The sequence below is a fragment of the Alteripontixanthobacter muriae genome (assembly GCF_013336795.1).
Lineage (GTDB): Bacteria > Pseudomonadota > Alphaproteobacteria > Sphingomonadales > Sphingomonadaceae > Pseudopontixanthobacter > Pseudopontixanthobacter muriae.
The window spans coordinates 1-56122 of sequence record NZ_JAAFZT010000006.1 but is presented as its reverse complement, the minus strand read 5'-3'; the positions used below and the strand labels follow the sequence as shown (position 1 = coordinate 56122).

Here is a 56122-nt window from a genome sequence, read left to right as displayed (position 1 = left end):
GGGCCGAATGGCCAGGGCTTCGAGAATCAGGAATTCGGTCACGGTAAGCGAGACGTGGCGGCCATCCCAGCTGACCTGGTGCCGCGCCGGGTCCATCAAAAGGCGGCCACGCGAGATTTTTTCCGTCACGGCATCGGCCTGAACAGCGCCCGTGCCGTCGGGCGACCCTGCACCGCCGCGGCGCAGGATGGCGCGAATGCGGGCGAGCAGAAGGCGCAGGCTGAACGGCTTGGCGATGTAGTCGTCGGCCCCCATTTCAAGACCCGCTTCCTCATCCTGCTCGTCATCCTTGCTGGTGAGGAAGATAACCGGCAGCGCCGATGTTTCGCGCAGCCGCCGCAGCAGTTCCATCCCGTCCATTCGCGGCATCTTGATGTCGAACACGGCGAGGTCGGGCGGATTGTCGATCAATGCGGCGAGGGCAGTCACGCCATCGGAATAGACCCGCGTAGCGTAGCCCTCCGACTGGAGCGCGATCGACACCGAGGTCAGGATGTTCCGGTCGTCATCGACCAGCGCAATGACGCGGCGGTCCGCCCGGCGCTGTGCCCGTGCGTCAACTATGGGGTCCGCGATTCCGGAGGCGTCGGGTGCGCTGTTGGCTGGTTGTGGATCGTGGTCAGGGCCTGCCGAATGATGGTTTGTCATGGGGCTGGAACCTAGCCCCTGCGCGCTGACAAGACAACGCACAGCGAACCTTCACGCGACAGGTAAAAAAGAGTTGCTACTCAAGGCTCTGCACCGCCGATTTGACGATCTGCGGGCAGCGCACTATGCGCAAGGGATTGGCGGGCCGATCGTCCTTGCGAATCCCGCAGTGATCCGCCCCTTCAGCCGGATTTTGTCAGGAGCTTGCCGTGAACGCCCCGCTTTCTTATTCCCTGTCCGCCCAGGGCATCTCGACCGATGCTCTCATCCACGCCAATTACAACACCGCTCAACTGGTTGAAGAGGCCCTTGCGAACGGCGAAGGGCAATTGGCCAAGGACGGTCCGCTGGTGGTCGAAACGGGTTCGCACACCGGTCGCAGCGCAAAGGACAAATATATCGTCCGCGATGCAGAAACGGAAGACAGCGTCTGGTGGGGCAAGGTCAACGTGCCGATGACGCCCGAACATTTCGCAGCGCTCAAGGCCGATTTCATGAAAGCGGTCGCCGACAAGCAGGAACTGTTCGTCGCCGACCTGTTCGGCGGTTCACAGCCCGAACACCGCGTCAACGTGCGCGTCATCAACGAACTGGCCTGGCATAATCTGTTCATTCGTACGCTTTTGGTGCGCCCGACGGCGGAAGAGCTGGACGGGTTCGAACCGGAATATACGATCATCGATCTGCCGAGCTTCCAGGCCGACCCTGAACGGCACGGCACGCGCAGCGAAACTGTGATCGCGGTGAACCTGTCGGAAAAGCTGATCCTGATCGGCGGAACGAAATATGCCGGGGAGATGAAGAAGAGCGTCTTCGGCATTCTCAATTACCTGCTGCCGAAGAAAGGCGTGATGCCGATGCATTGCAGCGCCAACATCGGCGCGGACGGCAAGACGGCCGTGTTCTTCGGTCTGTCGGGCACCGGCAAAACGACCCTGTCCGCCGATGCCAGCCGCACGCTGATCGGCGATGACGAACATGGCTGGTCGGACACGGCGGTCTTCAATTTCGAAGGCGGCTGCTATGCCAAGATGATCCGCCTGTCCGAAGAGGCCGAGCCAGAAATTTTCGCCACGACGCGGAAGTTCGGCACGGTGCTGGAAAATGTGGTCATGGACCCTGAAACCCGCGAACTGGATTTCGACGACAACAGCCTCGCCGAAAATACCCGCGGTGCCTATCCGATTGAATTCATTCCGAACACGTCGGAAAAGAACCTCGGTCCGGTGCCTTCGAATGTTGTGATGCTGACCGCGGATGCGTTCGGCGTATTGCCGCCGATTGCGCGCCTGACGCCCGATCAGGCGATGTATCACTTCCTGTCCGGCTACACCGCCAAGGTGGCTGGCACGGAGATCGGCGTGACCGAACCGGAAGCGACTTTCTCCACCTGCTTTGGCGCGCCCTTCATGCCGCGCCATCCCAGCGTGTATGGCAATCTTCTGAAGGAACGCATCGCCAAGGGCGGCGTGCAATGCTGGCTGCTCAACACCGGCTGGACCGGCGGGAAGTACGGCACCGGCAACCGCATGCCGATCAAGGCGACGCGCGCGCTGCTGAACGCGGCGCTTGACGGCAAGCTGGATAATGTCGAATTCCGCCGCGATCCCAATTTCGGCTTCGACGTACCGGTGAGCGTTCCGGCTCTTGAAGAAGCGGGCGTGGACCAGACCATCCTCGATCCCCGTTCAACCTGGTCCGATCCTGCCGATTACGATGCAACGGCGCAGAAGCTGGTGCGCCTGTTCGTCGACAATTTCGCCGAGTTCGCGCCCCATGTCGATCAGGGCGTGCGCGACGCAGCCCCGAAGGCGGCCTGACACTCAGCCTGACTGAATAAAAGAGGGCGGCGGAACCATCCCGGTTCCGCCGCCCTCTTTCATGGCCCTGCGAACATTGCGCGGCTCAGCTGCGCGCAGCCTCGATATAGCGCCCGACATTGTTCGCCATCACATCGAGCGGTGCGTTCCCGCCGAGTACGACTGCATCGTTGAAGGCGCGGAAGTCATAGGCCTCACCAAGTTCAGCCTGCGCGCGGGCGCGCTGCCGGACGATCTCGCTATGGCCCACCTTGTATCCGCAGGCCTGCCCCGGCCAGCTGCAATAGCGATCAACCTCGCTGGCCACTTCTTCGGCCTTACTACCATTACGCTGGACGAAGAAATCAACGGCGCGCTGGCGGCTCCAGCGCTTGGAGTGCAGGCCGGTATCCACCACCATCCGACAGGCCCGGAAAGCGAGGCTCTGCAGATAGCCAAGGCGACCCACCGCGAAATCGTCATAGGCGCCGAGTTCATCTGCAATCTGTTCGCCGTAAAGCGCCCATCCTTCGGAGAAAGCATTGAACGCGAGGATCGACCGGATCAGCGGCAGGCGGTTTGAATATTCGCCTTCCCAGACATGGCCGGGGATAGTTTCGTGATAGGTCAGGTCGGCAAGGTCATACTTGCGATGGAGATCGGTTGTCCTCAGATTTATCCACATGCGGCCGGGGATCGAACCATCCTTGCTGCCGGCACCGCCATAGGCGCCGGGAGCACCGGGCTCTTCCGCCAGCGGCAGGCGGCGAACCTCCAGATTGGGGTCGACCAGCGTGTTGAAGGCCCGCGGCATCTGGCCGGTGATCCAGGCGATGCGATCCTTGATGAAGGCCATGATCTCGGCGCGCCCCGGGTCGCCCTCGGCAAATTTGTAGCGCGGATCGGCTGACAGCGCCTGCATCCTTTCGCCGACCGTGCCGGTGGTATAGCCGATGGATTGCAGGATCGGCTCCATCCTGCCGTGCAGCGCGGCCAGCTCTTCCAGCCCGCGCTCATGCACTTCATTCGCCGATAGCGGCGTCGTGGTGCTGGCCCGCAGCGCCCATGCGTACCATTCGTCCCCCTGCGGCCGTGCCCACATGCCGGGTTCGCTCGTCGCCATCGTTCTTTGCCGGCGCAGCTCCGCCAATTGGCGCTCCAGCGCCGCGGCGATGGGGCCGGTGACGACCGATGTCAGGGCATCGGCAGGCGCTTCGGGCAAACCGCTCTTCCCGAGGTTCTCCCGCATCTGGGCGATAAACAGAACGCCGTTTCGCGCATCATCCAGAGTGCTGCCCATCTGGGCAATAGCCTTGTCCAGAAGGAAATCGGGCGGAATGACGCCCATTGCCGTGGCGCGGCTCATCCGGATCAACTCACCATCCAGTACGCCCGGGATGGCCTGCAAGCGCGAGGCGAAGGCATCGACGTCGGCGCTGTCCTGCAGCGGATGGACGGAATCCATGAAGCGCGGCAAATCGAGATAGGAACCGACATTCTGGATCACGACATAGGGCGCGTTTCGCCAGCTTCCGACAGCAACATCGCCATAAGGGAGGGCGAAACCGTCCAGCGCGGTGGAATAAGCGCTTTCCACCACTTCGAAGCTGGTTCGTGTCTCGGGCGTGAAGCCCTGCGTGTCCGTTGCGCGAACCCGCGCCAGATCGCGGCGCAAGGTCGCGGCATAGGCCTGCTGGCCGTCCGGCGACTGATCCTCGAGCATGGAGCGCAGCCGCGCATGCGTGGCGGTGTCGACGCCGAGGCTGGTCGCCCGCTCCGGCTCATGCACCAGCAGATTATACGCGATCTCGTCCAGCAGCGGGTTACCGTCAGCCGGGTTGGCGCGGAGGCCGCTGGTATTCGCCATCCCGCCCGTGCAGGCAGAGAGCGTAGTCATGGAAACACCCGCAGCCATCCCGGCGAGGGTTTGGCGGCGGGTGAGAGTGTGCGTATGTTTGATTGTCATGCGCAGTGTCTGGCGCGGCGGGTGCAACCTGTCAAACGTGTCGCACTCGCGAGTTCGGAAGGTCTGGGGCAATCCTCCTCAATCGAGGAATTCAGCCGGAACCTTGCCGCCGTTACGCGACAGTTCCTGCATCGTCTTCCGGTGCAGCCACACATTGTCTTCCGCGTCGCCCGAATAATCGGCGCGACCGAGTTCATGCGCCAGCGCCTTGCGGCTCTCGAAATCGGAATCCACGCCGATCAGCTTCATCAGATCGACGATGGAGGTGCGCCAGTTCAGCCTGTCGGCGCCTGGCATCGAATCCAGCGAATTCTCGACATCGACCTGCGAAACGCGCACGGAATGACTTGTCGGCGTGCCGGTCGGAGGCGGTGCCTTAGACGGAACCGAGCGCGGAGCGGCAGCGCCGGGGCGGGCCGTAGCAGCAGGCGGCGCTGTCGCGGTTTCTCTGGCTTCGGCATCCTCACCGAAGATCGCCCGCTTGATCGAACTGAAAATGCCCATCTGTCGCTTCTCCTGAATGCGGCCCGTCGCCGCGCTTTTCGTTCAAACCGACGGGCCTTGTAGACGGTTCCCCTGCGCTACCCCTCTTGGTAAGAACGCAGGCATGGACATGGTTCTCTCCCTCGTCGTGCTGGCCGCTCTGGCTCTCCTTGCGGGCGCATGGTTTCTGCACCGTCGCGGGGGGCCTCGGAAGCAGGTCGTTCTGATGGTGGTGCTGGCAGCTATCGCCTTCGCCAATGTGGCGATCTGGATCGTGCCAACGCCCGACGGGCGCGTGCCCGCCGAGCAGGTGACCGATTAATCTGGCGATCTGCCAGCGATCACTCCGGAATTCGCCAGAGCACCGTGTTGCTGTAGGTCGACGGCACGGCGCGGTCCTGCGCATTACGCGCGGCTTCGAACCGCGCACGGCGCTTCACGTTGGCGCAGGTCGCCGCATCCAGTTCAGAATGACCGCTGCCTTTCAGGATCGAGCACTGCGTAATCCTTCCCCGCGCATCGATTGCCACCTGGAATGTCACCGTTCCCTCCATTTCCCTTGCGATCCATGATGAGCGGTAATCATTGTTGGTCACCCATTCACCCGGATTGCCGCGCGGGCGAACCGGGCTGGGCTCCACACCCGTTGGGGTCGCCTTGGGTGCAGGGGCAGGAAGGGCGAGATTGTCCAAGGCACCAGCCTTCGTTCCAGATGTGCCCGGCACTGGCAGCGGTGGCAGCGGCGGCAGTATGATGGTGGTGGCCGAAACATCGGGGGCGCTGGTGGCCAGGGGTGCGGGAATAGGCGGCACGTAAGGAGCAGGCGCGGCGCTTGGAGGTGTCCGGGTGGGCTTCGGATCGGCGGGCGGTGGCGGCGGCGGCGTTGGTTTCGGAACCGGTATGAATATCCCCTCGGGATTGTCGATGGCCGCTGCGATCTTTTCGAATGAAAGGCCGGTTACCAGGCCATAACCGATAATTGCATGGATTCCGATAACACCAATGATCGCTTTGGTCCGGGCAGTATTCCCTTCCTGATTTACATAGGCCATTTCTGTGGCTCCTCTCTCCATCATCGAGCCGGTTGATCCAAGCGCGTATGATATAACATCGCATCATGAGATGGTGTAACACGGTCTGGCAAGAGGTTTCGCGTCGCTTTTCGCAACTGAATGACGCGCAACAAAAGGCCCGCCGCGGAAAACCGGGGCGGGCGCTTTGCTCGGTTCGACCGATCGCTAATTACTTGATCGGGCAATCCGGCGAGAGGCGGAAGTCGAGATAATTGTCGACCGAACCCATCAGATCTTCCATCTCGTTCTCGAAGAAATGGTTGGCACGGGGGATTTCCTCGTGGTGGATCGTGATGTGCTTCTGCGTGCGCAGCTTGTCGACCAGCTTCTGGACAGAAGCGGGTTGAACCACTGTGTCGGCCGTGCCCTGGATGAAGATGCCGCTTGCCGGGCAAGGTGCCAGGAAGCTGAAGTCGTACATGTTCGCAGGCGGCGCGATGGAGATGAAGCCGCGCACTTCGGGGCGGCGCATCAGCAATTGCATGCCGATCAGCGCACCGAAGCTGACGCCTCCGACCCAGGTCACCTGCGCTTCGGGGTGAATGGACTGCACCCAGTCGAGTGCGCTGGCCGCATCGCTGAGTTCGCCAACGCCATTGTCGAAGCTGCCCTGACTGCGCCCGACACCCCGGAAATTGAAGCGCAAGGTGGCGAAACCGCGATCCACGAAGGTCTTGTACAGGCGCTGCGTGATCCGCTCGTTCATCGTCCCGCCGCCCTGCGGATGCGGGTGCAGGATCATGGCAACGGGCGCGCGCGGGCGCGGAGCGGGGGAATAGCGGCCTTCGAGGCGCCCTTCGGGGCCGGGAAAGATGACTGAGGGCATTTGCGGGAACCTGTCGGAAAAGTTAGGGGCACATGCGGTGGCGCATATGCGGACCGGCGCTATATAGTGTGTGACGCGCGTTTCGCAATCGGCGCGCGCACAGTGAAGGGACTTTCCATCCACCGTATCTATCTCGACCATGCAGCGACCACCCCGATGCGGCCCGAAGCACTGGCAGCGGTGGCGGAAGGCATGGAGCGATGGGCCAACCCGTCCAGCCCGCATGCGGAGGGACGCAAGGCCCGCGTCGCGCTGGAAGATGCGCGTGACCGGATAAGGAAGGAGCTCGGCTGGAGCGGGGAAGTCATCCTGACCAGCGGGGCGAGCGAGGCGGCCTGGCTGGCGCTTAACCGGGCTTGCGCTGTGAAGGGGAACGGTTCGGGAAGTGGCGCTGGGACACGCTTCGTCAGCGCGGTGGAGCATGATGCGGTCCACGGCGCCGCTCCTGATGCGACGATGCTTTTGGTTGCGCCGGACGGCTCGGTCGATCTGGAGCCTCTTTCTGGTGGAGCCTCACCGATAGTGGCAATGCAAGCCATCAACTCGGAAACGGGCGCGGCGCAGGATATGCAGGCCGTTGCCGACAGGGTTCATGCAGCCGGCGGGTTGCTTGTCGCCGATTGCGCACAGTCTGCGGCCAAATATCCGCTGCCGAGTGAGTGCGACATGGCGATCATCTCGGCGCACAAGCTGGGCGGGCCACCCGGGATCGGGGCGCTGCTGGTTCGCGATTACGCGATGCTGGCTCCGGCTGGCGGTCAGGAGCGAGGTTATCGCCGCGGCACGGAGAACCTGCCAGCAGCACTCGGATTTGCTGCCGCGCTGGAGCAGGCGACGCAGCCATTCTGCCCGCCCGACGTGCTGGCGGCTCTCGAACGGCTTGCCGTTTTGGTGCGGGGTGCCGGAGGTGTCTGGCTGTCGGATCGGCTGGCGCGCCCCACGCCGCTCATCCACGGCATCGCCATGCCGAACCTGTCCGGCAGCGCGCAATTGATGCGGTTCGACATGGCAGGCTTTGCCGTCAGCCTCGGGTCGGCTTGTTCGTCCGGCAGTCTGAAAGGCAGCCATGTGCTGAAGGCGATGCAGATCGAGGACGATCTCGCCAGCAGGATCATTCGCATTAGCGTTGGATGGAGTTCCAGCGCAGCAGATGTGGAGGCGTTCACCGCCCGGTGGCTGGCGATGGCGACGGATGTGCAATGATCTATCTGGATTATCAGGCTACCACGCCGCTTGCTCCCGAAGCGAAGGCCGCGATGCTGCAATGGCTCGACGGGCCGGAGGGCGAGGGCTTCGCCAACCCGCACAGTCCGCACCGCATGGGGCGGCGGGCCGCAGCGGCGGTGGAGGTCGCGCGCGAACAGGTGGCTGCGCTTTTCCCCGGCGGCGGGCGGGTCATCTTCACCAGCGGCGCGACGGAGAGCATTAATCTCGCCATTCGCGGTTCTGCGAACCTCGCGACGGGACCGGTGCTGGCCTCTGCCATCGAGCATGCGGCCGTGCTCGACACGGTGCGCAATGCCGGGCCATGCGCTATCTGGCCGGTGGATGCGGAAGGTCTGATCGTGCCTGAGCCGCCGCTCGAAGCTGCACCTCGCCTGATCGCAACCATGCAGGTGAATAACGAGATCGGGACCATTCAGCCCATCGCACGGGCCGCCGAACTGGCAGCGGAACACGGAGCCTTGCTGCTGGTCGATGCGGTGCAGGCGGCGGGGCGTATGAAGATTGCCGAGGCCGATCTGATCGCCGTGTCAGCGCACAAGCTGCATGGCCCCAAGGGGGTCGGCGCCTTGTGGGTGAAGGAAGGCGTATCACTCGACCCTGTCATTACCGGCGGCGGGCAGGAAGGCGATGTTCGCTCGGGTACGCTCAGTCCCGCCTTGTGCGCAGGCTTTGGCGTGGCAGCGAAGATTGCCCTGGAGCGGGGGGAAGAGGATGCCGCACATGTGGAAGACCTGTGGCAGGCGGCGCGCGACGCTCTCTCGGACTGGACCCTCAACGGCAGCGAGCGGCAACGCTGGCATGGGAACCTGAACCTGCGGCGCGACGGTCTGGATGTGAACCGCCTGATGTCCGAGGTTCGCGATGTGGCCTTCTCCGCCGGTTCCGCATGCGCCAGTGGATCGGGTCGCACCAGTCATGTGCTGAAAGCGATTGGCCTTTCCGATGCGCAGGCACGAAATTCGATCCGTCTAGGTTTCGGGCGCTATACGACTCTTGCTGAAATCGAGGTTGCCGCGGCCGCAATCAACCGCGCCGCAAAGGAGCAGACCGCATGAGCGTCACAGTGCATTTCATCACCCCTGACGGCGCAAGCGCGCAGGCCGAGGCCCGTGAAGGCGACAATCTGCTGCGCGTCGCCCAGGCAGCGGGCATGCCGCTGGAGGGAACCTGCGAGGGGCAGATGGCTTGTTCCACCTGCCATGTGATCGTCACGCCCGAATGGTTCGACCGGCTTGCCGAACCGAGTGAGGAAGAGGAGGACATGCTCGACCTCGCCACAGGTGCCGGGCCGACGAGCCGCCTCGCCTGCCAGATCGACCTGGAGGCGAGGCTCGATGGTCTCACCGTAAATATCCCCGCCGAAAGCAGGGATATGCAGAATATCTGAATGTTCCCGCTTTGTCGGCCGGGCAAAGCGGTGTTAGGACAGGCACCATGCCCACCGACAAGACCGACCTGGCCGGACCCGATCCCATCGACAGCCCCGATCCCTTCGACAGCATCGTCGATGCCCCTTTCGACGCAGCGCTTTCGGAGCGCTATCTCGTCTATGCGCTGTCCACCATCACGGCGCGTTCGCTGCCCGACCTTCGCGACGGGTTGAAGCCGGTCCACCGCCGCTTGCTCTGGGCGATGCGGCAGTTGAAGCTCAACCCGACCGATGCCTTCAAGAAATCGGCCCGCGTGGTCGGCGACGTCATCGGCAAATACCACCCGCATGGCGACGCGTCGGTCTATGACGCGATGGTGCGGCTGGCGCAGGATTTCGCGCTGCGATATCCGCTGGTCGAGGGGCAGGGCAATTTCGGCAACATCGACGGCGATAACGCCGCTGCCTACCGCTATACGGAAGCCCGCCTGACCCGCACCGCCATGACCCTGATGCAGGGGCTGGACGAGGGCACAGTCGATTTCGTGCCGACCTATAATGGCGAGGAGGAAGAGCCGGAGATATTTCCCGGCCTGTTTCCGAACCTGCTGGCAAACGGTTCCAGCGGCATCGCGGTCGGCATGGCGACCAGCATCCCCAGCCACAATGCGCATGAGATCATCGACGCGGCGCTGGAGATCATCGACAATCCGCAGGTCGAACATGAAAGGCTGATGGAACTGTTCCAGGGGCCGGATTTCGCCACCGGAGGCCTGATCGTCGACAGCCCGGCGGCCGTGTCCGCAGCCTATCGCACAGGGCGCGGGTCGTTCAGGGTGCGGGGACGCTTCCATGCTGCCGAAGCCGCGACTGAAGCGGATCGCGACGCTGGCATCGAGCGCTTGGGCGGAGGCCAGTGGCAATTGGTTATCAGCGAAATTCCCTACATGGTGCAGAAGGGCAAGCTGATCGAACAGATCGCCGCTGCAATCGCCGACCGCAAGCTGCCCATCCTTGAAGATGTACGCGACGAAAGCGACGAGCGCATCCGGCTGGTGCTGGTCCCCCGCAGCCGCAAGGTGGACCCCGATCTGCTGAAGGAATCGGTCTACAAGCTGACCGACCTTGAAACCCGCTTCGGCCTCAACATGAACGTGCTGGATGCCACACGGACGCCGCTGGTGATGGGGCTCAAGGAACTGCTTTCGAACTGGCTCGCCAGCCAGATCGACATCTTGCAGCGGCGCAGTCGCCACCGGTTGGAAAAGATCGCCCTTCGGCTGGAACTGGTCGAAGGCTACATCGCGGCCTACCTCAATCTCGATCGCGTGATCGAGATCATCCGCGGTGAGGACGAGCCGAAGCCGGTCATGATGGCAGAATTTGAGCTGACCGACCGACAGGCCGAAGCAATCCTGAACATGCGGCTGCGTTCCTTGCGCAAGCTGGAGGAGATGCAGCTGCGCGGCGAGCGCGACGATCTGCTGAAGGAGCGCGAGGAACTGGAGGCGCTGCTCGATTCACCGGCGCGTCAGCGAACCCGACTGAAACGCGACCTGCGGAAATTGCAGAAGGAATATGGCAAGGACACTGTCCTGGGCGCGCGCCGAACGACAATCGCTGAGGTTGCGCCGGCAGTCGAATTCTCGCTCGAGGCCATGATCGAGAAGGAGCCGGTCACCGTCATTCTCTCGCAAAAGGGCTGGATTAGGGCGGCGAAGGGCCACGTTCCACTGGACACCGACTTCAAGTACAAGGAAGGCGACGAGGCTGGCTTCGTCCTGCATGGGCAGACGACGGACAAGCTGCTCGTCATAACCGACAACGGCCGGTTCTTCACCATGGGGGCGGACAAGCTGCCCAGTGCGCGCGGCTTCGGCGAACCTTTGCGCAACAATCTCGACATCGATGCCGACGCCCGGATCGTCGGCCTGATCCGCCACAGGGCCGACGCGCAATTGCTGCTGGTTGCCGCCAACGGCAAGGGCTTCGCCGCGCAGACGAGCGAGTTGCTGGCTGAAACGCGCAAAGGCCGGCAGGTCGTCAATCTGAAGGGCGACAACCGGCTCGTCACGGTTCGCGAGATCGCGCCCGACCACGACCATGTCGCCGTTGTGGGCGACAATCGCAAGCTGGTCGTCTTCAGTCTTGAGGAACTTCCGGTGCTGGCTCGCGGCCAGGGCGTGCAATTGCAGCGCTATCGCGACGGCGGTATGTCGGATGCAGTCACCTTCAAGCTGGAAGATGGCCTGAGCTGGGCAATGGGCGGGGAAACCGGGCGGACGCGGACGGAAACCGACATGTGGCAGTGGAAAGTCGCACGCGGGGCAGCGGGGCGGATGCCGCCGCAGGGGTTCCCTCGCGACAATCGCTTCTGACATGAAAAAAGGGCCGGTCGCGCTTTCCGCAACCGGCCCCTTTCGAGAGTTGACGTTTAACTGATCAACCAGCTGGTGTTGCCGCGGCAGCTGCCTCGGCGATCTGCGCCTCGGTGAAGAGGACGATCAGCGTGCCTTCAGGGTTGACGGCGAACTGATCGCGCAGCATCGCGACCGGGCCGTTTTCGCCCGTCACGACGATGTTATCGGCGTCGATCGATGTGACGGTGCCCAGCATCGCATCGTCGACCGTGTGAACCATGGCGCCTTCGACCAGCGCGGTATCGCGCTGCGCTGCAACCTGAGCCATCTGTTCGTCGAGCATCTGGTTCAGCTGTGCCTGGGTGACCGAGATGATGGGGCCGTTCGGACCCTTGGCGAAAGCGTTCGCCGGCAGGGGTGCGGTGTGCTTGCCGGTGTTCACCAGAACGACGTCGTCGCTGACTTCAAGAACGGTGCCGACGAGCCCGCCCTGCGGATCGTAGATGGTTACGCCCGGGGCGATCGTCAGTTCTGCGGCGGCGGATGCGGCAGGTGCGGCATCCTGGGCGGAAGCTGCTGCCGGAACGCCGAATGCAATGGCGGTAGCGGCGGCGAGTTTCGCGAATTTCATATAAAGAGACTCCGTATAGTGTCGTCGTTTGCAAGGCCGATGCCACGAAGGATGCGACCATCTGAAGTATCGGACTGGCCCGAACCCTTGCAGGCACAGGAACATGCGCATCCGAAAATTGAGGAGCGCGACCGGTCATGCCACTCTGGCAGTGCGCAGATTAAATCGCGCTGAACTGCAGAGAGTGTTTGCCAGCCTTAGCTTCCGCCCGTTCCCCTAGAGCGCAAATGCAAGGCGGAGCAAGTCCGCTGCCGAACTTGCCCCGCCGAACCGGTACTTATTCGCGGCCTGAGGCCGAAAGGCGTCAGGCGCCTGCGCGGGGCCTTCGGTTGCGTTGACCACCACCATTACCGGCCGGTCGCGCGGAAGCCTGAGGCTTGCGCCTGCCGCTTCCGTTTCCGCCGCCATTGCCCCGGCGAGTGCGGGGGCGATCGCCCTCGGCACGTTCCGCACCGGACGGGTGACGAGCGGCCGCGGGCAGGGCCGCTGCCTGGGTCACGAAGTTTTCGGGGATCGGAACGGCCGTCAGGCGAACGCCGGTCAGCTTCTCGATATCACGCAAATAGGGCTTCTCGTCCGGTGCGACATAGGAAATAGCCATGCCGTTCCGGCCCGCACGCGCGGTACGCCCGATGCGGTGAACATATTGTTCGGCCACATTGGGCAGTTCGAAATTGAATACCGCGCTCACGCCCGGAACGTCGATGCCGCGCGCTGCAATGTCAGTCGCGACCAGCACAGGCACGCGATTGTCGCGGAAACCGTCCAAAGCGCGCGTGCGCTGGGCCTGGCTCTTGTTGCCGTGAATGGCCGCAGCGTTGATGCCGGCGGCAACCAGGTGGCGAACCACGCGGTCCGCGCCATGCTTGGTGCGGGTGAAGACGAGGCTGCGCTCGATCTCGCCGCTCTCCAGGCCCTTCTTCAGGCTGAGGGTAAGCAGCGCCTGCTTTTCCTTCTGGTCGATAAAGGTCGAATATTGCTCGACGCGCTCGGCAGTCGTGGATTGCGGTGCGACTTCAACGCGAACCGGATCCTTGATGAAACGCTTGCCGAGATCGGCAATGGCCTTGGGCATGGTCGCGGAAAAGAACAGGCTCTGACGCTTGTCGGGCAGCATGTTGGCGATGCGGGTCAGCGGCTTGATGAAGCCAAGGTCCATCATCTGGTCGGCTTCATCGAGAACGAAGATCTCGACATTGCGCAGGGTCAGCGCGCGCTGATCGCACAGGTCGAGCAGACGTCCCGGCGTTGCCACCAGAATATCGCAGCCCTGCACCAGCTTCTTGGCCTGCTTGCTGGCAGGCACGCCGCCGAAGATGCACTGGACCGACAGGTCGAGGAACTTTGCATAGGCACGCATGTTTTCGGCAATCTGCGCCGCCAGTTCACGCGTTGGAGAAAGCACCAGCATCCGGCAGGATGCAGGGTGACGGCCAACCGGATTGGCTGCAAGCCGGTGCAGCGAAGGCAGCGAGAACGCCGCCGTCTTGCCGGTGCCGGTCTGCGCGATGCCGAGCAGGTCGCGGCCTTCCAGCAGGGCGGGGATCGCCTGACGCTGGATCGGGGTGGGTTCGCTGTAATCCTTCGCCTTCAGGGCGCGCAGCAAGGGTTCGGCAAGGCCGAGAGTTTCGAAATAAGACATAATAATACTTTCATGCAGCGCCATAGCGGACAGGCAAAAGCCGTCCGGGCGCGTGGGGTCGGTCAATGCGACCCTTGCGTGTATGGGGAAGCTTCGAGTGCCAGATCCGCTAGTCGGTGCGGGACCCGCCGAAGGGCAGGTTCACGCTCGCAGCCGATTGCGCGAATAAGTTCGCGCCGGATGGCAGAACACCCAGATAGGTGCGACGGCAGGAATAAGCAATCAAATTACGCAAGCGGGGCTTATTCTTCTGCGAGAACCCGGTTGAGCAATTCTCTGACACGCTGTTCGCCGGGGAAATTGTCGGCAACCCAGTGGCTTTCAACCTTCTTTAAAATGTCGGAAATTTGCGGGCCGGGCGAAATGCCTCTGGCGATTATATCCTTCCCGCTCACGGGTAGTGCTGGCACAGTCCAGTTCTCCAGCGGCGCGAGTGAATGGCCGTCGATCAGCATCCGGTCTTGCGCGCAGATCATTCCCAGTCGGTAAGCCAATTCGCGAGACCGAGTCCCTGCTTCGGCCCCAGTTCCGCGACCGGCTGCACAGGCGAGGCGGTCTTGCTGGCGGTTCGAGAGGCGCAGGCGCTGCGCTGCCTGACGCGCCATTTCGGCATTGGCGGGCAGCAGGGCGGCGAGACGGCGGAGAGGATCTGCAGGCATTCCCGCACGTCGTTCGTTGGCGACCAGACTGGCGAGGCAGGTCAGTTCCGAAGGACCGGTTTCCGGCAGAACGACTTTCCATACATCGTTTTCCAACATGCGAGTGACCGTGGCAGTCGGGTCGGGCAGGGCGAGCAGGTTCAGCACCTCCATTGCGACCCGTTCGGCCGAAAGCTTCGCCAGAAGCGGGCCGAGTTCGGCGCAGGCAGCTTCCGCTTCTGCATCGAGCGCCGCGCCGAACCGGCACTGAAAGCGAAAATAGCGCAGGATGCGCAGATGATCCTCGCGGATGCGCTCTACCGCTTCGCCGATGAAGCGCACACGGCCCGCCGCGAGGTCGCCGAGTCCGCCGAAATAGTCGTGGATCAGCAGCGTGCCCGGTTCGGCGAACAATGCATTGATCGTAAAATCGCGCCTTGCTGCATCCGCCCTCCAATCCTTGGCAAAAGAGACCACAGCGTGCCGCCCGTCGGTTGCAACATCCTGCCGAAGCGTCGTGATTTCCACATTTCCACCGGGGAGCAGGGCTGTTACCGTGCCATGATCGATGCCGGTCGGTATGCAGCGGATGCCGTCATGTTTCAGCCGGTCCATAACCTCTTCGGGAAGCAGAGGCGTGGCCGCGTCGATGTCGGCCACCGGTAGGCCCAGCAGCGTGTCGCGCACTGCGCCGCCCACCCAGCGCAACTGCCCTTCGCCCAGCGCTTCGACGAGTGCCGCAAGATCGCCCCGAAGGGTCCATTCGGCCGATGGCAGGTGCCTAGCCATCCAGCAGTTCCTGCCAGGCGAGCCGCCGCGAAAGATTGGCGATGATCGCGGCGGTCACGCCCCAGATCCGGTGTCCCTGCCAGTCCATTTCGTAATAGCGCCGCGTATCGCCGCGCCACTGCGTCTCCTGCCGCCTGCGGCTGTCGGGGTCGAGCAGGAAGCGGAAGGGAGCCTCAAACCAATCCGCTACCTCGGCGGAGTTCGGCGTGATGGGCAGATCGGGAGGGATGACGCCCAGCACCGGAGTGACATCAAATCCGGTGCCTGTCTGATATTGGTCGGTCGCCCCGATGATCCGGACATCCTGCGGGCTGATCCCGAGTTCCTCATGGGCCTCGCGCAGTGCGGCGGTGATTGCATCCTCGCCCGGATCGATTTTGCCGCCCGGGAAGGCGACCTGTCCGGGATGGCTGCGCATGTCGTGCGGGCGGTGGATTAGCAGTGCGCCGGGCACCGGACGTTCGGTCACGGCGATCAGAACGGCTGCCGCGCGCGGTGTACCTCGTGCGAAGTGCCGGTCGGTCAGCAGGTCCGGTATATGCTGCCGGTGCCCCTCGTCGAACAGGCGCGAAAGATCCTCGAACAATTCACTCATTGCGGTTTCAGAGAAAAGGTCTCTCCGTTGCTGGTGACATTCCAGTCATCGCCTTCCTCCAGCGCCAGAGCGGCTAGCTGCTGGTAGGTCGAGCGGTCCAGCCTTGCCTCGCACCCGCGGCGGGCGTGCAGGTACAGCTTGGGCGTGTCGGCATCGCCGCGCGCCTTCAGGCGATGTTCGGGTCCGGCAATCACCAGATCGTCGGTGTTGAGGCGAAACACCAGATTACCGTCGCGACGTGCCACATCGACGGCGATAAAGCAGGCGTCCTCCACCTCGACCGACAGTTTCTGCATGGGCGTGACGAGGAAATAGCCCCCGTCTTCATCGCGCATCAACAGGCTGGAAAAGGCGCGGACCATTGCCTTGCGCTCGATCCTTGAACCTTCGTAGTACCACTTTCCATCGGCGGCGATCAGCATGAGGCTGTCGCCAACCTGCTGCGGCGACCATTCCTCCTGCGGGGGCAGTTTGCGGGCTTTCACCTGCTCCGCAACCTGCGCAAGGGTGAGGCCAGCGATTTCTGGAGGCGGTTCGTAGGGCATGCGCCAAGCGATGGCAGATCGCCCGCGTCACGCCAACCGATATGTCAGCGTGGCGTCTGCGGCGGCATGTCCGCAGGGCGCCAGGGGCCGAGCATTCCCTTCGGCGGCAGGACAGCCGGATTGTCGTAGCGCACCAGCAGCCGCTCCTGATCGTAAGGGCCGGGGCAGTGCCACTCACGCGTGTGCTCTGCGGTGAAGCCCCAGGCGCCGTAATAGGACGCATCACCGATCAGAACCTGCGGCAGCGCGCCCTTGTTCATCTCGGCAAGTGAGGCGGTCACCAGCGCCTTGCCATAACCTTGGCCCTGCAACTGGGGCAGGACGGCGACAGGGCCGACCATCAGCATCGGGTGCGGCCGACCGTCCGGATCGAACAGCGCGACGGGCCAGATCTGAATGGTCGCGGCGAGGTATTCATCGTCGTCCAGCGCGGCAAAGCTGAGGGCGGCAAGCCATTCCACACCGTCGCGGATGCGATAGGCGGTGCGAGCGTGACGCTGCGGGCCAAATGCCTCGTCCAGCACTTGTTCGACCATTTCGCCGGGAACGGCGCTCAGGGGAAGTATCGTCGGCATGGCGCGGGCGGTTAGGATGCCCGCGCCATGCTGTCGACAGGATTTCGCACGGGCCGTTCCGAGCCCGGGCGCAAACTTACATACGCGATCAGGACGGCGTCAGCTTGATCAGCCTTGCGCCCTCCCGGTCTTCCAGCACCCAGATGGCGCCGTCCGGCCCTTCGACCACCTCGCGCAGGCGATTGCCCATGGGATAGCGCGCGACTTCGACAGGGTTGGTGCCGTTCATCGCCACGCGAATCAGGGCTTCGGTCTTCAGCCCCGCGAGCAGGACGTTGCCTTTCCAGTCTTCAAAGGCATCGCCATTGTAGAAGATGAAGTCGCCCGGCGCGATCACCGGCGTCCAGCCGATGGCGGGCGGCTGGAATTCGGGCCTTGTCGAGTGGTCAGGTATGTCCCTGCCGTCATAATGTTCACCGTCCGACACGATGGGCCAGCCATAATTGGTGCCGGGTTCGATCAGGTTGACTTCGTCCCCGCCAGCAGGTCCATGCTCCATGTTCCAGAGCCACCCGGCGCTGTCGAATTGCAGGCCAAGCGTGTTCCGGTGGCCATAGGACCAGATCTCGTCAGTGGGCGAACCGCGATCGGCGAAGGGGTTGCCAGGAGCAGGCTCCCCGTCGAGCGTCAGCCTTACAATCGTGCCGAGCGTGTTGCCGAGATCCTGTGCAGGATCGAGCTTCTGACGGTCACCGCTGGACACGAACATGTAATTTTCGTCCGGCGAAAAGGCGATGCGGTGCGAGTAATGGCCCCGGCCGGTAACCTTGGGCGTCTGCCGCCAGATGACATTCAGCCCTTCGACATTGCAGCTCGCCCCTGCGGTGCAGTCCAGCGTTCCCTTCCCCACGACCGCGCCGCGCGTGTCGCCTTCACCCGCTTCGGCCCAGCTGAGATAGATCGTGCGCCGGCCGACCTCATTCGCGGATTCACTGGGCAGGAAAGCGACTTCACCCAGACCGCCCTGACCGCCGTAGTCGACACGCGGCAGACCGGTGACCGATCCGGTGCGGCCCGTCGCAGTGTCGACGAATTTCATCGTGCCCGGCTTTTCGGTGATGAACAGTGTGTCGGTTCCCGGCGCGAACTCCGCGGCCCATGGCTCGTTGAAAGTGCCATACGTCGTCAAGTTGAAGGGAGCGCCGCCTCGTGCCGCTTGCGGCGAAGGGGTCGACTGTGCGGCAGCAGTGCTGTCCCCGCCAGCCTGCGCCCCGCAGCTTGCGAGAAGGGCTGCGAAGGGTAAAGAGGCGGTCGCGATAATCTTGGCTGTCTTTCTCATGTTCTATGGAACCCCTCATTGCGGATTTGGCTCCGACCCGCTCGTCGTCGGTGTGGACGAGGCTGGCCGTGGCCCGCTCGCAGGGCCGGTTGTGGCCGCTGCGGTCGCCCTGTGCAAGCCGCGACCGGGCGGATTGGCGGATTCGAAGAAGCTCAACCCTTCGCGCCGCCAGCTTCTGGACAATGTGGTTCGCCGCCGCTGCGCCTGGGGCGTCGGCGTGGTCGACGTTGCGGACATCGACAGGCTGAACATCTTTGGCGCGACAATGCTGGCCATGACCATCGCGATGGAGAACCTCAGCCGCGCTCTGGAGCGCGATGCTGACGAGGTTCTGATCGACGGAAATCTCACGCCGCAGGGCCGAACCGGGCAGTGGCGGTGGCGGGCCAGAGCAATCGTGGGCGGCGATGCGATCGAACCGTGCATTTCTGCCGCAAGCATCGTCGCAAAGGAATGGCGCGACCGGATGATGCTCGATGCAGCCCGGCTTCACCCCTCCTATGGCTGGGACAGGAACAAGGGTTACGGCACGCGCGATCACATGGAGGCGCTGCGTCGCCACGGGCCGACACCGCTGCATCGGCGCAGCTTCGCGCCGGTGGCGCAGATGCAGATGTTCTGAACGCGTCCGAGTGAGTCCTGCGCGCAACACCGCAACAGGTGGCCTGCCGGAAAGCTTATTCCAAACAATATCTTGTAGCGGACTTCTTTCGTTCCCTCTAGGCGGACAAACGTAAAGATCGCGTCAAGGTTAATGTTATCTTGACCTGGAGTCCTCAAGGATTCACCCTGTGGATAAGTCAGCAGGGGGAATATGAATGGGGGTTCTGCAAACCGCCGAAACACGTGTCCGCAAGAAGGCCGAAGCTCTCGGCGAGGCAGTCACCGCCGCACCGCGTCAGCGCGTTGCCAAACCGCGTTCGGTACCGAAGGACGAACTGCCGCTCGGCCAGATATTGGCTGGCGATTGCGTCACGGCGATGCGCTCGATTCCCGATGCCAGTGTGGACATGGTCTTCGCCGATCCCCCCTACAATCTGCAGCTGGGCGGCGATCTCGACCGGCCCGATGGCAGCCGTGTCGATGCGGTGAACGATCATTGGGACAAGTTCGACAGCTTCGCCGCTTATGACAGCTTCACACGCGCATGGCTGGCCGAAGCGCGGCGCATCCTGAAGCCCGACGGGTCCCTGTGGGTCATCGGGTCCTATCACAACATCTTCCGCGTCGGCGCGACGCTGCAGGATCTGGGGTTCTGGATTCTCAACGACATCGTGTGGCGCAAGAGCAATCCGATGCCCAACTTCAAGGGCACCCGCTTCACCAACGCGCATGAAACGCTGATCTGGGCGAGCCAGGGCGAGAAGGCGCGCTACCACTTTAACTATCGCGCGATGAAGACGCTGAACGACGAATTGCAGATGCGTTCGGACTGGGTGCTGCCGATCTGTGGCGGGCATGAACGGCTGAAGCATGACGGCCGCAAGGCCCATCCGACGCAAAAGCCGGAATCGCTGCTCTACCGCGTGATGCTGGCGACGACGGAGAAGGGCGACGTCGTGCTCGACCCGTTCTTCGGCACCGGCACCACGGGCGCTGTTGCCAAGCGCCTGGGCCGTGAATGGATCGGCTGCGAGCGGGAGGATTTCTACCGCGACATTGCAACGGCGCGCATCGAGAAGGAGCTGCCGCTCGACGAAAGCGCGCTCGAAACCATGCAGGCGAAAAGAAACGCGCCGCGAGTTGCCTTCGGTGCCCTGGTCGAGAACGGCTTTATCGCGCCCGGCACCCAGATTTTTGACAAGAAGCGGCAGTGGACCGCCACTGTTAGGGCCGACGGCTCGCTGGTGCATGGCAAGCAGACCGGCTCGATTCACGGGCTTGGCAAGGATCTCCAAGGCGCGCCAAGCTGCAACGGCTGGACCTTCTGGCACTTGGAAAAGGACGGCAAGATCGAACCGATCGACAGCGTGCGGCAGCTTTACCTGCTGGCGACAGAGGACTGAGACGCAGGCGCATGGACAAGGTCTATCTTCGGCCCATCGGCCTTGCTGCAAGCCCGCAGTCTGAAGAAGGCAATGCAATCCGCATCGGCGGCGGGATGGTCTATGCTCACCGCGTCGCCGTGGTCCTGCGGCGGGACGATCGTGTGGTCGAGCGCTGGCTTTCCGACGCCGATGGGATCGCCGCAGTCCTGGGGCAACTGCCTGACAGCGTGGGCGAGGATGCAGAAGCGCAATGGGCGGGGCTGCGCAGCGTTCATGCGCCCCTTACCCTGGGGCAGCGGACGATCAGGCTCGATCAGCCGCAGGTGATGGGCATCCTGAATGTCACCCCCGACAGTTTTTCCGACGGCGGCAAGTTTCTGGATAATGCGGAGGCAGGCCGGGAACACGCTGCCGCCATGCTGGAGGGCGGGGCGGCGATCATCGACATCGGCGGCGAGAGCACCCGCCCCGGCGCACCCGCCGTTTGGGAGGGGGACGAGCTTGAGCGCGTGATCCCCGCAGTAGAATATTCCGCCGGCATGGGTGCCGCCATCAGCGTGGACACGCGCCGTCCCGCTGTGATGGAGGCGGCGCTGGACAGGGGCGCGCACATCATCAACGATGTCAGCGCCCTTCGCCATGATCCCCGCAGCCTCGAACTGGTTGCCGCACGGAATTGCCCGATTGTTCTGATGCACGCGCCGGGCGCAGATGGAAGCAGTCTGCACGGCGATGCCGATTACGGCAACGTGGTGTACGATGTGTTCGACTGGCTGGCCGCCCGCCGCGACGCGGCGCTGGAGGCGGGCATTTCCGCCGCCAACATCATCCTCGATCCGGGCATCGGCTTCGGCAAGTCTCTTGCCGACAATCTCGCGCTGCTGAATGCGCTTCCGCTGTTCCACGCATTGGGTCAGCCGCTGCTGCTCGGCGCCAGCCGCAAGCGGATGATCGGCGCCTTGTCGAACGAGGCCGCAAGCCACCAGCGCCTCGGCGGCAGCATCGCCTTGGCAGTGAAGGGGATGGAAGCAGGCGTTCACATCCTGCGCGTGCACGATGTTTTCGAAACGGTTCAGGCCCGAAATGTCTGGCGCGGCATGCGCGATGCGGCGCTCACGGATTTCAGCGATCTGCCGACCGATTGATTGATTGCCGCAAGACGCGGGTTGGATAGTCAAACCTGCACCTCAGCGCGGCGCATCATCTGACCTCAGCCATTCGCAAGATTCATATCAGAGCCGCGTAGCGGTCGGCCCGCTCACGACCCCGCAAGCGGTTTTGGATCCGGCCGAAGAGATGTTGCTGCTTGCTACCCTGTACCGCCGCGTTTTTCATTAAATGCTCAGATAATGCTCATGTAATTCACCGACCTCTCTTCCAAGCTTGGCGTCAGCAAACGAGGAGTCGAGAGATGCAAGAGAGTTCGAGAAACAGGGCACATTGGAACAGCGCGCCGTGGCGAATCGCGGCTTTATCGATTGCGGGCGGTCTCATGCTCCTGCCCATTGCGGTGCAACTCACGCATGGTCACTTCGGGTGGAGCTTCGGCGATTTCGTAGGCATCACTATCATCCTCCTTTCCGGCAGCGCGATCTTTGATGTGGCTGCGCGCAGATCGCCTAATTTCGCCTATCTGGCAGGCGCAGGAGCGGCTCTTGCGGCAGCTTTCGGGCTGGTGGTGGTGAATGGAGCCGTCGGGCTGGTCGGGTCCGAGGACGAGGCGCACAACGCCTATTTCTTCACGGCCATATTGGTTGCAATCTTCGGCAGCATCATGGCCTGGGGTCAGGCAACGCACATGGCCAAGGCGATGCTCGCGGCGGCAAGCGTCCACATGGCCGTCAGTATGGCCCTTCTAATCGAAGCGAACGGCACCTCGGATGGCAATCCGCAGATGGAGGTAATCGGTCTGAGCGTCTTCGCCATGCTTTGGCTGGCTTCTGCATGGCTGTTTCGAAGAGCATCGAACCAATAGGGTCATGAAGGGCGGCTTGGCTTTTCGGGTCTTGCCTTGTGCAAACTGCCATGGGAGCGCCTATTCGCCAGCCAACGTTGCGTGGAGCCCTGCGCAAGCGTTTTCCAACTACAGCGAATAACCGCCGTCGCTCACCAGCACGCTGCCGGTGATATTGGCCGACAGGTCGGATAGCAGGAAGCCGATTTCGCCAGCCAGTTCATCGGGTGTCGCGAATTGGCCGCGCGGCGTCGTGACGGCCATCTGCTTCAGCACGGTGTCACGCCCGTGTGCTGCGACATTCTTCCGGAAATCCTCGCCGCTGTCCCATATCGCCGTATCGACACCGCCCGGTGCGATTGCGTTGACGCGGATGTTGTCCTTCGCGACCTCGGCTGCGGCAATGCGGGCCATGTGGGCGACACCGGCCTTGGCGACCCCATAGGCCCCGATGCCGGGCACCGGTTTCACTCCGGTCACCGAAGATGTGACAACGATACTTCCGCCGCCCGAGGCGCGCATGGCCCGGATAGCGGTCGACATGGTCAGGAAGGCGCCGTCGAGGTTCACATTCATGACACGGCGCCAATCCGCAAAGGACTGCTCTGCCATTACTCCGCTGGCACCGATCCCGGCATTGGCAAGAGCGCAGTCCAGACCCTCCAGTTCGGGCTCCAGCTTCTGCCAGAAAGCGGGATCAGCCACATCGGCTTCATGGCAATCCGTTTCGCAGGAAAGGCCAAGGCCTCGTAATCCATGCCCGTCGCGATCGATCAAAATCAGGCGCGCAACCCCGCGCCCATCCAGCCAACGCGCCACGGCGGCACCGATGCCCGACGCTGCGCCGGTAATCAGCGCGGTCTTTCCTGCGAACTTCACGATGTCATCCATGCCGCAAGGCTAGTCGCAGCAGCAATGCGCGGCAAGCAGGGTTTACCCCTTGGCTGCTCCCGAGCCGCTCCGTCGGTGGATAAATTGAAACGAGTCGCAAGCCGGTCAGTTACGAGACCATGCACTTGCCCGATATCGATATCTCGAAGGGGGAGTTGCGCGATGCCACGCGCCTTGCCTTCCAATCCGCTCTGGCTGCCGCGATCATGTTCTCGCTGATGAAAGCAACCGGCATGCCCGAACGCTTCATTGGTGTGCTGAGCGCCGTCATGGTCATTCAGCCGACGGCCGGGGCCGCGATGAGTGAAGCGAAAGACCGGTTCGTCAGCACGGTCGTGGGTGCAGCGATCGGCTTCGCATGCCTCACATTGATGCCCTCCGGCTACGGCACGGCAGCGGCATTGGCCCTGTCCATGCTCGCGATCAATTTCGTGGCTGGCTTCAAGTCCGAATGGCGATACGGCACCGTTGCCGCAGTCGCACTTGCCCTTGGTTCTGATTCCGATGTGATGCAGACCGCCATCGATCGCAGCCTGGCGATCGGTGTCGGGGTCGTAATCGGCACATTGGTGTCGCTGATCGTCTGGCGCGAGAGTTCCGAGAAGAGGGCGATGCGCCATCTGCGCCGTGCGATGAATGCGCTGGCCGACTATGTGGATCAGGCGATCGACCGGGTCGGAGACAAGGATAAAAGCGACAAGGATGCCCGCCGCAATTATGACGAGAACATTTCTGCCGCCCGGGACGCATCCAGTTCGATTCATATGAACGACAGCGCATTTTACGACGACCAGATCGACAATGTGGACCAGATCTGGGGTGCCGCGCGTTTCATCAACCGGATCGGGAAGGAAGACGATTCCTTCGGCGAAGAACTGATCGACAAGATCGATGCCATCAAGAAGAACAGCTGCAAGGTCCTTACGGCCTTGGGCAATGAAGAGAGCCCCGAGAGCGGCACGCTGAACGAAATCGACAAGGATGTGAAAGAGGCCAGGGCCGTGGCGCTGGGAGGCGAAGGCGAGGGCAATTTTCACCACGCAGCCAAGGGAGCGCTGATCTTTACATTAGGACAATTGGCCGATGCGTTGCGCGATCTGACTGAGGAGATGTCCAACCGGCAGCACGCGCATTAGCGTTCGCGCAGGCTTCGGTCAGGCGGCGTCGTCTATTCCAAGATCGCCAAGCTTGCGGTAGAGTGTCGAGCGCCCGATGCCGAGGCGACGGGCAACCTCCGTCATCCTTCCGCGGTAATGCCCGATGGCAAGGCGGATCACGTCTGCCTCGATTTCTTCCAGCGGGCGCAGATTGCCATCATCGGTGTAGAGAAGGACGCCGACCCCTTCCTGCGTAATATTGCGCGCTTCGTCGGTGTCGCCGATCAGCTTCAACAGCTGCGGGAAACTTTCAGGTGTCAGTGTCTCGCCATCGCAGAACACCGCAGCGCGGAACAGGACGGTTTGCAACTGGCGCACGTTGCCCGGCCAGCCATAAGCGGCCAGCATGGCCAGCGCGCTGTCCGAAATCGAGAGTGCGACAAGACCGGGCTGTTCACCGATCCGCGCCAGGAAATGCCGGGCGAGGGCCGGAATGTCGCCGGTCCGTTCGCGGAGCGGCGGCAGGACGATGCGCGTGGAGGAAATGGCATCCACAAGCCGGGGTTCGAACAGCCCCTGCGCAGCAAGATCACCCAGCGGCAGATTGCTGGCGGCAACCAACCGGACATCGACCTTGAAGCCATGCTTTGCGCCAACTGGCCTGACAATGCCTGTTTCCAGCATTTCAGCCAGGCGGACCTGCAGGCTTTCTGGCAGGCGGTCGATCTCGTCCAGGACCAGCGTGGCCCCGTCGCTGCTTTGCAAGGCACCAACCTGCCGGTCGAAAGCACCCGGGAAAGCATTCTGCTCATGCCCGAACAGGATCGATTCAATGGAATTTGCTGGTACGCTGCCGATATTGATGAGGCGCAGCGGCGATTTCGATCGGGGGCTGGCGCCATGCATGGCACGCATCAGCATTTCCTTGCCGGTGCCGCTTTCCCCCTCGATCAGCACCGGGCCGTGCCCACGCGCCGCCTTTGCCGCACGGGCCAGCGCCGCGCGAAATGTGGAGGCCGTGCCGATCATGGCGTCGAAATCCAGCTCGGCATCCATCTTTTCGGTCAGAGGTTGCAATTCGTCGCGCGGAGCCTCGCGCCGGGTGGCACTGCGCAGCGCCTGCATCAGGCGGTCGGGAGCGACCGGCTTGATCAGGTAATCGGTCGCTCCGGCCCGCATCGCCTCGACCGCAAGCAGCGGGCTCGCGCTGGCCGTCAACATGAGGATCGGCATGGCCGGACGGCGTTTCTTGAGTTCGGAGATCAGGTCGCAGGCCTCGTCGCCGGGCACCCACTGGTCGAGAATGATGGCAGAAAGCTGCATTCCCTGCCGCGTACCCAGCGTGGCGATCGCCGTTTCCGAATCGCTGACCACAAGCGTACGCCAGCCTTCACGCGCGGCAAGCGCGGTGATGAGCCTGCTTTGCGCCGGCTCATCGTCGATAAGCATCAGCAGGCGATCTTCGCTATCGGCCATAAGTGTCAAACCGTGTCCCAAACCGTCCCGTTGCGGTACGCGTCCCCGGACTACCGGGAACGGGTAAACGTGTGATTAAGCTTGCGAGCGACCGATTTTCTTTGAGCAGTGATGTAGCGGGGATGGCCTGCCTCGGCAACAGGTCCAGTGATTTCGGCTGCTGCGGAGAAATACCGAAAGCTTCGAATGGCCGCCTCTTGAGTGCCGGGCCGCATGGCGGTATCGTCGCACGGATTATCATTCTGCCGAGGAAAAGACGATGAAGTCCGCAAATGACATGAAGGCCGCAGGCAAGACCTACGATGCCTTCATCGCAAATCTCAAATGGTCGGTCCCGCTGATCTGCGTGATCGTGGCGATCGTCGTTCTCCTGATTGCCAGCTAGACTTGCGCATTGCTGCCCTGAGGGAACGCGCCGAGCGTGAATCCCGTGTAGCTCTGACGCCGGAGACGGTGCGGAAGTTTATCGCGCTGGGAGCAGAACTGGTCGTGGAGACTGGAGCAGGGCAGGGCGCGGCCATATCGGACGCCGATTATGTCGAGGCAGGCGCCCGCGTAACGGACAGGGCGCAGGCAGTCGCGGGGGCGGACATCGTGCTTGCCGTTCAGGCACCGGATGCTGCCGACCTGCACGGTGCGAAAGCCGGTGCCATGGTCGCGGCCATCTTCGACCCGTTCAGCCGGGAAGACCGGGTGCGGGATTACGGCGCGGCTGGATATGAAGCGCTGGCAATGGAACTGATGCCGCGCATCACCCGCGCGCAGAGCATGGATGTGCTGTCCAGCCAGTCCAATCTTGCGGGCTACAAATCGGTGTTGCTGGCCGCCAACGCTTATGGCCGTGCCTTTCCCATGATGATGACAGCGGCCGGCACGGTCAGCGCCGCGCGAGTCTTCGTCATGGGGGTTGGCGTTGCCGGACTGCAGGCGATTGCTACCGCCAAGCGACTTGGAGCGCAGGTATCTGCGACCGACGTTCGTTCCGCGACCAGGGAACAGATCCAGTCGCTGGGCGCGAAGCCGATCTTCGTCGAGAATGTGGAGGGCATCGAGGGTGAGGGCAGCGGCGGCTATGCCTCGGAAATGAGCGACGAATATCGCGCCGCGCAGGCCGAACTTGTATCGGCGCATATTGCCAAGCAGGACATCGTCATCACTACGGCGCTCATCCCCGGCAGGCCAGCACCGCGGCTGATCTCCGACAGTCAGATCGCCAGCATGAAGCCCGGCAGCGTCATTTACGATCTCGCCGTGGCGCAGGGCGGCAATGTCGAAGGCAGCCGCGCGGATGAAGCCGTCACGGTTCATGGCGTGACGGTGATCGGCCATGCCAACACGGCAGGCTTGCTCGCGGCAGACGCATCGGCACTTTATGCGCGCAATCTTTTCAACTTCTTTTCCGCCTTCTGGGACGAGGAAAGTGGCCGCCCGCTGCTCGACGACGAAATCGGTGACGCCATCCGCCTGACGCGAGACGGGAAAGTGGTTCACCCGCGGCTTGGACGACAATCGACACCGGAATGAAGCCGTTCCGCTTCCTCAGGCGTTAGCACACATGGGACGTGTTCATGAGGAAGAAACAATGATGAAGTCACTGAAACTCGCTATTCTACCCACCGCTGCCCTGATTGCGCTCGGCGGATGTGCGAATATGCAGACCGGCATGGCCGACGACATGGGCATGCAGACATCGGCCTCGGCCAATGCCGATGTCTCGCTGGTCGGGGGCGCGGAGATGTACGCCAACCAGACCATCGTTCAAAACGCGGTCAACTCTCCTATCCATACCACGTTGGTCAAGGCAGTGCAGGCGGCCGGCCTGGTCGACACCCTGAACAGCGCCGGGCCATTCACCGTCTTCGCGCCGACCGACGAAGCCTTTAACCGGGTTCCGGCGGCAGCACTCAACAGCCTGATGATGCCGGCCAACAAGGCCGCGCTGACGAAGGTGCTCACCTATCATGTCGTGCCCGGCCGCATCACCGCTGCCGACATCGCCGCCAAGATCCGCGCGGGCGGCGGAACCGCCACTTACAATACCGTCGCGGGCGAAGCGCTGACCTTCCACATGCAGAACGGCAATGTCATGATCATGGGCAAGGGCGGAAGCAGCGCCTATGTCACGCAGGCTAATGTCATGCAGTCCAACGGCGTGATCCACGTCGTCAACGGCGTTCTGATGCCGAGCATGTAACAACAGCCGCCTTGCGGCATTTCAGAAGGGCGCCGCTGCCTCTGGGCAAGCGGCGCCCCTTTTTCATCGACAGACACGCGCGGCATGATAGGCTGCTTCCAAACAGGTCCGAACGGGCCGGAGGGGGAGGCTGGGCATGACTTTCATCGCCATTCTGTCAATATTCGTGATGGCCTGCTTTGTCGGCTATTACGTGGTCTGGTCTGTTACCCCGGCGCTGCATACGCCGCTCATGGCGGTCACCAACGCCATTTCTTCCGTCATCATCGTCGGCGCGCTGATCGCCAGCGCCGAGGCCGGCAGCGCGGCAGCCAAGTGGCTGGGGTTGATTGCGGTTGTTCTGGCCAGCATCAACATCTTCGGCGGCTTTGCCGTGACCGAACGGATGCTTGCCATGTACAAGAAGAAGGAGCGGCCTGCGCCTCCAACTGCCCGCGATGATGCGGCAGGAAAGGGCTCGCGCTCATGAGCATTCTGCCGCCACCGCCGCCGCAGGGCGATCTGCCGCCGCCGCCCGCGCTGCCGCAGATCGGGGAAATGATGAACACGCATGCGGTGAACCCCTGGGTGGCGCTCGCTTACCTGATCGCGGGCGTGTTGTTCATCCTTGCTCTGCGCGGGCTGTCCTCACCCTCGACCAGCCGCATGGGCAACCGCTTTGGCATGGCGGGCATGTTGATCGCAGTCGTCACGACGCTGGTCACGCATGACATAGCGGGCTTGGGCGAAACACTGATCGCCATCGGAGTGGGCGGCGGGATCGGCTGGCTGATCGCCCGGCGCATCGCCATGACCGACATGCCGCAACTCGTCGCTGCCTTTCACAGCCTTGTCGGTCTTGCCGCCGTGCTGGTCGGCTGGGCAGCGTTCCTCAACCCTTCGGCGTTCGATCTTCTGGTCGTGGGAGACATCATCCAGGCGGGCAATCTCGTCGGCATCGGCACGACGATTGCCGCTGCCAGCCGGATAGAGATGGCGCTTGGCGTCGCCATCGGCGCCATCACCTTTTCGGGATCGGTAATCGCTTTCCTGAAGCTGGCCGGGAAGATGAGCGGTGCGCCGATCCTGCTGCCGGGCCGCCATGTCATCAATCTCGGCATCATCGTCGCGATCGTGGTGCTCACTGCGCTGTTCGCCACAGGCAATGTCGCGCAGGGCGAATATTTCGCGGCGCTGACGGTTCTCGCCTTCATAGTCGGCTTCCTGCTGATCATCCCGATCGGCGGGGCGGACATGCCGGTGGTCGTTTCCATGCTGAACAGCTATTCCGGTTGGGCGGCTGCGGCGATGGGCTTCACCCTGCACAATACGGCGATGATCATTACTGGCGCTCTCGTCGGCTCGTCCGGCGCGATCCTGTCCTACATCATGTGCCGGGCGATGAACCGCAGTTTCATCTCGGTCATCGCGGGCGGCTTCGGCGCGGACAGCAGCGGCGCCTCGGGCGATGCGGTGAAAACCGACCGGCCCTGGAAGCGCGGCAGCGCCGAGGACGCGGCCTTCATGCTGAAACAGGCGGAGAACGTCATCATCATTCCCGGCTACGGCATGGCAGTGGCACAGGCCCAGCATGCTCTGCGCGAAATGGGCGACATGCTGAAGGCGGAAGGCGTCAATGTGAAATACGCCATTCACCCCGTCGCCGGCCGGATGCCAGGGCATATGAATGTCCTCTTGGCCGAAGCGAATGTGCCCTATGACGAGGTCTTCGAGCTTGAGGACATCAACAGCGAATTCGCTCAGGCGGACGTGGCCTTCATCATCGGGGCGAACGATGTTGTGAACCCCGCCGCCAAGACGGACAAGGGTTCACCCATTTACGGCATGCCCGTCTTCGACGTCGGCAATGCGAAGACGGTCATGTTCATCAAGCGAAGCATGGGCGGGGCGGGTTATGCTGGCGTCGATAACGAGGTGTTCTATATGGACCAGACAATGATGCTGCTTTCGGATGCAAAAAAGATGGTCGAAGAAATCGTTAAGGCGCTCGACTGATGCGCTTTATCTACCTTGCGCCCCTCGCGCTTGCCGCCCTGCTTTCTGCCGGATGCGTGCAGACCGTCGCGGAAAGCCGGGTGCAGGGCGCGCTGGTCGACGCCGGGCTTTCGGAACGCAACGCCGATTGCATGGCGGGCCGGATGGTCGATCGCCTGACCATCGAGCAGCTTCGCAAGCTGGAGGCGATGAAGGCGCGCGAGGGCGAGCCGACGGATCTCGCCAGCTATGTGCGGCGGGTCCGCAACGTTGGCGATGCCGAGGTCATCAGTGTCACGGCCAGTTCCGCGGCCCTGTGCGCCACGGGCCTTGCCGACTGATCCCTTTGGGTGCTGCTGCCGGTCAGGCAGGCTTCCAGGTCTGCGACCGGCAGAGAAACGCGGCGATGCAGCCCTTGATCTTCAGGGAATTGCCGCTGCGGTAGACATCCGCGTTGAAGTAGCGGCCGTCTTCAGGGCTGTAGCCCTTGCCTTCATAACGATCGCCATCGGGAACGAGGTTCCAGAAGATGCGCATTCCCATGAGCTTGCGTGATCGCTTCGCCGCATCCGGATTTTCCGTGTCGCGCACGCCGCCTGCCGGTTCCGGGACCAGGAAATCGGTGATCCTGCCGCACATCGCGTTGCCGCAGCGATAGAATTCCACGACCGCCCGGCCATCGTCGGTCGTCCATTTCCCGGCGATGCTGGCGGGTGCCGCCATGGCCGAGGCAGGCAGCATGGCGAGGCCGACGGCGAGTATGGGGGCAATCATCCGCATCAGGCAAGTCTCCGAATGTTGGGCGCGGCCAGAGCGGCCACTCACAATGGTCACTGGCCACTGCGGCGGGAAGCATACACTATACGGACCTGCACGCTACAGGGTTGCATTTACCTGGTGCATCCTCGCTGATTGCCCAATCCATTCACCTTTTTGAGGCAGATCGGGAGAAACACCGTCTGTCGTGCATTATAGGCATGCGACCACCGGGCAGAGCCCACAGACCACATCAGAACATCAGGGGATTCGCCTCTTGCGAAAACTGGGCATTATCGGCGGCATGAGCTGGGTGGCGACCCGGACCTATTACGAACGGATCAACAAGATCGTCCAGAGCAGGCTGACGAAGCTGGCCAGTGCGCCGCTTGTCATTGACAGCCTCGACATGACGGATCTTTACGGGCTCGAAAGCGATGCGGACTGGGACCGCGCGGCAGGCATCCTGGCGGAATCCGCCCGCCGTCTGGAGCAGGCCGGAGCAGGCGCAATCCTGATCGGCGCGAATTCGATGCATCGCGTTTATGACAAGGTCGCCGCCGCTGTGCAGGTGCCGGTGATCCATATTGCCGAAAGCGTCGGCGAAGCCATGGCGGCTCGCAAAGTGAAAACCGCCGCCCTGATCGGCACGCGGGATGTGATGACGGAAAGCTTCTACCGGCAGCGGCTGGTATCCCACGGTGTTGATCTGACCGCGCCAGACATGGACACGGTCGAAATGGTCGACGGCGTAATCAACAAGGAATTGATGCTCGGCCGCGTCACCCGCGACGCGGAACGCGCATTGAAGACGATCATCACGCGAAAGGAACAGGACGGTGCCGACGCTATCGTGCTGGCGTGTACCGAGCTGGAACTCGTTGTCGATGTCGACGCCAATGTCCTGCCAATTTTCGATTCCACGCGCATACATTGCGAAGCGGCGGCGGACTGGATGATGAGCGACAGCTTCGCCATTGCCGATGAAGCTTAGTAGCTCAAGACGAGGATCGCTCTAGCCGACGGCTGATGGCCTTGGCGCAGGACCGTTCTTCCGGTTATTCGGTTGATGTTGCCCGATTGTTCCCGTTGTCGGTCTGAGTTTGCCACCCTAGACCGGCGCGGTGTCGAACCGAGCTCCCTACGCTGCCGATCCTGCCCGCTCACGTGGCCGCGAATTGCCAGCCGCTCGGGGCGGTGCGCGGGGCCCGCGCAGCGAATTTCAGCGTGACCGCGACCGCATCATTCATTCAATCGCTTTCCGCCGGTTACGCGGGAAGACACAGGTCTTCATCGCGCCGGATGGGGATCATTACCGTACCCGGCTGACGCATAGCCTCGAGGTTTCGCAAGTCGGCCGCGTGATCGCCCGGACCCTTGGCCTCGACGAGGATCTAACCGAGGCGCTTTGCCTCGCACATGACATCGGCCACCCGCCCTTCGGCCATGCAGGCGAGGATGCGCTGTCGGATTCCATGGCTCGGCACGGCGGTTTCGACCATAACGCCCACACACTTCGGGTGCTGATGCGCCTGGAGAGTCCCTATCCCGATCACGAGGGGCTGAACCTGAGCTGGGAGGTTCTGGAAGGGCTGGCGAAGCATAACGGTCCGGTTTCCACACCCGGTTGGGCATTGGCGGAATTGAATGATGCCTTCCCGCTGTCGCTAGGCCAATTGCCATCGCTGGAGGCGCAGGTGGCAGCGATTGCAGACGACATCGCTTACGACAATCACGATATCGACGACGGGCTGCGGGCAGGTTTTCTCGATCTGGACGATCTGCTGATGCTGGATTTCGTGGCGGATCAGTGGCGAGAAGTCGACCGGCGCTTCCCAGATGCCCCGCATGAGCGCAAGTTGCGGGAGCTCGTACGCAGCCAGATCGGGATCATGGTGAATGATGTGATCGCCACCACCCGCAGTATGCTGAAGGCCAAGAACATATCGTCCGTCGAAGCGGTTCGGGAGGCCGACCAGGCCATCGCCCGCTTTTCGCCGGAAGTGGCGGCGCAGGAGCGCCGATTGAAGGCGTTCATGTACGAGCGTCTTTACCTGCACCCCGAACAGCGCGAAACTGCCGAGAAGGCTCGAGATGTCGTCGCCCGGTTGTTTGCGGCTTATGCGCAGGATGCCTCCCTGCTACCGAGGGACTGGTTGGGCAATCTGCCCGAATTGGAACCCATGCGCAGCCGCCACATCGCGGATTTCGTGGCTGGAATGACTGATCGTTTCGCAATCGAACGCTGCGCGGAAATCTATGGGGTTCGACCGGACGGCCTGAGTAATGTCTGATGCCACGCGCGTGGCGCTGCTCGGGGCTACCGGATTGATTGGGCGCTGCGTCATTCAGGCAGCAGTGGGCGCTGACGATGTCCACCTCGTCGGTATTGCGCGGCGCGAGGTGCCCTTACCGGCAGGTGTGCGGATGGAACTGCTCGTCGCCCAGCCGCAAAGCTGGAGCAGATTGCTGCGTGATCAACGCCCCGCCGCGCTGATCTGTGCCTTGGGCACCACTATCGCCAAATGCGGCGGCGATCGCGCAATCTTTCGCAGCATCGACCAAGATCTGGTTCTGGAAACCGCCCGTGCTGCGCAAGAGAGCGGGGCACAGCATCTTGTCCTGGTCAGCGCGGTGGGTGCAAGCACGCAGAGCCGAAATTTCTACCTGCGTGTGAAGGGCGAGGTGGAGGAGGGGGTGATGCGGCTCGGGTTCAAGCGTGTCGACATTCTTCAGCCCGGCCTGCTGCGCGGCAGGCGCGACGGAGATGTTCGCCCTGCAGAGCGTGCTGCAGCGCTTCTCGGCCCCGTCGCGGACCTTTTTCTGCATGGTCGCCTGCGCAGGCTTCGTTCCATAGAAGCCACCGCGGTTGCTAGGGCCGCGCTGGCCTTGTCGCGGCGGAAGACGGCAGGCCGCTTTCGCCATCAGCATGACGCGATAATGCGTGCGGCTCGAGAATTGTAGAAGACAGCCTTCACATGTGGCAGACCATCTTCGCAATTACCAACTGGATCGCTCTGGCAGGCTGGTTCACCCTGATCGTGCTGCCGCGCAGGCCACTGCCGATGGCGCTGGTGCTTTTATGGCGGCGTGATGATGCTTTGCTTCGCCTATGTCGCGATGCTCGTCGCCCTGCTGACACAGATGGTTGATCCCGTTCCCGTGTCGGGCTTCGAACAACACGGCTTCAGTTATTCCATCGAAGGGCTTCTCCAGCTGTTCCTGTCGGATGGAGGCATCGTCCTTGGCTGGACTCACTATCTGGCGTTCGACCTGTTCGCAGGCCTCTGGATTGCGCGCGATGCCGATGCGAAGGACTTTGCGCGATGGGTGCAGGTTCCGATCCTGCTCGCAACTTTCCTGGCCGGGCCGCTCGGCCTGTTCATCTGGTTGATTGTGCGGGAAAAACGGGCCAGGAAGTCTGCAGCCGCTTGATTGCACTTTGAGCGGCAGCGGCTTGCTTCAATGCAGAGCGCCAAACTGCGAAGCGCCCGCCGGTAAGCCGGCGAGCGCTGTTTCGTCGTTCGCGAATTTCGCGCGACTTACAATTCTTCGTCAACCTCGTCGGCGACGGATTCAATGTCTTCGCCAGCGCCGTCGATGGTGTTGCATGCGGCCGCGCCGAGCGAGAGAACGGAAATGCCGAATGTCAGGATGAGTTTGCGTACCATTTATTCCTCCGATTTATCGTTTTAAGTGCCGCGAATTGAACGCATTATACTGCTGTAGGTTCCTAGAGTTCCAGTGAAGTGGCTTTCTTCTTCCGCGAAAGACGATGTTCGCGCAGTGTAATGGTGAGCCCGGCAGCGACGATCAGCGGGGCGCCCAGCCACAGGGTGACGGGCGGCAGATTGTCGAAAACGAACCAGCCGTACAGCGTCGCCCAGATCAGTGCCGTATAATCCATCACGATGATCGTTGCTGCCGAGCCATAGCGCAGGCTGCTCGTCAGCAGCATTTGCGCCACGGCACCGCAAAGCGCCATGCCGCCGATTATCGCCCAGGTCAGTGCGTCATGCGGTCCGATGACGAAGGGCAGGGCAATGGCCGCCAACGGGGCAGTCATGGCCGTGAACCAGAAGATGATGGAAAAGGGCGTCTCGGTCTTGTTCAGATCCTGGATCTGGAGCGAGATGAGAGCGACCAGAAAGGCAGCAACCAGTCCGACAGCCAGCCCGAGCGGGTCGATCGCGCCGCCTCCGGGCCGAGTTACGAAGAGTACGCCGGCAAAGCCGAGAGCGATTGCCATCCAGCGATAGACGCCGATCTTTTCGCGAAACAGGATCATCGCCAGCAGAACCGCGAACACCGGTGTGGTGAAGCTGATCGTGGTCGCTTCCGCCAGGGGCAGCAGGATGACGGCGCCATAGACGAAGCCCATGCCGATTATGCCGTAGATGGAGCGGCGAAAATGAGCTCCGATCCGCTTGGTTCGCACACTGGCCAGGCGCCCCACTACAGCCAGCCAGCCGGCGATCAGGCAGAAGGTCAGCGCCTGCCGCCAGAACACCAGTTCGGCCAGATGAACACCGCGCGAGGCCGCCAGCTTGACCAGCATCGACATGGTGGCAAGCGCCAGCGCCGTCGCGAGGCGCAGGACAAGGGCAAGGAGAGGGCGTGGAAGCGCGACAGATCCGTCCATGCCGACCGCCATAGGCGCGATCCCCTTGCATTCAACCGCGGACCTGTCGCGGTGCAGGCGGTTTAGCCGCGTACTGGCTTGTTCAAGGTGTCGCTTGTGTCCATATCGCGCGGGACATGGGGCTTACGACCGACCTGACCTTCGCAAGCGATGCCGAGATCCTGGGCCTGTGGGGCATCGCCTTCATCGCCTTGGCGCTGATGGCGCTGCTGGGCGAACGTCGGCGTCTTCGCCGTAACCGGATCGATCAGGTCGGGTGGGTGCCTTGGACCGGGCTGTTCCTGGTCAGCGGCGTTATGGCCGCGGCTTTCCTCACCCTGTCCGTAAAGGGGCTGATTACGGGCTGACCTGTCTCGTCAGAGGCACGCTTCCAGGAACGCCTGATCGAACCCGAACTGGCGTGCTTTTTCAAGCGTGTAGGGGCGCAGGCCGGAACTGCGATATTCGCCCATGATCTTGCCGTCCTCGCCTTCGTCCAGATATTCGAACTTGAACAGTTCCTGCGTGACGATGACGTCGCCTTCCATACCGATGACCTCGGTGATGTTGGTCGTGCGGCGAGAACCGTCGCGAAGACGTTTGACCTGTACGATCAGATCGACCGATTCGGCAATCTGGCGGCTGATGGCTTCCTTGGGAATCTTGATGTCGCCCATCAGGATCATGTTTTCCATACGGCCGAGGCATTCGCGCGGGCTGTTGGCGTGAAGCGTACACATGGAGCCATCATGGCCGGTGTTCATGGCCGCGAGAAGATCGAAACATTCCGCGCCGCGAATTTCGCCCAGGATGATGCGGTCGGGCCGCATACGCAGGGCGTTCTTGACCAGGTCGCCGATGGTGATCGCGCCCTGACCTTCGAGGTTCGGAGGGCGCGTTTCCAGCGGCAGCCAGTGGGGCTGCTGCAGGCGAAGCTCGGCCGCATCCTCGATGGTCAGCACCCGTTCGCCCGGATCGATCATCTTCGACAGGGCGTTGAGCATGGTTGTCTTGCCGGAACCGGTGCCGCCCGAAATGACCACATTCATCCGGCAGGCACCGGCAATCTTCAGCGCCGTCGCCATCTTGTCGCTCATCGAACCGAAATCCTTGAGCATGTCGATCGTGATCGGCTTTTCCGAGAACTTACGAATGGAGATGGCCGTACCGCGCAGCGAAAGCGGCGGCACGATTACGTTAACACGGCTGCCGTCTTTAAGGCGGGCATCGGCCAGCGGCGTGGTCTGGTCGACGCGGCGGCCGACCTGGTTCACGATGCGTTGGGCAATCTGAAACAGGTGCTGTTCGTCACGGAACCGGATCGGCGCCATGACCAGCTTGCCCTTTTTCTCGATATAGGTCTGGTCAGGGCCGTTGACCATGATGTCGGAAATATCGGGATCGTTGAGCAATTCTTCCAGCGGACCAAAGCCGAGCAATTCGTCGATCAGCACCTTTTCCAGCGCGAATTGTTCGCGGCGGTTCAGCGTAACCTTCAGTTCGGCGAGAACTTCCAGAATGATCGGGCGAAATTCTTCGGACAGTTCCTCTTTCGTCAGAGTCGCGGCAGCTTCAGGGTCCACGCGTTCCAGCAGCCGCGGCAGGACCTGTTCCTTGATCTTGTGGACGCTGGCCTCGAACCCGCCGACTTCCACCTGCTCGTGAACATTGTTGGCCCGATCGGCCAAACGTGTCATCGCATCTGCATTGCGGTCATTCGCGATGGAAGGCGTTTCGGGAATGGCACCCTCGCCAGGGAGGGGCGGAAATTGTTCGCCCCCGCTGTCGGGCGACGCGGGTTTGCCGCTGCCGCCCCGCATGGGCTTGGCAACTCCGAAGGATGGCCGTCCGCCCGGCTTCATACCTGCCGGCCCGTTTTTCCGTCCGAATGCGCTCATGCCCCGTCCCTTGATCCTTCGTGTGGGGCTGCATTAGCCAGAAATTGGTAGATGCCGCCTTGTCGGAAATGGTGAATATCGTCGAAACCATTTCGATTTCCTAAACACCCCCTGAAGGAGCGCGCCGTCCTTCCCTTCCGGCGCACTTGCGGCTAGGCGCCACCGGACCACAGTGCCGGTCTTGCCAGACCAGCAGCTTTCCGGGGAAATGCGTGCTTCAGAACGACCGCAGCGGCCTGTTGTTTACCGCAGGCGGCTTTATCCTGCTCAGCAGCGGAGATGCCGTCATCAAGACGATGAGCGGGATGTGGGCACCCACCGCCATCGCGGCGCTTCGCTATGTCGCAGGGGCGATCGGCCTTTGCACCTTGCTGTTCATGGCAGAGGGCAGGGCGGGTTTCACCATGCCGCGTCCGGGTCTGCAATTGCTGCGCGGGGCTGCAGTGGCCTTCGCCACTTTATGCTTCTTTTCCGCTTTGTTCGTGATGCAATTGGCCGAGGCGACGACGATCGTCTTCGTCAGTCCCATCCTGACTGCCGTCCTGGCTCCGCTGTTCCTCAAGGAGAAATCCCGCCGGGCGACGTGGATCGCATCGGGCATTGCCTTCATCGGCGTACTGATCGTGCTTCGGCCCAATTTTTCGGCGCTTGGGCTGGCGGCATTGCTGCCGCTCGGTTCGGCGCTGGGCATGAGCATATTGTTCATGGCGAACCGGGCGGTTGCAGGTGCTGCGAGTCCGTTGGCGATGCAGGCGTTCATCGCCGCTTTCGCCGCCCCAATCCTCGTGGCGGCCGCATTCGTCGGGAACATGAGCGGTATGCCGTCGCTCGAGATCGGCTGGCCGGACTGGACCGTTGTGCTACGCTGCGTTCTGGTCGCGATTTCGGCCAGCAGCGGGCACTGGCTCATCTATATGGGCACGACGAAAGCAGGAGCCGCGACGGTCGCGCCGATGGTCTATGTCCAGCTGCTTGTCGCGGTCACGCTTGGCTGGCTGCTGTTCGGCGATGCGCCCGATGGTGCAACGTGGATCGGCGCCGGGGTGATCATTGCCGCGGGGCTGTATCTCTGGCGTGCGGGCCGCGTCCGCGAAGTTCCGAGACCGGAATGACATCTATTTCGTCCGACGCATTTATCGGGCGAGTTGAACTGCCGGTGCGCGCCTTTAAGGTGCCGGCAATATCTGAACGGGCAGGGCGCGTGCGGCGCTCGTGCCGCCAATCTGGTTTGAAGGGCTGAATTTATGTGCGGAATCATCGGTATCGTCTCGGCAGATCCGGTTGCGGACCGTCTGGTCGACGGGCTGAAGCGCATGGAATATCGCGGGTATGATTCGGCTGGCATCTGCACGCAGGATGACGGCATGCTGATCCGCCGGCGAGCCGAGGGCAAGCTGGCCAATCTGGTCCGCGAACTGGCCGACAATCCTGCTCCGGGCACCACCGGCATCGCTCACACGCGCTGGGCCACGCATGGCGCCCCGACAGCGCGCAACGCTCACCCGCATGCCACGCCGGAAGTCGCGCTGGTGCACAATGGCATCATCGAGAATTTCAAGCAGCTGCGTGACGATCTGCGCGCCAGAGGCCGGACCCTGGAGAGCGATACCGATAGCGAAGTGGTCGCTCACCTTATCTCGGAACAGGTCGAGGATGGCGCCAGCCCGCAGGACGCAGTGCGTGCCGTACTGCCGATGCTGCGGGGAGCTTTCGCTCTCGCCATCGCCTTCCGCAGCCACCCGGACATGATCATCGGCGCGCGGCTCGGCTCGCCGCTCGTGCTCGGCTATGGCACCGATGCTGACCGCCCCGAAATGTTCCTTGGGTCTGATGCGCTTGCGCTGGCGCCGCTGACGCAGCGTATCGCCTATCTCGAGGAAGGCGACTGGGTCGTGCTTCGCCAGGACAGCGTCGAGATCTTCGGTGCCGACAATGCGCCGGTCACGCGCGAGATCACCACTTCGGGTGCATCGGCAGCTGCGGTCGAGAAGGGCAACTACCGGCACTTCATGCAGAAGGAGATCTTTGAACAGCCGACCGTCGTCGCGCAGACTCTCGGCTCCTATCTGCGGCAGAGCGATGCTAGCGTGGCCCTGCCTCAGATCGACTTCGATCTTTCGTCCATTCGCCGGGTCACCATCGTCGCCTGCGGCACGTCCTATTATGCCGGGTTGGTGGCGAAATATTGGTTCGAGCAGTTCGCCCGCGTGCCGGTCGACATCGATGTAGCGAGCGAGTTCCGCTACCGCGAGCCGGTGCTGGAGGAAGGCGGCCTTGCGCTGTTCATTTCGCAAAGCGGCGAAACGGCGGATACTCTGGCGGCGCTTCGCCATTGCCGTCAGGCAGGTCAGACCATTGGGGTGGTGGTGAACGTGCCCACCAGCAGCATGGCACGTGAGGCGGATCTGCTGCTTCCGACTCATGCGGGTCCGGAAATCGGCGTGGCTTCGACCAAGGCATTTACCTGCCAACTCGCTGTGCTCGCAGCACTCGCGGCGCATATGGCTGTTCGCAAAGGGCTGATGGACCGTACCGAGGAACAGGCGGTCGTCGGTCATCTGCTCGAGGCACCGGCCTGCCTCAATGCGGCGCTGGCGCATGACGAGGACATCGAAGCCATGGCTCCGCTCATCGCGCCTGCGCGCGATGTGTTGTATCTGGGGCGCGGGCCCGATTACCCGCTCGCCATGGAAGGTGCGCTGAAGCTGAAGGAAATCAGCTATATTCATGCCGAAGGCTATGCCGCCGGAGAAATGAAGCACGGACCCATTGCGCTGATCGACGACAAGGTACCGGTCATCGTTCTGGCGCCCTCAGGACCATTGTTCGAAAAAACAGTTTCGAACATGCAGGAAGTGCGCGCGCGAGGCGGGCAGATCGTGCTGATCTCGGACCGCGAAGGCATCGAGGAAGCGGGCGAGGGCTGCATCGCCACCATCGAAATGCCGCGAGTCCATCCCTTGATCGCGCCGCTGGTCTATGCGGTTCCGGTGCAGTTGCTGGCCTACCACGTCGCATGCGTGAAAGGCACGGATGTCGATCAGCCCCGCAATCTGGCGAAGTCGGTCACGGTCGAATAACCGGAGCACTAGAATCCTTCATAGGCGTCTGAAAAGGAAGAATACTTCGTAAAATCCGCACTTTGGTTTACCCGGTCATAACCTTTTCGGTTCTATCGCTCTTGTGTGACCGACAACAGCCAAGACCTTCCGACCTTGCCCGACGATCTGCCTGCCTTGGCGGTTCTAGGTCTGACCGATCCGGAAACGGGTGACTGGGCGCGGCTGCGCGGATTGCAATATTCCTATTTGGCACGGGTCAGCACCACGCGCGTCGCAACGCATTTCATTGCTGCGGCGCTCGTCGTGCTGATTTATTTCGGCCAGGTTTCCGTCGTGGTTCAGTTCGGCTGGCTGGCGGCTCTTGCCGTGGCTGTCTACTCGGCCATTCGCTACGACAAGGGGCTGGGTGATGCCGACAAGCGGCGCATGACCCGGGTCGAATTCAACAAGCAGGCGATCAGCCAATCCTTGATCGCGCTGGTCTGGTCCGCGCCGATGCTGCTGTTCATGCCTTATGGCACGCAGGGCGAGCAGATGGCGCTGTGGGCCATTGCCGCCATGCTCGTGACCAGTGCGGCGCTTCGCCTTTCCGCTGCGCCGCTCGGCACGGTAACTTTCGCGATGATCACCGGTCTGACGGCTGTCGGTGTGTTCTGCTGGCAGGGCGCCTACGACCTTGCTGCGACGGTGGTGGTCTTCGTCGTCCTGTCGATTCTCGGCACGATAGAGGGCGCACGCAACTATTTGAAAGCCCGGATTGCGGAAGCTGGCGTGGTGGAAAAGAGCGAAGTCGTTTCGCTGCTTCTGCGCGAATTTGAAGAGAACGAGGCCGACTGGCTCTGGCAGGTCGACACCGCACGCCGGATCCGTTCGGTTTCGCCGCGCTTTGCCTTCGCACTGGGCCGCACCACAGACGAGATCGACGGCTTGCCCTTCCTGCAACTGATATCGGGCGATGCGTGGGAGACGGGTCAGTTTTCCACCAGCCTGCACGATCTGGCCGAACGGCTGAAGCGGCGGGAGAATTTCTCCAATCTCATCGTGAAGGTCAGCATTTCCGGCGCGACGCGCTGGTGGGAATTGTCCGGAACACCGATGCTGGACGAGCGCGGAGCCTATCTCGGTTTCCGCGGTGTCGGCTCCGACGTGACGGAACAGCGGGAATCGTCCGAGAAAATCGCCTATCTTGCGCGTTATGACACCCTGACGGGATTGCCCAACCGGCTGATGCTGAACGAGGCCCTGGGTGAGGCCATGCGCTATTCCAAGCAGTGGCGGTCGCGTTGTGCCTTCCTGATGATCGACCTCGACCGGTTCAAGGCCGTCAATGACTCGCTGGGACATCTGGTCGGCGACCAGTTGCTGGCACAGGTCTCCGGCCGATTGAAGGGGCTTCTCGGCACCAACGAGATGTGCGGCCGCCTCGGCGGGGACGAGTTCGCCATCGTCATCCGTGACGCGGATAAGAAAGGCCATGTGCAAACCGTCGCCGACGCCATCATCAGCGAGCTTTCGAGGCCCTATGACATCGAGGGGAACACCCTGTTCGTCGGCGCCAGCGTCGGTTCCGCTGTCGGGCCACGTGACGGCGGCACGGTCGAGGAATTGATGCGCAATGCCGATCTCGCGCTCTACCGTGCCAAGGATAACGGCGGGTCCGAACATTATTGCTACGAACCTGCGCTGCACGCCTCGGCAGAGGAGCGGCGCAAGCTGGAATTTTCGCTTCGCCGGGCGCTGGAAAATGAGGAACTCGATCTCGCTTTTCAGCCTGTCGTGGATGCCAACAGCGAAGCCATCGTGAGCTTCGAGGCTCTCGTCCGCTGGAACAGCAAGGAACACGGCTTCGTCAGCCCGGCCAAGTTCATCCCGCTGGCGGAGGATACGAGGCTGATCGTGCCGATCGGCACCTGGGTGATGGAGCGCGCCTGCCGCGAGGCCGTGAACTGGCCTACCCATGTTCGCATCGCCGTCAACGTCTCGCCCGAGCAACTGGTCGAACCGGCTTTCGCAGATACGGTCGTCAACGCCCTGCGGCGGAGCGGGCTGGAGGCTCACCGGCTGGAAGTGGAGGTGACCGAGAGCATCTTTCTTCGCGACGCCAATCTGGCGCGCGCCGCGCTGGAGCAGGTCATGGCGCTGGGCTGCACGGTGGCACTGGACGATTTCGGCACCGGCTATTCATCACTCGGTTATCTGCGAAAACTGAAGTTCTCGACCATCAAGGTTGATCGCAGCTTCGTGCAGGGCGCGGCTCAGAACAGCGCCGAAAGCCTCGCCATCATCCGTGCTGTCGTGGCGATGGCCGATAGTCTCGAAATGGCGACGACTGCCGAAGGCGTCGAAACGGCCGAGGAAGCCGAGATGATCCGCAAGATGGGATGCACGAAGATCCAGGGGTATCACTTCGGACGGCCGATGTCCGCATCCGATGCCCGTCAATTGTTCGTGCGACAGGCCAGACTGCGAGCCTGATAAGCCGATCAGCAGCCCCGTGCCGCCTCAGGCAGGGGCGAGAGCGTTCAACATGCTTTCGAACAGGATGCGACCGTCCGTTCCGCCATGCGCCGCGTCCACCGCTCGTTCGGGGTGGGGCATCATGCCGAGGACGTTACCGCCTGCGTTCAGAATGCCCGCAATATCGCGCCGCGATCCGTTGCAACTGTCCAGGTAGCGAAAAGCAACCCTGCCTTCGCCTTCAAGCCGGTCCAGAGTTTCCTCATTGGCAAAAAAATTGCCGTCGTGATGCGCGACCGGAATGGTAATCTCCTGACCGGTAACGAACCCGTTCGTAAAGCTGGATTCCGCATTCTCGACCCGCAAGGGCATGTCCCGGCAGATGAAATGCATGCTCTCGTTCCGCATCAGCGCACCGGGTAGCAGCCCGCTTTCGGTCAGCACCTGGAAGCCGTTGCAGACGCCGAGGACGGGTACGCCGCGCGCCGCGGCGGATGATACCGCCTTCAGGACCGGGCTGCGCGCGGCCAATGCGCCAGAGCGGAGATAGTCGCCATAGGAGAACCCGCCGGGCAGGGCGATCAGATCCAGCCTCTCCGGCAAATCGGCATCGCCGTGCCAGATCCGCAGTGGCGCATGACCGGTGACGGTCTCCAGAGCCACCGCCATGTCGCGGTCGCAATTCGAGCCGGGAAAGGTGATGACGGCTGCGGAAAAGCTCATCAGGCGACCTTCTCGATCCGGTAATTCTCGATGACCGTATTGGCGAGCAGCTTGCGGCACATTTCCTCGATGGCTGCGTCGCTGGTGTTGTCCGCCACCTCGAGTTCCACCATCCGCCCGATGCGGACGTCCTCGATACCCTGGAAGCCGAGCCCTTCCAGCGCATGGTGTACGGCGCGACCTTCGGGGTCGAGAACACCCGGCTTGCGGCTGACGTGAATTCGTAACTTCATGATTGGCCTGTCTCGTTCCGGATCTGGGGATTCGATGCGCCTATGCCCTGTGCGGCGACTGCGAGCAAGCGGCAGCCCTCAAGGAGCGTCCTTCGCAAAAGACTGGATGCAAACAGATGGGTCCGGCGTTGCAAATGCGCCGCCGGACCCATGATAGTGTCTTGCTCATGTCCCGCAGATCAGTTGGCGGCAGCAGCAACCTCTTCTGCGACGACGCGAACGGAAAGCCGCTGCGCAGGGTCGAGATAGCGCTGGGCCAGCGTCTGGAGCTCTGCGGGGGTGACAGCTTCGAGATTGGCGCGCCGCTGCCTGATGCGGTCCAGTCGCTCCGCTTCGCCCTGCGCGCTCGAGACGTAGGCCGCCCAATAGCCATTGTCGGTCAGGGATTGCTGTTGCTGCTCCAGCGCCGGATTGCGGGCGCGGGTGAGGAGGTCGGCATCCACCGGCGCATCACGAAGTTGCCGGGCGACTTCGAGAATGGCCGCTTCCACCACGTCCATCTGTGCCGGATCGACAACCGCGCCAGCCGCCAGATAGCCGAAGTCGGTGAAATCTTCAGACATGCTGGCGCCGACGCTAGCTCCATAGGTCGCGCCAAGGTTTTCACGCAATTCTTCCGTCAGCATCAGGCGCATTACCGAACTGAGCATCGAGATGCCTGTTTCGAGACGATAATCGCTGTCGTCCGGCAGCGGCCAGTAATTGTTGACCATCGCCTGGTCGGCCTGTCCGCCATGGGTCAGCACGACCGGCGTCAGATCTTCACGGAAGCGAGCTGTCCTTTGGGCTGCGAAGTCCGGCTGCTGCACCATTCTTTCAGGCAATGCGCCGAAGCTTTGTGCAACGGCGGCGATGGCGGCATCTTCGTCGATGTCGCCGACGATGCCGATCTCGATCGGGGCGTCGGCCGCGTTGGCCAGGTACAGGCTGCGAAGGTCTTCCAGCGATAGCGCGGAAAGCACTTCACGTCCGGGTATGCCGAAGCGCGGGTCGTCATTCGCGATGATCGTCGGTACCTGCGTGGCGGCGACGTTCTGCGGGGTGGCGTTCAGCTGTTCGGAGATAACGTCCACCAGCGAGGCGTAGCGGGACTGCGCCTCGGGACGGAAACCCGCATCCGTCAGATAAGCGGCGCTGACCTTCATCTGAAGTTCGAGATCTTCCGGAGTAGTCGCCCCGCCAACAACGAAGGCATCCACGGCAGGCTGGAAGCCGGTGGTGACATTGCGCCCGGCCAGCACTTCCTTCAGATCCTCTTCCGAATTGCGTGCGGTGGCCGCATTCGATCCTACCGTGGACAGCATCAAAGCGTAGCCCGAATTCTGCTCAGGCAGGATGAACTGCCCGCCGGACATGGCCACGTTGAAGCGAACCCGCCCCGGCTCGAAATCGGTCTTCTTGATATTCAGGCGTACGTTGTTGTCGAAGCGCACGGTACGGATGTCGAGATCCTCGATCCGCTCGTCGGAAACGACGGTACCGGGCGTGCCGAAATCGTCATAGGCGAACATGACCTCGTCGGCTGCGTCCATCGGCACGACATCTTCGGCCAGGCTGGCCAGATAGGCTCGCTGTATAGCCTCTTCACCGCCTTCGATCTGCTTGCCGGCAACGTGGACGACTGGTGCGCTTCCGTCGAGCAACTCGCGGAATTGTGCGTTGACGGCGTCGAGCGTCAGATCGCCGCGATAGGTCTGGAAAAATTCGTAGCGCCAGGCGGGGTCGGTGAGGAAATCGTCCTCGGCAGCGATGGCGACGATGTCGTTGGCGATCTGCGCGTTAGTACGTGCCTCGGCCTGTTCGACAGCCGTGCGATAGGCAGTCTCCCGATTGGCGAGATAGCGATCGAGTTCACGCTGGGTGAAACCGAACTTGGCCGCACGGCGAGCTTCGGTTTCGAGCAGTTCCAGCCCTTCCTGCCATGCGCCATCGCGGGTCGTCGCACGCAGAGTGGTGGTGTCGGCGGCATCCTCATATTCGCTGAGACCGATGCCTGCATTAAGCACGTTGGAATCGGCCGCGCTGGTCAGGCGCGACAGGCGCTGGTCGAACAGGCCGGTGGCGGCAGAACGCAAGGAGGCTGCGCGCCTCTCGGTTACCGTATCGGCAGGGTCGTCATAGGGCCGCATGATCTCGATCAGGACTTGCGAGGGTGCTGCCGGATCGATGAAGGTATCGAAAGCGGCAGGACGGTTCATGTCCACGCTGCCGAGCGGGGCGGGGGCACCGGCTGCACCTTCGGCCTGCCAGTCGGAGAAAACTGCGCGGATCTTCGCTTCGATAGCGGCGGGGTCGAAGTCGCCGACCATGATGAGTGTCGTGTTCTCCGGCCGGTAATAGCGGTTGTACAGCGCCTTCAGCCGCTCCGCCGGAGCGGTGGTGAGCACTTCATCCGTACCGATGGGAAAACGGTCCGCATAGGGCGTGTTCGGCGCTGTGAAGCGCAGCTGGTCCATGATCTGGCGTAGCTGGAAGCTGTCGCGCGCCCGGCGTTCACCGACTATGACGCCGCGTTCGCGATCGACGGCAGCAGGGTCGAACAGGATCTCGCCGGCAGTCTCGCGCATCAGCATCAGTCCCGTATCGACGAGGTCGTCGCTGGTCTGCGGCAGGTCGAGCATGTAAACGGTTTCGTCAAAGCCCGTGTAGGCGTTGGTATCGGCACCGAAGGCGAGGCCCTTGCGTTCGAGCAGCTTGACCATTTCTCCTTCGGGGATGTTGGTCGTGCCGTTGAAGGCCATGTGTTCGATGAAGTGAGCAAGTCCGCGCTCGTTATCGGCTTCGGCCAGTGACCCGAAGTCGACATGCATGCGGATGGCGGCGGTGCCTTCGGGCTTGTCGTTCTGCCGGATGGCGTATTTCATGCCGTTGTCCAGCTGGCCGTAGATCACCGAGGCATCGGGGACGACGTCGGTCGCTTCGACGTTCCAGCCCTCGACCGGGCCCTGTGCAAGTCCGGGTGTCGCGACAAGCAGGACGGCGGCGGATGCGCCCGCCATGGCAGCCCTGGCAAATCGCCGGGAGAAAGATGTGCTGTTCATTAGATACGACCCCTCAATTGCGTTGCACATGACAGGGGGCGCATACGTGCGCTGACCATCCGGCCATGCACTTTCCTGACTACTGCAATTTAGGGCGAGGTCAAATACGCGCTCTGCCGGCAGGGCAGGCGCTTCGACCAGCGACAGGAAACCGGATAGGGGGCCGCCTGCTCCTTCAGGAGCGCGCCCGATTACTTCTTCGGCTTAGTATTCCGCAATTTTCCGCGATGCGCCGACATGTCGAAAACCTCGCCGGCACTGCCATCGTCATTCTGGAGCAGGCCCAATCTGCGGGCGACTTCCTGATAGGCTTCTTCCTCGCCGCCCAGGTCGCGGCGGAAGCGGTCCTTGTCGAGCTTTTCGCCCGTGTTCATGTCCCACAACCGGCAGCCATCCGGGCTGATCTCGTCGGCCAGAATGACGCGGGCGTAATCGCCATCCCACATCCGGCCGAATTCCAGCTTGAAATCGACAAGCCGGATATTGATCGCCGCGAACATGCCGACGAGGAAATCGTTGATGCGGATGGCCATGCTGGCGATATCCTGCATCTCTTCGTTACTGGCCCAGCCAAAACAGGCGATGTGTTCTTCGCCGACCAGCGGGTCACCGAGCGCATCATCCTTGTAGCAATATTCGATCAGCGTGTGCGGCAGCTGTTCGCCTTCCTCGATCCCCAGTCGCTTGCTCAGCGAACCGGCGGCGACATTGCGGACGACCACTTCGATCGGGATAATCTCGACCTGGCGGACCAGCTGTTCGCGCATGTTCAGGCGGCGCAGGAAATGGGTGGGTATGCCGATCTGGGCGAGGCGGGTGAAAACGAATTCGCTGATCCGGTTGTTGATCACGCCCTTGCCGTTGATCGTGCCCTTCTTCTGCGCGTTGAAGGCCGTGGCATCATCCTTGAAATACTGGATGATCGTGCCGGGTTCCGGCCCCTCGTAAAGGATCTTGGCCTTGCCTTCGTAGATCTGGCGGCGACGCGACATGATGTTTTCCCCACACGCGATGGCCCATCTGGATGGACTGCGCAAAAATACGATAGCCCTGGCCGCAAAACATCCGCGCTTCGCAGGGGCCGGGGCGCCGTGCCGCCTCTACACTTGCCTCCGGCCTAAAGCAATCGCTGCTTCGGCGGCGGAGCGGCCATTTACCGCCGCCGATCGCATCGATCAGCCGTGAAGCTTGCTCGAGGTCTGGGCCACCCGGCGACCCAGGTAGCGGGCGCCGTCCAGTTCAACCTGACTTGGCTGACGCGAGCCATCCGGGCCGGCGATTGTGGTCGCACCATAGGGCGAGCCGCCCTTGACCTCATCAACGCCGTTCTGGCCGCCGAAACCATAATCCAGCCCGACGATGGTGCAGCCCATGTGCAGCAGGTTCGTCAGTATGGAGAACAATGTGGTCTCCTGCCCTCCGTGCTGGCTGGCGGTGGAAGTGAATGCGGCGCCGACCTTGCCGACCAGCGCACCCTTCATCCACAACCCGCCGGTCTGATCCCAGAAGCTGGCCATCTGGCTGGTCATGCGGCCGTAGCGGGTCGGGGATCCCACGATGATGCCGTCATATTTTTCCAGGTGATCCGGTCCCTCGATCTGATCGTGGTCCTTCATGCCGGTAAAGCCTGCACTTTCGACAATTTCGGCCGGCGCGGTTTCAGGTACGTGGCGGATGTCGCATTCGCCACCCGCATCGCGAACACCTTCGGCCACTGCGTCGGCCATCGCGCCGACATGGCCATAGGATGAGTAATAGAGAACAAGAATGCGCGCCACGTAAGTCTCCGTCGTTTGTGAATGTCTAATCAAGCAACGCCGTCACGCTTAATCGTTCCGGCTTTTGCTGCACTTGCGAAGGATGCAATCGTGCCACACCTGTGCTTCAAACGCAGTATTCTTGCGGGTTGCATCGCGCTGCCGGTTGACTTGCCGCGACTTTGAGGCAGTTTAAGCAATGACGCATCAACCTCCCCAGGGGATGCCAAGAAAAAAATTAAAAATTTGGGAGAAATTTTGGTGAACACACCCCGAACTGACGGAACGAGTCCGCGTATTTTTGGCGCTGCTGCCAGGTACGCGCTGGCCACAGGCGTTTCGCTGGCCGCAATGGCTGCGCTGCCGTCGAGCCTTGCTCATGCGCAGACCGTAGGAAACACCATCGCTGAAAATGCTGATGTCGAGGAGCCGCAAGAGCCGCCCTTGATGACGACGCAGGATCGCAGCGACTTCGAGATCGTCGTGACCGCACAGGGCCGTCAGCAATCGCTAGCCGATGTTCCCATCGCCGTTTCCGCCGTTTCCGGCGACCTGCTGGAAAAATCGGGCACCAGCGACATTCGCGAACTGAACCAGGTCGCACCTTCGCTGCTGGTTTCCTCGACCGGTAATGAGGCGAACGGCTCGGCCCGTATTCGCGGCATCGGCACCGTGGGTGACAACCCGGGCCTCGAAAGCTCGGTCGCCGTGTTCGTCGATGGCGTCTATCGTTCGCGCTCGGGCAATGCGCTCAGCGAACTCGGTCCGATCGATCGTATCGAAATCCTTCGCGGTCCGCAGGGAACGCTCGGTGGTCGTAACGCTTCGGCGGGTCTTATCAGCGTCTACACCGCGCAGCCCGAGTTCGATTTCTCAGGCTATGGCGCTTTCAGCTACGGCAATTACGACATGTACCGCGTCGAAGGCGGCGTGAATGTGCCTTTCGGCACGACGCTCGCCGGCCGGATCGACGGCGTCTACATGAAGCGCGATGGCTTCTACGATGACGTGGTCAACAATGTGGATGTGAACGATCGCGACCGTTATCTGCTGCGCGGCCAGTTGCTGTTCGAACCCAGCGTAGACCTAACGGCGCGGGTAGTTGTCGATTATTCCAAGAAGGACGAGGCCTGCTGCGCGGCCGTTTTCGTGACGCCTGAATTCAATCCGCTCGCCCGCGTGAGCCCCGGCCTGGATCCCTACAACCGGCCGCTCGGCGGATCGCCGGGCCTCAACAGCACGGGCAATCCGATCATTCCCGTCCTGCTGGCGTTGGGTCAGGATCCCCGTGCGCTGACGGACGATATGTTCGAGCGCAACCTCTATCCCACGCGAGGCCGTACTTTTGAAGGCGAGACCGAGGATTACGGAATTTCGGGCGAGATCAACTATAATCTCGGCGACATCTCGCTGACCTCGATCACCGGCTATCGCGAGTATGAAAATTTCCAGGGATCGGACACGGACTACACTGGTGTCGACATTCTCTACCGCACGCCCGGCCCGAATGCAGGTGCCCGTCAGTTCAAGACCTTCACGCAGGAAGTGCGCCTTCAGGGTTCGCTTTTCGCAGACCGGCTCGACTGGCTGGTCGGCGGATTCTACGCCAATGAAGATCTGCAGGTTCGCGACAATCTGCGTTTCGGAACGCAGTACGGTGCGTTCGCTCCATGCCGGATCGTGCTGGCGGTGAATCCGGCGCTGGTGGCGCCGGGCGGCACCGGCTGTCTGAGCGCGGGCGGGCGTGCAGCGCTGCTCGGCGCGAATGGCGGAGCGGGAGCCTTCGGCCCTGCGACGCCGCTCATTCTTGCCGGCCTGAACAATCTGTCGCAATTGAACGACCTCGGCGGTACGGGCGATGTCTATAATCAGCAGAGCGAAAACTACGCGTTCTTCACGCACAACATCTTCCACATCACCGACAAGCTCGATCTGACCCTTGGCCTTCGTTATACCAACGAAACCAAGGACTTTGACGCGACGCTGGCCAATGACAACGTTATCTGCCCGCGTAACCGGCAGCTGCTCAGCGGCCTCCTGGGCGTTCCCGCTCTTGCCGGGCTCGCTGGTGGCCTGATCTCGCTTTCCTGCCAGGGCAACTCGACCTCGGAAATCGACGGCCTGACGTTGAACGACAGCCGCGATGAAGACGAATTCACCGGCACGGCCATCCTGTCCTACCAGCCGAACGACGATCTGCTGTTCTACGGCAGCTATTCGCGCGGCTACAAGGCGGGCGGTTTCAACCTCGACCGTTCGGCGCTTACGGGCACGGCAGGTCTGGGCGTGATCCTCGGGCCGCTGGTGGCGGGCGATGTTGCAAACCTTCAGTTCGACGAGGAAACGGTTGATGCATTCGAAATCGGCGCGAAATACTCGAGCCGCATGTTCTCGGCCAGCGTCGCTGCATTCCGCCAGGAGTTCAGCAACTTCCAGCTGAACACGTTCAACGGGTCGGTCTTCCTGGTGCAGAACGTCAATGCCTGTTCCACCGATCTCGGCGGAGCGGATACGGATGCGAGCGCCGCAACGGGTGCCTGCCTCCCTGAGAACGTTCAGCCTGGCGTGATCTCGCAGGGTATCGAAGTCGAAACCACGATCTCGCCGGCACGCGATTTCGACGCCACCCTCGGCTTCACCTACACCGATACCAGCTACACCGATGATCTTATCGGCGACAGTGATGGTACCCCGCTGGACCCGGCCTTGCGCCTGCTGCCTGGTGACAATCTCTCCAACGCGCCTGAACTGGTCACCACCGGATCGCTGACCTGGACACCGCCCATCGGCGATAGCGGGCTGAACGGCCTGTTCTTCCTCAATGCGCGTATGACCAGCGACTACAACACCGGTTCCGATCTGCTCTATGGCAAGGAACAGGACGGCTATGTGGTGGTAAATGGCCGGATTGGTATCACCGGACCCGATCGGGCCTGGGCTATCGAGGCATGGGCGCAGAACCTGTTCGACGTGGATTACACGCAGGTCGCGTTCAACACTCCCTTTGTTGCTCCGCAACAGACCTATTCGGCGTTCCTTGCCGAACCGCGCACTTACGGTCTGACGGTTCGCGGACGCTTCTAAGACGCTGTTCGTCGCGGCAAATGAAGGCCGCTTCCCGGAAGGGAGGCGGCCTTTTTCTTGCGCGCGGTGCAGATCGTGTGCGGATCTGGCGGGCGAACAATAGCGTCTGATAAGCGGCGCGCGGTGTCTGCAGCGAGGCGTCCCGGCCTTCATCCCTGGCCGGCAGACCCGATCAGGTGACTGCGATAAGCCACGCCTGCACTCGTGATCTGTTCAAGGAGGAGCAGGTGTGGTGCCAAGGGCGTCATCCCATAGAAGGCTGAAATCTTAGGGTTCCTGAAAAAGCGAGACGACGTGACCCCCAGCTTTCCTCCAGCGCGGGTTTGAGCCGAGCGGCGGGGAACCCGGTGTTTGCGCATCTGGAGTCCGGAGATATTGCTGTCACGATGCAACCTTTCGAGAACCTTTCCGAAATCGCTCGGAATATTACACGACTTCAGATTTCCTCGGCTGCGATCATCATTTGCGGTGGGGATTGAATGTTCTCATCTGCCCGCCCCGGTAGTGATCGAGAGCGGATTGCCGCTCGGCATCATTCCCGCAGGGACCGCCGCATCTGTCCGCGAATGGGCCGCTTGCTGACAGTCCGCTAATGCGCAGCGAGCACCGGAAGGGCGACATTCAGCACCCAAGCCATCCCAGAAAAATGTCACTCCCGTACGGAGCGATCTTCTGCAGAAGCCGCTTAGCCGCCCATCACCGGCAATCAGGCCGCTGTACAGACTACGGTTGTGATCACACCCGCCCATGCGAAGCCCAGAAACAGGACCTCGAATTTGTAGCGCTTCAGGCGATCGACCATCGCGAATCTCCTCCGTTTGCACAACACTTTTGGAGAAGGGGCAAGCGCAGGTCATTCAACTAAATCAGTTCTGAAAGGAACCCGGCTTCGCGCTGCGTCAACGCGAGCCTTCATACCGCCCTGAGGGTCTTCAGCATGACCGAACATCGACAGTCTCATCGGGAACGATGGAGCCTGCTCGGCTTTCTGAATACATGCGGTTCTTCTTCCATCTTCACAACGACATAGAGACACTAGACGAGGAAGGCCGAGATCTTCCCGATGCAGACGCCGCTTTAGCCCTGGCTATAGACGAGGCGCGCCTGATGGCTGCGGAAAGCGTGAAAACGGGTCATCTGGACCTTACTCATAATGTAGAAGTGACCGATGAGAGCGGCGCTACGTGCTTCAGGGTTAGTTTCGGAGATGTCCTTGCAATTGCGGACCGGCAGGAAAAAAGTCACCGATGATCGAAAAACTTTTTGCCACGATACAGGAGCGCTACGCGTTCTCTGAAGAAGAGCGGGACCTGTTGCGCGACAAGATGCAGGAGACGGCAGACTTCGTTCCCGGAGACATAATCGCACCGGAAGGAGAGGAAATCCATTACTCTTCGCTGCTTGTTGCTGGAATTTCATGTCGTTCGAAATGCACTGCCGATGGAATGCGGCAGATCATGCAGTTCAATATACCCGGAGACTTCGTTGACCTTCACTCCTATCCGCTGGAGATCCTCGACCATAGCATCACGGCTCTAACCAAGTGCCGCATAGTCAAGCTACCGCACCGAGACATCACCGCGATCATCGAGAGCAATCCCCGCCTCGCGCGCATCCTCTGGTTCGCGACTATGGTGGATGCATCGATCCATCGGGAATGGCTGGTCTGCCTTGGGAGCCGAGCAGGTACTAAAAGGGTAGCGCACCTGTTCTGCGAAATGTTCTACCGGTTCAGGGTAGTCGGCTTGACTGAGGATACGACCTACAACTTCCCCGTAAGCCAAGCTGAACTGGGCCAGGCCCTTGGCTTCACGTCCATCCACATCAACAGGATGCTGCGAGACCTGCGGGACCAGGGGCTCGTTACGTTCCGCAACAAACTTGTCGAGATTCACGACCTCGACGCTCTTGAGCAATTAGCGGAATTCGATCCTGGATATCTCTACCTCGGGCGGCGGAGCAGCTGACGATTCGGTGCTCCGCTTAGGAACCAGCTTCAGGCGACTGTTGCGGACGCGGAACGGCCGGGGTGACACGTCCTGAGGAGGGGCTGAAGAGGATTGTAATCAAGCCCGGGGTTTTGGCCTCGTCAAGACGGCCGCTGGCGCAGCCGAGCGTGCCGGTTGCATCTGATCCGATCGGAGTTGATCGCAGAGCGGCCATGCAAAAGTTTCGGCCGATCGAAGTCAAGAACTGGCAGGTGATATAGATTGGCTTGATCTTCCTCGACGCGCGGCATTGTTCGGTCGGAATATGCAGCTCGGCGTTTACGATGCAGGATAATTCGCCGCAGATCGCTATGAGGTTCCGCCTGATGCCCTCACCTGTGCAACCTACCCATGACAGGCCCATTTACAGGCGCCATCCAGGCAGCGCGCATGTTGCATTTGCTTTCAGGCACCCCATCTAAGCTTCATCGTAGTGGCTTCTTCACCGTGAGCGCCCTCGACTGAGAGACTTAGAGCTCCCGCTTACAGCAAGGGAGCGCCATGATGTCTGAACCTCAAGCAAATTCCAGCCGTGAAAAAGCACAAGTCTGGGATAACGAGGGCGGGAGTATCGCGCCCGAACATCTTGCCGGCTCTCTCGGTGTGGTGCGCCACATGACAGAGACTTATTCTGTGGGCGGGTTCCGTTACACGAACCTCGATGATGCGATTGCACAAGCGCGGCGGATGACCGAGCTCGAACGAGAGCTCCTTCTCTGATCCCCAGCGCAATATCGGCCCAGCTATGTTGGTGTCGCGCTGCCGCCTACCGAACCGTCCATCATGATCTTCAAGCTGATAGTTGAGCGGTACTTCACATACGACAGGGAGGCTTACAGATGGCCGAAGAAAAGATCAGCGCACCTGCTTCATACTGGCGGCGACGCCCGAAATCCTTCCCAATTCCCGCTGCAGAGGCTGAGCGGCAGGGTGCTATCACGCGTTTGGCCTTTCTCCTGCTCGGCAAGGATGCTGCCATCGCATTTCTCAACACTGAACACTCAGGTCTCGGTGGCAGACCGCTCGATCTTGCAACTGGCAGTCCGGCGGGAGAAAGTGAGGTCAGCGCCATCTTGCAACATCTGGCTGCAGCCGCTGGCGAGATCATCGGTTCAAAGGCAGTAGCACCGTGAGAAAAGGCACGCTCATCGCGTATGATAGTGGACGGGGCGCCGGCCTCATTCAACCCGATTCAGGCGGACCTGTCATTGTCTTCGGGATGGTCGATCAACCGCGGCTCTATCCCGAGCCAAAGCTCTTCCAGCGCTATAGCTACAGCGTGCTCGAGGCCATTGATGGCGGACAGCCCCGAGCATTCAATCTGGCAAAGTCAAGCAGGCTGAACAGACAGGTAGAACCCGGTTTGTGTGCCCCCAGTCAAGTGCCCCTCGGCAATCAGGAGAGCTTCATGGGGCTCAATGAACTGCTACATTCTCGTCAACTCGCCGTCATGAACTTGTCAGTTGCGGGAAGCGGTGACGCCTCAGGCCGTCGAAGCGGCGCCTGACGCGCGAAAGTGTCATGCCATCAATTAAAACAGGAGCAGATGATGTCGAAAAGTCAGAAGAAATCAAACCGCGAGATCCGGAAGCCTAAAGCTGTAAAAATTAAGACAAACGCATCACAGCCGAGCCTGAAACCGGGATCGATAAAAGGTTTGGAGACGATCAAGAACAGCTGAAATCACGCGGCTACAGGGCCAGGCTGGTAGAAGGAAATGTCAGGATGCCTATTCGCACGACCCGATCGCAGGTGACATTCAACGTTCCGTTTGTGCTTGCAGAAGTCGATGGCGAGCTGCCGGCGGGCACTTACGATATCGATACGGACGAGGAGGTTATCGAAGGGAACGAACGAACGGTTTACGTCAGGACCGCAACGTTGATCCACATTCGTGGACTTGGATCAACCCGCATAGTGACGATCGATCCTTTGGGTCTCGAAGCGGCCTGCGCAGATGAGCAGCATGGTTCTGGATGAAACGATATTGTCAGTGCTTACCCGACACGGAAAGTGCAAACAACTCGTCCTCGACTGAAACTGATAACGAACCGACGCCGAAGTCGTTTGGCACTCTCGATCAGAGAGTGCCGGTGTAATCGAAGAAGCTGGCCAGGATGTTCCCGGCGGCGGCACTTCCTTGCGTTATGCTTCACGCGCGCTCGACAACATGGCGGGCGCAAACGACGATCAGACGCGCGGCATCGATATCGTCTGAAAAGATCTGCAGGCGCCATTTCGCCAATTCGCTTGGTCTTAGGGGCCCAACAGCCTCCTTGACAGGAAGACAATTGAGGCAGAACCTCTTTCGCTTCAGGCAAACGAACACGGCAAGTATCGGGTCGCTCTCGATGGTGGCTGGCATGAATGCCCGCGGCGCATCATCACTGCCAGGCGAAGCGCTCTCATGACCGAACCAGATCCAGACACGCTCAACGAACTCGTAGGCAAGATGCTCGGGGACCTGGGGGGCGCCTTCAGTG

The 56122-nt window shown here is 61.8% G+C and carries 56 protein-coding genes (1 of these 56 cut by a window edge); 32 read left to right on the top strand and 24 right to left on the bottom strand.

Features of this window, described 5'->3' with window-relative positions:
• A protein-coding gene (locus G7A66_RS02660; RefSeq protein ID WP_174294167.1) for a response regulator transcription factor crosses the window boundary here: on the bottom strand, window positions 1-648 show its 5' portion. 183 nt of this gene lie to the left of the window's left edge; the window shows 648 of its 831 coding nt (coding positions 1-648); the start codon lies at window positions 646-648; its stop codon lies off the left edge, out of view.
• A gap of 209 nt (window positions 649-857) precedes the next feature.
• Between G7A66_RS02660 and G7A66_RS02655 the strand changes: the two genes are divergently transcribed.
• Window positions 858-2468, top strand: coding sequence for a phosphoenolpyruvate carboxykinase (locus G7A66_RS02655; protein ID WP_174294166.1), 1611 nt, complete (start codon window positions 858-860; stop codon window positions 2466-2468).
• 85 nt (window positions 2469-2553) lie between these two features.
• Here G7A66_RS02655 and G7A66_RS02650 read toward each other — a convergent pair whose 3' ends face one another.
• Window positions 2554-4413, bottom strand: coding sequence for a DUF885 domain-containing protein (locus G7A66_RS02650; protein WP_174294165.1), 1860 nt, complete (start codon window positions 4411-4413; stop codon window positions 2554-2556).
• A 78-nt stretch (window positions 4414-4491) separates the two neighbouring features.
• Window positions 4492-4917: a DUF3597 domain-containing protein gene (locus G7A66_RS02645; RefSeq protein ID WP_174294164.1), complete on the bottom strand. Its 426-nt coding sequence runs from the start codon at window positions 4915-4917 to the stop codon at window positions 4492-4494.
• Between the two features lie 109 nt (window positions 4918-5026).
• Here G7A66_RS02645 and G7A66_RS02640 point away from each other — a divergent pair, with 109 nt between their 5' ends.
• The gene (locus tag G7A66_RS02640; protein WP_332310472.1) at window positions 5027-5218 is read left to right on the top strand and encodes a hypothetical protein; all 192 of its coding nucleotides are present in this window, start codon (window positions 5027-5029) and stop codon (window positions 5216-5218) included.
• A 19-nt stretch (window positions 5219-5237) separates the two neighbouring features.
• Here the strand turns inward: G7A66_RS02640 and G7A66_RS02635 are convergent, their stop codons facing one another.
• Window positions 5238-5948 carry an energy transducer TonB gene (locus G7A66_RS02635; RefSeq protein ID WP_174294162.1) on the bottom strand — a complete coding sequence of 237 codons (711 nt, stop codon included), beginning with the start codon at window positions 5946-5948 and terminating at the stop codon, window positions 5238-5240.
• 190 nt (window positions 5949-6138) lie between these two features.
• Entirely contained in the window at window positions 6139-6795 is a 657-nt protein-coding gene (locus tag G7A66_RS02630) for an alpha/beta hydrolase (RefSeq protein ID WP_174294161.1), read from the bottom strand.
• Window positions 6796-6897: 102 nt separating this feature from the next.
• Between G7A66_RS02630 and G7A66_RS02625 the strand changes: the two genes are divergently transcribed.
• Genes G7A66_RS02625 through parC form a run of 4 tightly spaced genes read left to right on the top strand, consistent with a single transcriptional unit; the run spans window position 6898 to window position 11769 of the window.
• On the top strand, window positions 6898-7998 hold the full coding sequence (locus tag G7A66_RS02625) for a cysteine desulfurase family protein (protein ID WP_408609228.1): 1101 nt from the start codon (window positions 6898-6900) through the stop codon (window positions 7996-7998).
• The gene (locus G7A66_RS02620) at window positions 7995-9077 is read left to right on the top strand and encodes a cysteine desulfurase family protein (protein WP_174294160.1); all 1083 of its coding nucleotides are present in this window, start codon (window positions 7995-7997) and stop codon (window positions 9075-9077) included. Before G7A66_RS02625 ends, G7A66_RS02620 begins: the two co-directional genes overlap by 4 nt.
• Complete coding sequence (locus tag G7A66_RS02615; RefSeq protein WP_174294159.1) at window positions 9074-9409, top strand: 2Fe-2S iron-sulfur cluster-binding protein; 336 nt, start codon at window positions 9074-9076, stop codon at window positions 9407-9409. The genes G7A66_RS02620 and G7A66_RS02615 overlap by 4 nt, the downstream gene beginning before the upstream one ends.
• A 47-nt stretch (window positions 9410-9456) precedes the next feature.
• Entirely contained in the window at window positions 9457-11769 is a 2313-nt protein-coding gene (gene parC, locus G7A66_RS02610; protein ID WP_174294158.1) for a DNA topoisomerase IV subunit A, read from the top strand.
• Window positions 11770-11833: 64 nt separating this feature from the next.
• Here the strand turns inward: parC and G7A66_RS02605 are convergent, their stop codons facing one another.
• The 7 genes from G7A66_RS02605 to G7A66_RS02575 all read right to left on the bottom strand — a co-directional run bounded on the left by G7A66_RS02605 (window position 11834) and on the right by G7A66_RS02575 (window position 18445).
• Window positions 11834-12382 (bottom strand): hypothetical protein, encoded by a 549-nt coding sequence (locus G7A66_RS02605; protein ID WP_174294157.1) that lies wholly within the window; start codon window positions 12380-12382, stop codon window positions 11834-11836.
• 304 nt (window positions 12383-12686) lie between these two features.
• Entirely contained in the window at window positions 12687-14024 is a 1338-nt protein-coding gene (locus tag G7A66_RS02600) for a DEAD/DEAH box helicase (protein ID WP_174294156.1), read from the bottom strand.
• 242 nt (window positions 14025-14266) lie between these two features.
• Window positions 14267-15451 carry a CCA tRNA nucleotidyltransferase gene (locus G7A66_RS02595; protein WP_174294155.1) on the bottom strand — a complete coding sequence of 395 codons (1185 nt, stop codon included), beginning with the start codon at window positions 15449-15451 and terminating at the stop codon, window positions 14267-14269.
• Complete coding sequence (locus G7A66_RS02590) at window positions 15444-16046, bottom strand: CoA pyrophosphatase (RefSeq protein WP_174294154.1); 603 nt, start codon at window positions 16044-16046, stop codon at window positions 15444-15446. The genes G7A66_RS02595 and G7A66_RS02590 overlap by 8 nt, the downstream gene beginning before the upstream one ends.
• On the bottom strand, window positions 16043-16591 hold the full coding sequence (locus tag G7A66_RS02585; RefSeq protein ID WP_174294153.1) for a DUF1285 domain-containing protein: 549 nt from the start codon (window positions 16589-16591) through the stop codon (window positions 16043-16045). Before G7A66_RS02585 ends, G7A66_RS02590 begins: the two co-directional genes overlap by 4 nt.
• Before the next feature lie 44 nt (window positions 16592-16635).
• Window positions 16636-17166 carry a GNAT family N-acetyltransferase gene (locus G7A66_RS02580; protein ID WP_174294152.1) on the bottom strand — a complete coding sequence of 177 codons (531 nt, stop codon included), beginning with the start codon at window positions 17164-17166 and terminating at the stop codon, window positions 16636-16638.
• 88 nt (window positions 17167-17254) lie between these two features.
• On the bottom strand, window positions 17255-18445 hold the full coding sequence (locus G7A66_RS02575; RefSeq protein WP_174294151.1) for a PQQ-dependent sugar dehydrogenase: 1191 nt from the start codon (window positions 18443-18445) through the stop codon (window positions 17255-17257).
• Here G7A66_RS02575 and G7A66_RS02570 point away from each other — a divergent pair.
• The 4 genes from G7A66_RS02570 (at window position 18444) to G7A66_RS02555 (ending at window position 22408) form a co-directional block, all read left to right on the top strand.
• Window positions 18444-19067, top strand: coding sequence for a ribonuclease HII (locus G7A66_RS02570; protein ID WP_174294202.1), 624 nt, complete (start codon window positions 18444-18446; stop codon window positions 19065-19067). The two genes, G7A66_RS02575 and G7A66_RS02570, sit on opposite strands and share 2 nt — an antisense overlap.
• 196 nt (window positions 19068-19263) lie before the next feature.
• A complete protein-coding gene (locus G7A66_RS02565; protein WP_174294150.1) occupies window positions 19264-20451 on the top strand; it encodes a site-specific DNA-methyltransferase in 1188 nt (395 codons plus the stop codon).
• A gap of 11 nt (window positions 20452-20462) precedes the next feature.
• Window positions 20463-21578, top strand: coding sequence for a dihydropteroate synthase (folP, locus tag G7A66_RS02560; protein ID WP_174294149.1), 1116 nt, complete (start codon window positions 20463-20465; stop codon window positions 21576-21578).
• Window positions 21579-21925: 347 nt separating this feature from the next.
• Window positions 21926-22408 (top strand): hypothetical protein, encoded by a 483-nt coding sequence (locus tag G7A66_RS02555; RefSeq protein WP_174294148.1) that lies wholly within the window; start codon window positions 21926-21928, stop codon window positions 22406-22408.
• 108 nt (window positions 22409-22516) lie between these two features.
• Here the strand turns inward: G7A66_RS02555 and G7A66_RS02550 are convergent, their stop codons facing one another.
• The gene (locus G7A66_RS02550; RefSeq protein WP_174294147.1) at window positions 22517-23278 is read right to left on the bottom strand and encodes an SDR family NAD(P)-dependent oxidoreductase; all 762 of its coding nucleotides are present in this window, start codon (window positions 23276-23278) and stop codon (window positions 22517-22519) included.
• Window positions 23279-23397: 119 nt separating this feature from the next.
• Between G7A66_RS02550 and G7A66_RS02545 the strand changes: the two genes are divergently transcribed.
• Complete coding sequence (locus G7A66_RS02545) at window positions 23398-24414, top strand: FUSC family protein (RefSeq protein WP_174294146.1); 1017 nt, start codon at window positions 23398-23400, stop codon at window positions 24412-24414.
• 18 nt (window positions 24415-24432) lie between these two features.
• On the opposite strand, the gene G7A66_RS02540 is transcribed toward G7A66_RS02545, so the two are convergent.
• On the bottom strand, window positions 24433-25851 hold the full coding sequence (locus G7A66_RS02540) for a sigma-54-dependent transcriptional regulator (protein WP_174294145.1): 1419 nt from the start codon (window positions 25849-25851) through the stop codon (window positions 24433-24435).
• A gap of 259 nt (window positions 25852-26110) precedes the next feature.
• On the opposite strand from G7A66_RS02540, the gene G7A66_RS02535 reads away from it, so the two are divergent.
• From G7A66_RS02535 to G7A66_RS02510, 6 genes are all read left to right on the top strand, one after another.
• Complete coding sequence (locus G7A66_RS02535; protein WP_174294144.1) at window positions 26111-26236, top strand: aa3-type cytochrome c oxidase subunit IV; 126 nt, start codon at window positions 26111-26113, stop codon at window positions 26234-26236.
• Window positions 26237-26238: 2 nt separating this feature from the next.
• On the top strand, window positions 26239-27375 hold the full coding sequence (locus G7A66_RS02530; RefSeq protein WP_174294143.1) for an NAD(P) transhydrogenase subunit alpha: 1137 nt from the start codon (window positions 26239-26241) through the stop codon (window positions 27373-27375).
• 139 nt (window positions 27376-27514) lie between these two features.
• Complete coding sequence (locus G7A66_RS02525) at window positions 27515-28045, top strand: fasciclin domain-containing protein (protein WP_232366598.1); 531 nt, start codon at window positions 27515-27517, stop codon at window positions 28043-28045.
• A 136-nt stretch (window positions 28046-28181) separates the two neighbouring features.
• The gene (locus G7A66_RS02520) at window positions 28182-28514 is read left to right on the top strand and encodes an NAD(P) transhydrogenase subunit alpha (RefSeq protein ID WP_174294141.1); all 333 of its coding nucleotides are present in this window, start codon (window positions 28182-28184) and stop codon (window positions 28512-28514) included.
• A 71-nt stretch (window positions 28515-28585) separates the two neighbouring features.
• Window positions 28586-30040, top strand: coding sequence for an NAD(P)(+) transhydrogenase (Re/Si-specific) subunit beta (locus G7A66_RS02515; protein WP_174294201.1), 1455 nt, complete (start codon window positions 28586-28588; stop codon window positions 30038-30040).
• Window positions 30040-30360 (top strand): hypothetical protein, encoded by a 321-nt coding sequence (locus G7A66_RS02510; RefSeq protein ID WP_232366597.1) that lies wholly within the window; start codon window positions 30040-30042, stop codon window positions 30358-30360. Before G7A66_RS02515 ends, G7A66_RS02510 begins: the two co-directional genes overlap by 1 nt.
• Window positions 30361-30382: 22 nt before the next feature.
• On the opposite strand, the gene G7A66_RS02505 is transcribed toward G7A66_RS02510, so the two are convergent.
• Window positions 30383-30793, bottom strand: a complete 411-nt coding sequence (locus G7A66_RS02505) for a DUF2147 domain-containing protein (protein ID WP_206675032.1) — start codon at window positions 30791-30793, stop codon at window positions 30383-30385.
• Window positions 30794-31052: 259 nt separating this feature from the next.
• Between G7A66_RS02505 and G7A66_RS02500 the strand changes: the two genes are divergently transcribed.
• From G7A66_RS02500 to G7A66_RS02485, 4 genes are all read left to right on the top strand, one after another.
• On the top strand, window positions 31053-31769 hold the full coding sequence (locus G7A66_RS02500; protein ID WP_174294139.1) for an aspartate/glutamate racemase family protein: 717 nt from the start codon (window positions 31053-31055) through the stop codon (window positions 31767-31769).
• Window positions 31770-31899: 130 nt separating this feature from the next.
• On the top strand, window positions 31900-33069 hold the full coding sequence (locus G7A66_RS02495) for a deoxyguanosinetriphosphate triphosphohydrolase (RefSeq protein WP_174294138.1): 1170 nt from the start codon (window positions 31900-31902) through the stop codon (window positions 33067-33069).
• Window positions 33062-33739 carry an NAD(P)H-binding protein gene (locus tag G7A66_RS02490; protein WP_174294137.1) on the top strand — a complete coding sequence of 226 codons (678 nt, stop codon included), beginning with the start codon at window positions 33062-33064 and terminating at the stop codon, window positions 33737-33739. Before G7A66_RS02495 ends, G7A66_RS02490 begins: the two co-directional genes overlap by 8 nt.
• Before the next feature lie 129 nt (window positions 33740-33868).
• The gene (locus tag G7A66_RS02485) at window positions 33869-34210 is read left to right on the top strand and encodes an abscisic acid-deficient protein Aba4 family protein (RefSeq protein ID WP_332310471.1); all 342 of its coding nucleotides are present in this window, start codon (window positions 33869-33871) and stop codon (window positions 34208-34210) included.
• Window positions 34211-34317: 107 nt separating this feature from the next.
• On the opposite strand, the gene G7A66_RS14375 is transcribed toward G7A66_RS02485, so the two are convergent.
• Both G7A66_RS14375 and G7A66_RS02480 read right to left on the bottom strand, forming a co-directional pair.
• A complete protein-coding gene (locus G7A66_RS14375) occupies window positions 34318-34446 on the bottom strand; it encodes a hypothetical protein (protein ID WP_269748142.1) in 129 nt (42 codons plus the stop codon).
• Window positions 34447-34508: 62 nt separating this feature from the next.
• The gene (locus G7A66_RS02480; protein WP_174294136.1) at window positions 34509-35417 is read right to left on the bottom strand and encodes a DMT family transporter; all 909 of its coding nucleotides are present in this window, start codon (window positions 35415-35417) and stop codon (window positions 34509-34511) included.
• Between the two features lie 116 nt (window positions 35418-35533).
• On the opposite strand from G7A66_RS02480, the gene G7A66_RS02475 reads away from it, so the two are divergent.
• A complete protein-coding gene (locus tag G7A66_RS02475; RefSeq protein WP_174294135.1) occupies window positions 35534-35764 on the top strand; it encodes a hypothetical protein in 231 nt (76 codons plus the stop codon).
• A 9-nt stretch (window positions 35765-35773) separates the two neighbouring features.
• Here the strand turns inward: G7A66_RS02475 and G7A66_RS02470 are convergent, their stop codons facing one another.
• Entirely contained in the window at window positions 35774-37294 is a 1521-nt protein-coding gene (locus G7A66_RS02470) for a CpaF family protein (RefSeq protein ID WP_174294134.1), read from the bottom strand.
• Window positions 37295-37506: 212 nt separating this feature from the next.
• Between G7A66_RS02470 and G7A66_RS02465 the strand changes: the two genes are divergently transcribed.
• The 3 genes from G7A66_RS02465 (at window position 37507) to G7A66_RS02455 (ending at window position 42831) form a co-directional block, all read left to right on the top strand.
• Window positions 37507-38406: a DMT family transporter gene (locus tag G7A66_RS02465; protein ID WP_174294133.1), complete on the top strand. Its 900-nt coding sequence runs from the start codon at window positions 37507-37509 to the stop codon at window positions 38404-38406.
• Between the two features lie 132 nt (window positions 38407-38538).
• Window positions 38539-40374, top strand: a complete 1836-nt coding sequence (gene glmS / locus G7A66_RS02460; protein WP_174294132.1) for a glutamine--fructose-6-phosphate transaminase (isomerizing) — start codon at window positions 38539-38541, stop codon at window positions 40372-40374.
• 105 nt (window positions 40375-40479) lie between these two features.
• Window positions 40480-42831 carry a putative bifunctional diguanylate cyclase/phosphodiesterase gene (locus G7A66_RS02455; protein WP_332310470.1) on the top strand — a complete coding sequence of 784 codons (2352 nt, stop codon included), beginning with the start codon at window positions 40480-40482 and terminating at the stop codon, window positions 42829-42831.
• 27 nt (window positions 42832-42858) lie between these two features.
• On the opposite strand, the gene purQ is transcribed toward G7A66_RS02455, so the two are convergent.
• The 5 genes from purQ to wrbA all read right to left on the bottom strand — a co-directional run bounded on the left by purQ (window position 42859) and on the right by wrbA (window position 48588).
• Window positions 42859-43536, bottom strand: coding sequence for a phosphoribosylformylglycinamidine synthase subunit PurQ (gene purQ, locus G7A66_RS02450; protein ID WP_174294131.1), 678 nt, complete (start codon window positions 43534-43536; stop codon window positions 42859-42861).
• Window positions 43536-43769, bottom strand: coding sequence for a phosphoribosylformylglycinamidine synthase subunit PurS (gene purS, locus G7A66_RS02445; RefSeq protein ID WP_174294130.1), 234 nt, complete (start codon window positions 43767-43769; stop codon window positions 43536-43538). Before purS ends, purQ begins: the two co-directional genes overlap by 1 nt.
• 179 nt (window positions 43770-43948) lie before the next feature.
• Window positions 43949-46768 carry a M16 family metallopeptidase gene (locus G7A66_RS02440; RefSeq protein WP_174294129.1) on the bottom strand — a complete coding sequence of 940 codons (2820 nt, stop codon included), beginning with the start codon at window positions 46766-46768 and terminating at the stop codon, window positions 43949-43951.
• Between the two features lie 233 nt (window positions 46769-47001).
• Window positions 47002-47802, bottom strand: a complete 801-nt coding sequence (purC, locus tag G7A66_RS02435; protein ID WP_174294128.1) for a phosphoribosylaminoimidazolesuccinocarboxamide synthase — start codon at window positions 47800-47802, stop codon at window positions 47002-47004.
• A gap of 183 nt (window positions 47803-47985) precedes the next feature.
• Window positions 47986-48588: an NAD(P)H:quinone oxidoreductase gene (gene wrbA, locus G7A66_RS02430; protein ID WP_174294127.1), complete on the bottom strand. Its 603-nt coding sequence runs from the start codon at window positions 48586-48588 to the stop codon at window positions 47986-47988.
• Window positions 48589-48918: 330 nt separating this feature from the next.
• On the opposite strand from wrbA, the gene G7A66_RS02425 reads away from it, so the two are divergent.
• From G7A66_RS02425 to G7A66_RS02395, 7 genes are all read left to right on the top strand, one after another.
• The gene (locus G7A66_RS02425) at window positions 48919-51651 is read left to right on the top strand and encodes a TonB-dependent receptor (protein ID WP_174294126.1); all 2733 of its coding nucleotides are present in this window, start codon (window positions 48919-48921) and stop codon (window positions 51649-51651) included.
• 996 nt (window positions 51652-52647) lie between these two features.
• The gene (locus G7A66_RS02420; protein ID WP_174294125.1) at window positions 52648-52902 is read left to right on the top strand and encodes a DUF6894 family protein; all 255 of its coding nucleotides are present in this window, start codon (window positions 52648-52650) and stop codon (window positions 52900-52902) included.
• Window positions 52899-53618: a Crp/Fnr family transcriptional regulator gene (locus G7A66_RS02415; RefSeq protein ID WP_174294124.1), complete on the top strand. Its 720-nt coding sequence runs from the start codon at window positions 52899-52901 to the stop codon at window positions 53616-53618. The genes G7A66_RS02420 and G7A66_RS02415 overlap by 4 nt, the downstream gene beginning before the upstream one ends.
• A gap of 522 nt (window positions 53619-54140) precedes the next feature.
• Complete coding sequence (locus G7A66_RS02410; RefSeq protein WP_174294123.1) at window positions 54141-54359, top strand: hypothetical protein; 219 nt, start codon at window positions 54141-54143, stop codon at window positions 54357-54359.
• A 119-nt stretch (window positions 54360-54478) separates the two neighbouring features.
• On the top strand, window positions 54479-54772 hold the full coding sequence (locus G7A66_RS02405) for an antitoxin Xre/MbcA/ParS toxin-binding domain-containing protein (RefSeq protein ID WP_174294122.1): 294 nt from the start codon (window positions 54479-54481) through the stop codon (window positions 54770-54772).
• A complete protein-coding gene (locus G7A66_RS02400) occupies window positions 54769-55146 on the top strand; it encodes a hypothetical protein (protein ID WP_174294121.1) in 378 nt (125 codons plus the stop codon). Before G7A66_RS02405 ends, G7A66_RS02400 begins: the two co-directional genes overlap by 4 nt.
• A gap of 218 nt (window positions 55147-55364) precedes the next feature.
• The gene (locus G7A66_RS02395) at window positions 55365-55619 is read left to right on the top strand and encodes a hypothetical protein (RefSeq protein ID WP_174294120.1); all 255 of its coding nucleotides are present in this window, start codon (window positions 55365-55367) and stop codon (window positions 55617-55619) included.
• Window positions 55620-55791: 172 nt separating this feature from the next.
• Here the strand turns inward: G7A66_RS02395 and G7A66_RS02390 are convergent.
• A partial coding sequence (locus G7A66_RS02390; protein ID WP_174294119.1) for a hypothetical protein occupies window positions 55792-56122 on the bottom strand: 331 nt, incomplete at its 5' end.

What these genes read in the sequence shown, in the direction of transcription:
- G7A66_RS02650 (WP_174294165.1), bottom strand. Translation starts at nt 4,413, where the DNA reads ATGACAATCAAACATACGCACACTCTCACCCGCCGCCAAACCCTCGCC.
- G7A66_RS02645 (WP_174294164.1), bottom strand. Translation starts at nt 4,917, where the DNA reads ATGGGCATTTTCAGTTCGATCAAGCGGGCGATCTTCGGTGAGGATGCC.
- G7A66_RS02640 (WP_332310472.1), top strand. Translation starts at nt 5,027, where the DNA reads ATGGTTCTCTCCCTCGTCGTGCTGGCCGCTCTGGCTCTCCTTGCGGGC.
- G7A66_RS02635 (WP_174294162.1), bottom strand. Translation starts at nt 5,948, where the DNA reads ATGGCCTATGTAAATCAGGAAGGGAATACTGCCCGGACCAAAGCGATC.
- G7A66_RS02630 (WP_174294161.1), bottom strand. Translation starts at nt 6,795, where the DNA reads ATGCCCTCAGTCATCTTTCCCGGCCCCGAAGGGCGCCTCGAAGGCCGC.
- G7A66_RS02620 (WP_174294160.1), top strand. Translation starts at nt 7,995, where the DNA reads ATGATCTATCTGGATTATCAGGCTACCACGCCGCTTGCTCCCGAAGCG.
- G7A66_RS02615 (WP_174294159.1), top strand. Translation starts at nt 9,074, where the DNA reads ATGAGCGTCACAGTGCATTTCATCACCCCTGACGGCGCAAGCGCGCAG.
- parC (WP_174294158.1), top strand. Translation starts at nt 9,457, where the DNA reads ATGCCCACCGACAAGACCGACCTGGCCGGACCCGATCCCATCGACAGC.
- G7A66_RS02605 (WP_174294157.1), bottom strand. Translation starts at nt 12,382, where the DNA reads ATGAAATTCGCGAAACTCGCCGCCGCTACCGCCATTGCATTCGGCGTT.
- G7A66_RS02600 (WP_174294156.1), bottom strand. Translation starts at nt 14,024, where the DNA reads ATGTCTTATTTCGAAACTCTCGGCCTTGCCGAACCCTTGCTGCGCGCC.
- G7A66_RS02595 (WP_174294155.1), bottom strand. Translation starts at nt 15,451, where the DNA reads ATGGCTAGGCACCTGCCATCGGCCGAATGGACCCTTCGGGGCGATCTT.
- G7A66_RS02590 (WP_174294154.1), bottom strand. Translation starts at nt 16,046, where the DNA reads ATGAGTGAATTGTTCGAGGATCTTTCGCGCCTGTTCGACGAGGGGCAC.
- G7A66_RS02585 (WP_174294153.1), bottom strand. Translation starts at nt 16,591, where the DNA reads ATGCCCTACGAACCGCCTCCAGAAATCGCTGGCCTCACCCTTGCGCAG.
- G7A66_RS02580 (WP_174294152.1), bottom strand. Translation starts at nt 17,166, where the DNA reads ATGCCGACGATACTTCCCCTGAGCGCCGTTCCCGGCGAAATGGTCGAA.
- G7A66_RS02570 (WP_174294202.1), top strand. Translation starts at nt 18,444, where the DNA reads ATGTTCTATGGAACCCCTCATTGCGGATTTGGCTCCGACCCGCTCGTC.
- G7A66_RS02575 (WP_174294151.1), bottom strand. Translation starts at nt 18,445, where the DNA reads ATGAGAAAGACAGCCAAGATTATCGCGACCGCCTCTTTACCCTTCGCA.
- G7A66_RS02565 (WP_174294150.1), top strand. Translation starts at nt 19,264, where the DNA reads ATGGGGGTTCTGCAAACCGCCGAAACACGTGTCCGCAAGAAGGCCGAA.
- folP (WP_174294149.1), top strand. Translation starts at nt 20,463, where the DNA reads ATGGACAAGGTCTATCTTCGGCCCATCGGCCTTGCTGCAAGCCCGCAG.
- G7A66_RS02555 (WP_174294148.1), top strand. Translation starts at nt 21,926, where the DNA reads ATGCTCCTGCCCATTGCGGTGCAACTCACGCATGGTCACTTCGGGTGG.
- G7A66_RS02550 (WP_174294147.1), bottom strand. Translation starts at nt 23,278, where the DNA reads ATGGATGACATCGTGAAGTTCGCAGGAAAGACCGCGCTGATTACCGGC.
- G7A66_RS02545 (WP_174294146.1), top strand. Translation starts at nt 23,398, where the DNA reads ATGCACTTGCCCGATATCGATATCTCGAAGGGGGAGTTGCGCGATGCC.
- G7A66_RS02540 (WP_174294145.1), bottom strand. Translation starts at nt 25,851, where the DNA reads ATGGCCGATAGCGAAGATCGCCTGCTGATGCTTATCGACGATGAGCCG.
- G7A66_RS02535 (WP_174294144.1), top strand. Translation starts at nt 26,111, where the DNA reads ATGAAGTCCGCAAATGACATGAAGGCCGCAGGCAAGACCTACGATGCC.
- G7A66_RS02525 (WP_232366598.1), top strand. Translation starts at nt 27,515, where the DNA reads ATGGCCGACGACATGGGCATGCAGACATCGGCCTCGGCCAATGCCGAT.
- G7A66_RS02520 (WP_174294141.1), top strand. Translation starts at nt 28,182, where the DNA reads ATGACTTTCATCGCCATTCTGTCAATATTCGTGATGGCCTGCTTTGTC.
- G7A66_RS02515 (WP_174294201.1), top strand. Translation starts at nt 28,586, where the DNA reads ATGAACACGCATGCGGTGAACCCCTGGGTGGCGCTCGCTTACCTGATC.
- G7A66_RS02510 (WP_232366597.1), top strand. Translation starts at nt 30,040, where the DNA reads ATGCGCTTTATCTACCTTGCGCCCCTCGCGCTTGCCGCCCTGCTTTCT.
- G7A66_RS02505 (WP_206675032.1), bottom strand. Translation starts at nt 30,793, where the DNA reads ATGATTGCCCCCATACTCGCCGTCGGCCTCGCCATGCTGCCTGCCTCG.
- G7A66_RS02490 (WP_174294137.1), top strand. Translation starts at nt 33,062, where the DNA reads ATGTCTGATGCCACGCGCGTGGCGCTGCTCGGGGCTACCGGATTGATT.
- G7A66_RS02485 (WP_332310471.1), top strand. Translation starts at nt 33,869, where the DNA reads ATGATGCTTTGCTTCGCCTATGTCGCGATGCTCGTCGCCCTGCTGACA.
- G7A66_RS14375 (WP_269748142.1), bottom strand. Translation starts at nt 34,446, where the DNA reads ATGGTACGCAAACTCATCCTGACATTCGGCATTTCCGTTCTCTCGCTC.
- G7A66_RS02480 (WP_174294136.1), bottom strand. Translation starts at nt 35,417, where the DNA reads ATGGACGGATCTGTCGCGCTTCCACGCCCTCTCCTTGCCCTTGTCCTG.
- G7A66_RS02475 (WP_174294135.1), top strand. Translation starts at nt 35,534, where the DNA reads ATGGGGCTTACGACCGACCTGACCTTCGCAAGCGATGCCGAGATCCTG.
- G7A66_RS02470 (WP_174294134.1), bottom strand. Translation starts at nt 37,294, where the DNA reads ATGAGCGCATTCGGACGGAAAAACGGGCCGGCAGGTATGAAGCCGGGC.
- glmS (WP_174294132.1), top strand. Translation starts at nt 38,539, where the DNA reads ATGTGCGGAATCATCGGTATCGTCTCGGCAGATCCGGTTGCGGACCGT.
- purQ (WP_174294131.1), bottom strand. Translation starts at nt 43,536, where the DNA reads ATGAGCTTTTCCGCAGCCGTCATCACCTTTCCCGGCTCGAATTGCGAC.
- purS (WP_174294130.1), bottom strand. Translation starts at nt 43,769, where the DNA reads ATGAAGTTACGAATTCACGTCAGCCGCAAGCCGGGTGTTCTCGACCCC.
- G7A66_RS02440 (WP_174294129.1), bottom strand. Translation starts at nt 46,768, where the DNA reads ATGGCGGGCGCATCCGCCGCCGTCCTGCTTGTCGCGACACCCGGACTT.
- purC (WP_174294128.1), bottom strand. Translation starts at nt 47,802, where the DNA reads ATGTCGCGTCGCCGCCAGATCTACGAAGGCAAGGCCAAGATCCTTTAC.
- G7A66_RS02425 (WP_174294126.1), top strand. Translation starts at nt 48,919, where the DNA reads ATGGCTGCGCTGCCGTCGAGCCTTGCTCATGCGCAGACCGTAGGAAAC.
- G7A66_RS02420 (WP_174294125.1), top strand. Translation starts at nt 52,648, where the DNA reads ATGCGGTTCTTCTTCCATCTTCACAACGACATAGAGACACTAGACGAG.
- G7A66_RS02415 (WP_174294124.1), top strand. Translation starts at nt 52,899, where the DNA reads ATGATCGAAAAACTTTTTGCCACGATACAGGAGCGCTACGCGTTCTCT.
- G7A66_RS02410 (WP_174294123.1), top strand. Translation starts at nt 54,141, where the DNA reads ATGATGTCTGAACCTCAAGCAAATTCCAGCCGTGAAAAAGCACAAGTC.
- G7A66_RS02405 (WP_174294122.1), top strand. Translation starts at nt 54,479, where the DNA reads ATGGCCGAAGAAAAGATCAGCGCACCTGCTTCATACTGGCGGCGACGC.
- G7A66_RS02395 (WP_174294120.1), top strand. Translation starts at nt 55,365, where the DNA reads ATGCCTATTCGCACGACCCGATCGCAGGTGACATTCAACGTTCCGTTT.